Raw genomic sequence first — 57,671 nt, 5'->3', positions numbered from 1 at the left:
GAGCTGCTCCCGCCGCCATATGCGTACGCTGCTGAATACCATGCAGGAACGTGGCTGGTTGACGTGGGAGGCGGAGGTCGGACGCGGGAAACGCTCCCGTCTGACCTTCCTCTATACCGGGCTGGCGCTACAGCAGCAGCGGGCGGAAGACCTGCTGGAGCAAGATCGCATCGACCAGTTGGTACAGCTGGTGGGCGACAAAACCGCCGTGCGGCAAATGCTGGTGTCCCACCTGGGGCGCAGCTTTCGCCAGGGGCGGCATATTCTGCGCGTGCTCTACTATCGTCCAATGCACAACCTGCTGCCTGGCACCGCATTGCGTCGTTCAGAAACCCATATCGCCCGGCAAATTTTCAGCGCACTGACGCGTGTAAATGAGGAAAATGGGGAACTGGAAGCCGACATTGCCCACCACTGGCAACAGATTTCCCCTTTGCAGTGGCGTTTTTTTCTTCGTCCGGGGATTCACTTCCATCACGGACGTGAGCTGGAGATGGAGGATGTCATTGCCTCACTGACGCGCATCAACGCCCTGCCGCTCTACTCGCACATTACCGAGATAGTCTCCCCCACCGCCTGGACGCTGGATATTCACCTGTCGCAGCCGGATCGCTGGCTGCCGTGGCTGCTGGGTCAGGTTCCGGCGATGATCCTGCCGCGGGAGTGGGAAACGCTGAATAATTTCTCCAGCCATCCGATCGGCACCGGCCCTTACGCGGTGATGCGTAATACGCGCAACCAGTTAAAAATCCACGCCTTTGATGATTTCTTCGGCTATCGGGCGCTGATTGATGAAGTGAACGTCTGGGTATTGCCGGACATTGGCGACGAACCGAACGGCGGTCTGACGTTAAAAGGGCCGACCGAAGATGAAAAAGCCATCGAAAGCCGACTGGAAGAGGGCTGCTACTATATGCTGTTCGACGCCCGGACGAATCGCGGCGCGAATCAGGAAGTCAGAGAGTGGATAAGCCGCGTGCTCTCTCCCAGCAATTTGCTCTTCTATGCCGACGAGCAATACCAGCGCCACTGGTTCCCGGCTTACGGATTACTGCCCCGCTGGCACCATGCCCGCCCGGGACACGGCGAAAAACCCGCCGGGCTGGAGACGATCACGCTGACCTACTACCACGACCACATCGAACATCGGGTGATCGCGCAGATCATGAGCCAGCTGCTGGCTGAACATCAGGTCCATCTGGATATCCATGAGATCGACTACGATCAATGGCATGCGGGGGAGGTCACAAGCGACATCTGGCTCAACAGCGCCAACTTTACGCTACCACTCGATTTTTCCCTGTTTGCGCACCTGTGCGAAGTCCCGCTGTTGCAGCATTGCATCCCGCTGGACTGGGAGGGCGACGCCGCGCAGTGGCGAAACGGCGAGATGAACCTGGCAGTGTGGTGCCAGCAATTGCTCGCCAGTAAAGCGATCGTCCCGCTGATCCACCACTGGCTGATCATCCAGGGGCAGCGCAGTATGCGCGGGCTACGTATGAACACCCTCGGCTGGTTTGACTTTAAATCGGCATGGTTTGCGCCACCCGACCCATGATTGCCGCTTAGCAACAAAATCACTACACTAACGCCGTCCTCAACGGGGTGCTGATAAACATACGCGAAACCATTCGTGAAGTGTATGGGCTGAGAAAATACCCGTCGAACCTGATCCGGATAACGCCGGCGAAGGGATTTGAGACTGCTTCTCAAGTCCTTTGCCACCCACTTTATGAGGTGCAAAGTGTTAAAAAAATGTCTTCCCTTGCTACTCCTGTGCGCAGCGCCTGCCTTCGCCAAACCTGTTCTGACCGTCTATACCTATGACTCCTTCGCTGCCGACTGGGGGCCTGGCCCGACAATCAAAAAAGCCTTTGAAGCTGACTGTGATTGCGAACTGAAGCTGGTGGCGCTGGAAGATGGCGTGTCGCTGCTCAACCGCCTGCGAATGGAAGGGAAAAACAGCAAAGCCGACGTGGTGCTTGGCCTGGACAACAACCTGCTGGAAGCCGCCACGCAAACCCGCCTGTTCGCGAAAAGCGGCATCGCGCCTGATGCGGTTAACGTGCCCGGCGGCTGGCATAACGACACATTCGTGCCGTTTGATTATGGCTACTTCGCCTTCATCTATGACAAAAACAAACTGAAAAACCCACCGAAAAGCCTGAAAGAACTGGTAGAGAGCGATCGGAAATGGCGCGTGATTTATCAGGACCCGCGCACCAGTACACCGGGGCTGGGTCTGCTGCTGTGGATGCAGAAAGTCTACGGCGATAACGCGCCGGAAGCCTGGCAAAAACTGGCGGCCAAAACGGTCACCGTCACCAAAGGCTGGAGCGAATCCTACGGCCTGTTCCTGAAAGGCGAAAGTGATCTGGTGCTGAGCTACACCACCTCTCCAGCGTATCACATCATCGAAGAGAAGAAAGATAACTACGCCGCCGCCAGCTTCAGCGAAGGTCATTACCTGCAAGTGGAAGTGGCTGCGCGCACTGCCGCCAGCAAACAGCCGGAACTGGCAGAAAAATTCCTCAAGTTTATGGTTTCACCAGCATTCCAGAACGCCATTCCTACCGGCAACTGGATGTATCCGGTCGCTGACGTCGCCCTGCCCGCAGGATTTGAACAACTGACGAAGCCATCCACCACGCTGGAATTTACGCCTGCGGAAGTGGCATCCCAGCGTCAGGCATGGATTAGCGAATGGCAACGCGCCGTCAGCCGCTAATTCCCGGCTGGCTGATACCCGGGCTTTCTGCCGCCGCGCTGATGGTGGCAGTGGCTCTGGCGGCATTTCTGGCGCTATGGCTTAACGCGCCGCAGGGTGAATGGTCGTCGCTGTGGCAGGACAGCTACCTGTGGCACGTCGTGCGTTTCTCGTTCTGGCAGGCGTTCCTGTCGGCGCTGCTCTCCGTCATCCCGGCGATTTTCCTCGCCAGAGCGCTCTATCGTCGCCGTTTTCCCGGACGTCTGGCGTTATTGCGCCTGTGCGCCATGACGCTGATTTTACCGGTGCTGGTCGCCGTTTTCGGTATCCTCAGCGTCTACGGTCGTCAGGGCTGGCTGGCCTCGCTGTGGCATACGCTGGGGCTGGAGTGGCATTTCTCGCCCTACGGCTTGCAGGGGATTTTACTGGCGCACGTCTTTTTTAACCTGCCGATGGCAAGCCGCCTGCTGCTTCAGGCGCTGGAAAACATTCCCGGCGAACAGCGACAGCTCGCCGCGCAGCTAGGTATGCGCGGCTGGCACTTCTTCCGCTTTGTTGAATGGCCGTGGCTGCGTCGTCAAATCCCGCCGGTGGCGGCGCTGATTTTTATGCTCTGTTTCGCCAGTTTCGCCACCGTGTTGTCACTTGGCGGCGGCCCGCAGGCTACCACTATCGAGCTGGCCATCTATCAGGCGCTGAGCTACGACTACGATCCTGCCCGTGCGGCCATGCTGGCGCTGATCCAGATGATATGTTGTCTGGCGCTGGTGCTGCTGAGCCAGCGGCTGAGTAAAGCCATTGCCCCCGGCGTCACGCTGGTGCAAGGCTGGCGCGACCCTGACGATCGGCTCCACAGCCGCCTGACGGACAGCCTGCTGATCGCCCTGGCGCTGCTGTTGCTTCTCCCGCCGCTGCTGGCGGTTATTATTGATGGCGTCAATCGCAGCCTGCTGGACGTGCTGGTGCAACCCATTTTGTGGCAGGCGCTGTGGACCTCTCTGCGCATTGCGCTGGCGGCGGGAGTGTTGTGCATCATCCTGACGATGATGCTTTTATGGAGCAGCCGCGAACTGCGCGCCCGCCAGCAGGTACTGGCAGGCCAGGCGCTGGAACTGAGCGGGATGTTGATCCTTGCTATGCCCGGCATCGTGCTGGCGACCGGCTTCTTTTTACTGCTCAACAACAGCGTTGGACTACCGGAGTCGGCTGACGGTATTGTGATTTTCACCAACGCGCTAATGGCGATTCCTTATGCGCTAAAAGTGCTGGAAAACCCCATGCGCGACGTGACCGCACGCTACAGTATGCTGTGTCAGTCATTGGGCATTGAGGGATGGTCGCGACTGAAGGTGGTGGAACTGCGCGCCCTGAAACGCCCTCTGGCGCAGGCGCTGGCCTTTGCCTGCGTGCTCTCCATCGGTGATTTTGGCGTGGTGGCACTGTTTGGCAACGACGATTTCCGCACGCTGCCGTTTTATCTGTATCAGCAAATTGGCTCCTATCGCAGCCAGGACGGCGCGGTTACCGCATTATTACTGCTGATGCTCTGCTTTATGCTGTTTACCGTTATCGAAAAATTACCGGGGCGAAATGTTAAAACTGACTGATATCACCTGGCTTTATCACCATTTGCCCATGCGCTTCACACTGTCGGTGGCGCGCGGTGAACAGGTGGCGGTTCTCGGGCCAAGCGGCGCCGGGAAAAGTACGTTGCTGAATTTAATCGCCGGGTTTCTGACACCGGCCAGCGGCACAATAATGATTGAAGGTCAGGATCACACCACGACACCGCCCTCCCGCCGTCCCGTTTCCATGCTGTTTCAGGAAAATAATCTGTTCAGCCACCTGAACGTGCAGCAGAACATCGGGCTGGGGTTAAACCCTGGGCTAAAGCTGAACGCGGCTCAGCGGGAGAAGCTGCATCATATTGCACGCCAGATGGGGATCGAAAATCTGCTGGAGCGCCTGCCGGGCGAGCTTTCCGGCGGGCAACGTCAACGCGTGGCGCTTGCGCGCTGCCTGGTGCGCGAGCAGCCGGTATTGCTGCTCGACGAGCCGTTTTCCGCTCTCGATCCCGCCCTGCGGCAGGAGATGCTGACGCTGGTCGGCGACGTCTGCCGCGACCAGCAATTAACCCTGCTGATGGTGTCGCATAGCGTGGAGGATGCCGCGCGCATTGCGTCACGCTCGATTGTCGTGGCCGACGGGCGTATCGCATGGCAGGGCAAAACGGATGAGTTATTAAGCGGTCAGGCCAGCGCTTCGGCATTACTGGGCATTAAAGCGTAATGGGATGCCCGGCGGCGTTACGCTTACCGGGCCTACGGACAGGCATCCGTTGTAGGCCGGATAAGCGTCAGCGCCATCCGGCAAAAGATTCCTCAGTAACCCACGACTTTACGCAGAATATCGATATACACCGGCATCAGCGGATGACGAAGCAGCATCACCAGCGCGACAATGCCCGCGCCGAGCATCACCGGCGCCAGCCATAACAGGCGGCCTCGCGGTAAAAACGGCGTTAAGCGATCGGCGGCGGCCTTACCGCTACGCCATAACCGCCAGCACAGCCAGGCCGCCAGCCACAGCAGCAGCGCCGTTGCCAACAACAGCCATTTGAAATAGCCGCTCTGCATATCGGCCGGAATGTCGATCGCAGCGCCCGCCAGAATCCCCGGCAAGAAATAGAACGGCGGCCACAGCACGCAGCCAATAATATTCGGCACGATAAATTTCGCGACGGGCAGATCCAGCATCCCCGCCACCATCGGCACCAGCGGCCGCGTCGGGCCGACAAAACGCCCGACCAGAATGGTGAACATGCTGTGTTGATGCAGCGCGTGTTCGGTTTTGTCCAGCAGCGCTTTGTTCTTTTTCATAAAAGACCAGCGGTGCAGCGGCTTTTTGAAGCGCCAGCCCAACCAGAAGGAGATCCAGTCCCCCAGCAGGCAACCGATAATGCCCGCCAGCCACGCATGCCAGAAATTCAGCTCACCGCTGCCGATAAGCGCCCCCAGCCCCGCCATCATCACCGTACCGGGCAGAATCAGACCGACCAACGCCAGCGACTCCAGAAAGGCCACCAGCGCCACCGCAATTAGCGAGTACAGAGCGGATTGGAGAATAAAGTGTTCCAGCAATGCTTGCATAATGTGTCCGTCAGATTTACGAAGCAGCGATTCTGCTAACCCTCACCCGCTTCGTCAAGTCGCCAATTGTCTGAATAGATTACGCGTTATGACATCTTTGCAGACACATCATTCACTTTTTATTCACAACCAGCGCGGAACTCGCTCGGGCTGGCCCCGGTACATTTTTTAAAGACGCGAGAGAAATAAAGCTGATCGTCAAACCCGACATTGCGCCCGACGGTGGCTATCGGCATCCGCGTCGTGCTGAGCAGCAGCTTCGCCTGGCTGATGCGCTGATCCTCGCGCCAGCTCAGTACGCTAATGCCTAACTGTTGGCGGAACAGGTGCGACAGGCGGGACGGCGACAGACAGACGTGCTGCGCCACGCTGGCAATATCAAACTGGCTGTCCGCCAGATGATCGCTGATGTACTGACAGGCGTCGCGCACCCGGCTGTCCATCGGCGGATGCAACGATTCATTGATCGCCTCCATACGTCGCAGCAGAAGCTGCTCCAGCAGGTTAATCGCCAGCAGTTCAGAGTAGCGCCCTTCTCCCTGCCCGGCATTGATGATTTGACCAAAAAGCTCATTAAAGCGCGGCTGGTGCGCTTCGTCAGGGCGGAAAAAACCGGTCTGCGCAAAAATCGTCGGCCAGGTGAGCCACTCCTGCCAGTAGGCGCGCGGTCGGAAGTACACCCACTGGTGATACCATTCGCTCGCATTGGGATGGCGACCGTAGTGGTGTACCTCGCCAGGCGGAAACAGCAAAATATCCCCCGGACGGCAGACAAACTGTTTGCCGTGGTTATTGATCACCCCTTCCCCGCGAATCGTAAGATTAAGGATATATCCCTTCATCCCCAGCGGGCGGTCGATAAAAAAATCCAGATAGCCGTTCGCCTCAATGGGCGTCAGCCCGGCAACCAGATGCGCATTAAACGAATAACCCGGCAGCAGGGGATCATTTTGCGTTTCAGCCATAAATTCAATACTCCCGGCGTTCTGAGAAGAAACCAATTGTCCATATTGAGTGAGACATCTTCACCTTCCCCTCTGCGCCCCGCCGTCATTGCGGTTACGGACCATCAACCCCGCTTGCGAAAAGAGATTTGTAACAAAGGCCGATTGCGAAGGCGATAAAAACGGGTAACAAAAGTGTCTATAACTACGACAGAAATGTCCACATTGAATATTTGCACAGCGTCACACTTTGCAATGCCATAGCATTTTAATCCATAAGATTAGCGGATCCTGCCTGACGGTTTTTATCCCCGCTATCTACTGTTTCTCCATACCTGTTTTTTTCGATGGAGTAAGACGATGGCGATTGCAATTGGCCTCGATTTTGGCAGTGATTCAGTTCGTGCTCTGGCGGTGGATTGCGCCACCGGGGAAGAGATCGCCACCTGCGTAGAGTGGTATCCCCGCTGGCAGGAAGGGCGCTATTGCGACGCCCCGAACAACCAGTTCCGCCATCATCCACGCGACTACATAGAGTCAATGGAAGCTGCGTTGAAAAACGTTCTCGCGACCCTGAGCGCGTCACAGCGTGGCGAGGTGGTCGGCATCGGCGTCGACAGCACCGGCTCCACCCCCGCCCCCATTGATGCCGACGGCCACGTACTGGCGCTGCGTCCTGAGTTCGCCGAAAACCCGAATGCGATGTTCGTCCTGTGGAAAGATCACACCTCGGTCGAAGAAGCGGAAGCCATCACCCGCCTGTGCCATACGCCGGGCAAAACCGATTATTCCCGCTACATCGGCGGTATTTACTCCAGCGAATGGTTTTGGGCGAAAATTCTGCACGTTACGCGTCAGGACAGCGCCGTCGCGCAGGCCGCCGCCTCCTGGATTGAGCTGTGCGACTGGGTGCCAGCCCTGCTCTCCGGCACCACGCGCCCGCAGGATATTCGCCGTGGTCGCTGTAGCGCCGGACATAAATCGCTGTGGCATGAGAGCTGGGGCGGTTTGCCGCCCGCCAGTTTCTTCGATGACCTCGATCCCATCATCAACCGCCACCTCGCCTGGCCGCTGTTTACCGATACCTTCACTGCCGATCTGCCGGTTGGCACGCTGTGCGCGGAGTGGGCGCAACGCCTCGGCCTGCCGGAAAGCGTGGTCATCTCTGGCGGCGCGTTTGACTGCCATATGGGCGCGGTTGGCGCGGGCGCGCAGCCGAATGCGCTGGTGAAAGTGATCGGCACATCGACCTGCGACATTCTGATTGCCGACAAGCAGAGCGTCGGCGACCGCGCGGTGAAAGGCATTTGCGGCCAGGTAGACGGCAGCGTCGTGCCTGATTTTATTGGTCTGGAAGCGGGACAGTCGGCATTCGGCGATATCTATGCCTGGTTTGGCCGCATTCTCGGCTGGCCGCTGGAGCAGCTTGCGGCGCAGCATCCTGAACTGAAAGACCAAATCGCCATCAGCCAAAAGCAGCTACTCCCGACGCTGACCGAGGCGTGGGCGAAGAATCCATCGCTGGATCATCTGCCCGTGGTGCTCGACTGGTTTAACGGTCGCCGCACGCCGAACGCTAATCAGCGTCTGAAAGGGGTGATTAGCGATCTGAATCTCGCCACCGATGCGCCAGCGCTGTTTGGCGGCCTGATCGCCGCCACTGCCTTCGGCGCACGCGCCATTCAGGAATGCTTTACCGAACAGGGCATTGCCGTCAACAACGTGATGGCGCTGGGCGGCATCGCCCGTAAGAATCAGGTGATCATGCAGGCCTGCTGCGACGTGCTCAACCGCCCGCTACAGATTGTCGCCTCAGACCAGTGCTGCGCGTTAGGCGCCGCCATTTTTGCCGCCGTCGCCGCAAAAACGCATGTCGATATCCCTGCCGCACAACAAAAAATGGCCAGCGCCGTAGAGAACACCCTGCAACCGCGCCCGGAACAGGCTCAACGCTTCGAACAGCTTTATCAGCGCTACCGGCAGTGGGCGGTCAGCGCTGAACAACACTATCTTCCGACTGCCGCCCCGGCGCCAAAAACCCCGGTCAGCCAGGCAACCCTGACCCATTAAGGACACGACAATGACGATTTTTGACAACTATGAAGTGTGGTTTGTGATTGGCAGCCAGCATTTGTATGGCTCTGAAACGCTGCGCCAGGTTACTCAGCATGCCGAACATGTGGTAAAGGCGCTGAATACCGAAGCGAAACTGCCCTGCAAACTGGTGCTGAAACCGCTGGGGACGTCACCTGACGAGATCACCGCGATTTGTCGTGACGCCAGTTATGACGATCGCTGTGCGGGCCTGGTGGTCTGGCTGCACACCTTCTCGCCCGCGAAAATGTGGATTAACGGGCTGAGTATTCTCAACAAGCCGCTGTTGCAGTTCCACACCCAGTTCAATGCCGCCCTGCCGTGGGACAGCATCGACATGGACTTTATGAACCTGAATCAGACCGCGCACGGCGGACGCGAGTTTGGTTTTATCGGCGCGCGTATGCGTCAGCAGCACGCGGTAGTGACCGGTCACTGGCAGGACAAACACGCGCACGCGCGTATCGGCTCATGGATGCGCCAGGCGGTCTCCAGGCAGGATACCCGCCACCTGAAAGTGTGCCGCTTTGGCGACAACATGCGTGAAGTGGCCGTGACCGACGGCGATAAAGTGGCGGCGCAGATCAAGTTCGGCTTCTCGGTGAATACCTGGGCGGTGGGCGACCTGGTGCAGGTCGTGAATGCGGTTAGCGACGGCGACATTAACGCGCTGGTGGATGAATACGAAAGCCGCTATACCCTGACGCCCGCGACGCAAATTCACGGCGACAAGCGGCAGAACGTGCTGGAAGCCGCGCGTATTGAACTGGGCATGAAGCGCTTTCTGGAACAGGGCGGCTTCCACGCGTTCACCACGACGTTTGAAGATTTGCACGGCCTGAAGCAGCTTCCAGGGCTGGCCGTACAGCGCCTGATGCAACAGGGCTACGGTTTCGCTGGCGAAGGCGACTGGAAAACCGCCGCGCTGCTTCGCATCATGAAAGTGATGTCTGGCGGTTTGCCGGGCGGCACCTCATTTATGGAGGATTACACCTACCACTTTGAGAAGGGCAACGATCTGGTGCTCGGCTCGCACATGCTGGAAGTATGCCCGTCTATCGCGGTGGAAGAAAAACCGATCCTCGACGTGCAGCACCTCGGCATCGGAGGTAAAGACGCGCCCGCACGTCTGATCTTCAACACCCAAACCGGCCCGGCGATCGTCGCCAGCCTGATCGACCTCGGCGATCGCTATCGTCTGCTGGTCAACTGCATCGACACCGTAAAAACGCCGCATGACCTGCCGAAGCTGCCGGTCGCCAACGCGCTGTGGAAAGCCCAGCCGGATCTGACCACCGCATCCGAAGCGTGGATTCTCGCCGGTGGCGCGCACCACACCGTCTTCAGCCATGCGCTGGATCTGAACGATATGCGCCAGTTCGCAGAGATGCACGATATTGAAATCACCGTCATCGATAACGATACCCGCCTGCCCGCCTTTAAAGACGCGCTGCGCTGGAACGAAGTTTATTACGGTTTCAAACGTTAACAGTTGCCGGATAGCGGCGTAAATGCCTTATCCGGCCTACAGGTCGCACCAACCTTGTAGGCCGGCTAAGCGCAGCGCCATCCGGCGTGGAGACAGCTATGTTAGAAGATCTCAAACGTCAGGTGCTGGAAGCCAATCTGGCGCTGCCAAAACACAATCTGGTGACTCTCACCTGGGGGAACGTCAGCGCCGTCGATCGCGAGCGCGGCGTCTTCATCATTAAACCTTCCGGCGTCGACTACAGCGTGATGAGCGCAGAGGATATGGTGGTGGTCAGCATTGCCACGGGTGAAGTGGTGGAAGGAACGAAAAAGCCCTCCTCCGATACGCCGACCCACCGTCTGTTGTATCAGTCTTTCCCGTCGATTGGCGGCATCGTCCACACCCATTCGCGCCACGCGACCATCTGGGCGCAGGCCGGGCAATCCATCCCGGCGACGGGGACGACCCATGCGGACTATTTTTACGGCACGATCCCCTGCACGCGCAAAATGACCGATGCGGAGATCAACGGCGAATATGAATGGGAAACGGGCAACGTCATCGTTGAAACCTTTGAAAAACAGGGTATCGATGCCGCGCAGATGCCTGGCGTGCTGGTGCATTCACACGGTCCGTTCACCTGGGGAAAAAACGCCGAAGACGCGGTGCATAACGCCATTGTGCTGGAGGAGGTCGCCTGTATGGGCATCTTCTGCCGCCAGCTTGCGCCACAGTTGCCGGATATGCAGCAAACGTTGCTGGATAAGCACTACCTGCGCAAACACGGGGCGAAGGCCTATTACGGGCAGTAACGGATAGCCCGACGGCGCAACCATACCTGTATAAAACCACAGCAAAACGTTCCGAACCAGGCTATAATCATGCCTGGTTTTTTAATGAGTACGCAGCGTGGCGCAGGCAGGTTTTATTTTAACCCGGCACTGGCGGGATACCCCGCAAGGAACGGAGGTCTCATTCTGGCTGGCAACGGACACCGGTCCTTTGCAGGTCACGCTCGCGCCGCAGGAGTCGGTCGCGTTTATCCCTACGCATCAGGCCGCCCGCGTCACCTCGCTGCTGCGCACAGAAAACGGCTATCGCCTGACGCCGCTCAATTTGCAGGATTTTCATCGCCAGCCCGTCTCGGGGTTGTACTGCCGCTCTCACCGACAGCTGATGCGTCTGGAAAAACAGCTGAAAGAACAGGGCGTAACGGTCTATGAAGCCGATGTGCGCCCGCCGGAACGTTACCTGATGGAGCGGTTTATCACCGCTCCCGTTTGGCTGGAGGGCGACACAAAAGACGGCGCGATCGTCAATGCTCGCCTGAAACCGCACCCAGACTACCGCCCCCCGCTGAAATGGGTATCGCTGGATATTGAAACCACCCGACACGGCGAGCTGTACTGCATTGGCCTGCAAGGCTGCGGGCAACGCGTCGTTTTTATGCTCGGCCCGGCGAATGGCGATGCCTCGGCGCTGGATTTCCAGCTTGAGTATGCGGCGAGCCGCCCGCTGCTGCTGGAAAAACTCAACGACTGGTTTGCCCGGCACGATCCCGATGTGATCATCGGCTGGAACGTGGTGCAGTTTGATTTACGCGTCCTGCAAAAACATGCCGAGCGCTATCGTATCCCTTTACGTCTGGGGCGCGACAACACCGAGCTGGAATGGCGCGAGCACGGTTTCAAGAACGGCGTGTTTTTCGCCCAGGCCAAAGGGCGGTTGATCATTGACGGCATTGAGGCGCTCAAATCCGCGTTCTGGAATTTCTCATCATTTTCACTGGAAACCGTGGCCCAGGAGCTGCTTGGCGAAGGGAAATCGATCGATAATCCCTGGGACAGAATGGACGAAATTGACCGCCGTTTCGCCGAAGATAAGCCCGCGCTCGCCACGTATAACCTCAAGGACTGCGAGCTGGTGACGCAGATTTTTCATAAGACGGAGATCATGCCGTTTTTACTGGAGCGCGCCACCGTTAACGGTCTGCCCGCTGACCGCCACGGCGGTTCTGTCGCTGCCTTCGGTCATCTCTATTTTCCCCGTATGCATCGCGCCGGTTACGTTGCGCCGAATCTCGGTGAAGTCCCGCCGCATGCCAGTCCTGGCGGTTACGTAATGGACTCGCGCCCTGGCCTGTATGACTCCGTACTGGTGCTGGATTATAAGAGCCTGTACCCGTCGATCATTCGCACGTTCCTGATCGACCCGGTTGGGCTGGTGGAAGGGATGGCGCAACCGGACCCGACACACAGCACCGAAGGCTTTCTTGACGCCTGGTTCTCGCGAGAAACGCACTGTCTCCCGGAGATCGTCACGCAGATCTGGCACGGGCGCGATGAGGCCAAACGCCACGGCAATAAACCGCTGTCCCAGGCGCTTAAGATCATCATGAATGCGTTTTACGGCGTGCTCGGGACGACGGCCTGCCGCTTTTTCGATCCCCGACTGGCCTCGTCGATCACCATGCGCGGCCACGCGATCATGCGTCAGACCAAAGCGCTGATCGAAGCGCAGGGTTATGACGTGATCTACGGCGATACGGATTCTACTTTCGTCTGGCTGAAAGGCGCGCATTCTGAAGACGAGGCGGCAAGGATTGGCCGCGAGCTGGTGCGTCATGTGAATGACTGGTGGACGCAATCCCTGCAACAGCAAAAGCTGACCAGCGCGCTGGAATTAGAGTTTGAAACCCACTTCCGCCGTTTTCTGATGCCGACCATTCGCGGGGCGGACACCGGCAGCAAAAAGCGCTATGCCGGGCTGATTCAGGAAGGCGAGAAGCAGCGAATGGTATTTAAAGGGCTGGAGACCGTGCGCACCGACTGGACGCCGCTGGCGCAGCGATTCCAGCAGGAGCTTTACCTGCGTATCTTCCGCCAGGAACCCTATCAGGAGTATGTCCGGGAAACCATCGATAACCTGATGACGGGCAAGCTGGATGAACAGCTGGTTTACCGCAAGCGACTGCGCCGCCCGTTGAGCGAATATCAGCGTAACGTTCCGCCGCACGTTCGCGCCGCCCGGCTCGCCGATGAACAAAACATCAAGCTGGGGCGCCCGGCGCAGTATCAGAACCGCGGCACGATCAAATACGTGTGGACGACTAACGGCCCTGAGCCGCTGGATTACCGGCATTCACCGCTGGATTACGAGCACTATTTAACCCGCCAGCTACAGCCGGTCGCAGAGGGAATACTTCCCTTCATCGATGATAATTTTGCTACACTACTCACAGGACAACTGGGGTTATTTTGACGCGTGACGAATGCGCCGCCATCCATTACCATAGCGCCCTTTCCATTCCTGGACCCAATTAACACTGCTGCCATTCTATTTTGGTAGCGGGTGATTATTGCCTGCAATTAAAGATATAGAGCCGAACATATATGCCTTTTACACTTGGTCAACGCTGGATCAGCGATACAGAAAGCGAACTGGGACTTGGAACCGTCGTCGCGATGGATGCGCGAACTGTCACCTTACTTTTCCCGGCGACAGGTGAAAACCGTCTGTATGCGCGCAGTGACTCCCCCGTGACCCGCGTGATGTTTAACCCTGGTGATACGATTACAAGCCATGAAGGCTGGCAGCTACAAATCGATGAAGTAAAAGAAGAAAACGGCCTGCTTGCCTATACTGGCACCCGCCTTGATACCGAAGAAACCGCCGTCACGCTGCGTGAAGTCCTGCTCGACAGCAAGCTGGTTTTCAGTAAACCGCAGGATCGCCTGTTCGCCGGGCAAATCGACCGGATGGACCGATTCGCTCTGCGCTACCGCGCACGTAAATTTCAGAGCGAGCAGTACCGCATGCCGTGGAGCGGCCTGCGCGGTCAGCGCACCAGCCTGATTCCCCACCAGCTCAACATTGCCCATGATGTCGGTCGCCGCCACGCGCCGCGCGTCCTGCTGGCGGATGAAGTGGGCTTAGGAAAAACCATCGAAGCCGGGATGATCCTGCACCAACAGCTGCTGTCTGGCGCGGCGGAACGCGTGCTGATCATCGTCCCGGAAACTTTGCAGCATCAGTGGCTGGTTGAAATGCTGCGCCGCTTCAACCTGCGCTTCGCGCTGTTCGACGACGAGCGTTACACCGAAGCCCAGCACGATGCCTACAACCCGTTTGAAACCGAGCAACTGGTTATCTGCTCGCTGGACTTCGCACGTCGCAACAAACAGCGTCTGGAACATCTGTGCGACGCACAATGGGACCTGCTGGTCGTCGATGAAGCTCACCACCTGGTGTGGAGCGAAGACGCGCCAAGCCGCGAATATATGGCGATTGAACAACTGGCGGAACGCGTGCCTGGCGTCCTGCTACTGACCGCAACGCCGGAACAGCTGGGAATGGAAAGCCACTTCGCCCGTCTGCGTCTGCTCGATCCGAGCCGTTTCCACGACTTCGAACAATTTGTCGAAGAGCAGAAAAATTATCGCCCGGTCGCCGACGCCGTCGCCATGCTGCTGGCAGGCAACAAGCTGAGCAACGAAGAGCTGAACATGCTCGGCGACCTGATTGGCGAGCAGGACATCGAACCGCTGCTGCAAACGGCGAACAGCGACCGCGATGGCGCGCAGAATGCCCGCCAGGAGCTGGTCTCCATGCTGATGGACAGACACGGCACCAGCCGCGTACTGTTCCGCAACACCCGTAACGGCGTCAAAGGCTTCCCGAAACGCGAGCTGCACACCATCAAGCTGCCGCTGCCAACGCAATATCAGACGGCGATTAAAGTCTCCGGCATTATGGGCGCGCGTAAAAGCGCGGAGGACAGAGCGCGCGATATGCTCTACCCGGAGCAGATTTATCAGGAATTCGAAGGGGATAGCGGCACCTGGTGGAACTTCGACCCGCGCGTGGAGTGGCTGATGGGGCATCTGACCAGCCACCGCTCGCAGAAAGTGCTGGTGATCTGCGCGAAAGCCGCCACCGCGCTGCAACTGGAGCAGGTGCTGCGCGAGCGCGAAGGCATCCGCGCCGCCGTATTCCATGAAGGCATGTCCATTATTGAACGCGACCGCGCCGCCGCGTGGTTTAGCGAAGAAGACAGCGGCGCGCAGGTTCTGCTGTGCTCGGAAATCGGTTCTGAAGGCCGTAACTTCCAGTTCGCCAGCAACCTGGTGATGTTTGACCTGCCGTTTAACCCGGATTTGCTGGAGCAGCGTATTGGCCGTCTGGACCGTATCGGCCAGGCGCACGATATTCAGATCCACGTTCCGTATCTGGAAAAAACCGCGCAGTCCGTGCTGGTTCGCTGGTATCACGAAGGGCTGGATGCCTTTGAGCACACCTGCCCGACCGGTCGCGCCATCTACGATACGGTGTATCACGATCTGATCGCTTACCTGGCGACGCCTGAAAACACCGACGGTTTTGACGCGCTGATCAAAACCTGCCGCGAGCAGCACGAAGCGCTGAAGGCGCAGTTGGAGCAAGGGCGCGACCGTCTGCTGGAGATCCACTCTAACGGCGGCGAGAAAGCGCAGGCGCTGGCAGAGAGCATTGAAGAACAGGATGACGACACCAGCCTGATCGCCTTCGCCATGAACCTGTTTGATATCGTCGGGATTAACCAGGATGACCGTGGTGAGAACCTGATTGTGCTGACGCCTTCCGATCATATGCTGGTGCCGGACTTCCCTGGCCTGCCGGAAGATGGCTGCACCATTACGTTCGAGCGTGATGTGGCGCTGTCGCGTGAAGATGCGCAGTTTGTTACCTGGGAACATCCGCTGATTCGCAACGGCCTGGATCTGATTCTGTCTGGCGATACCGGCAGCAGCACGATTTCGCTGTTGAAAAACAAAGCGTTGCCGGTGGGAACGCTGCTGGTGGAACTGGTGTATGTCGTTGAAGCGCAGGCGCCGAAACATTTACAGCTTAACCGTTTCCTGCCGCCGACGCCGGTGCGCATGCTGCTGGATAAAAACGGCAATAACCTGGCCGCGCAGGTGGAGTTTGAAACCTTCAACCGCCAGCTGAGCGCCGTTAACCGTCATACCGGCAGCAAGCTGGTCAACGCGGTTCAACAGGACGTACACGCGATTCTGCAACTGGGCGAAGCGCAGGCGGAGAAATCGGCCCGGGCGCTGATCGACGCCGCGCGTAGCGAAGCGGATGAAAAACTGTCTGCCGAACTGTCGCGTCTGGAAGCGCTGCGCGCCGTTAACCCGAACATCCGTGATGATGAACTTGCGGCGATCGACAGCAACCGTCAGCAGGTAATGGAAAGCCTGGATCAGGCCAACTGGCGTCTGGATGCCTTGCGTCTTATCGTCGTCACGCATCAGTAACGGAGCAAAAAATGGGGATGGAAAACTACAATCCGCCGCAGGAGCCCCGGCTGATTATCCTGTATCAGGATGAGCACATTATGGTGGTCAACAAGCCCAGCGGCTTGTTGTCCGTGCCGGGCCGCCTTGAGGAGCACAAAGATAGCGTGATGACGCGTATTCAACGCGATTATCCGCAGGCGGAGTCGGTGCATCGTCTGGATATGGCGACCAGCGGCGTGATTGTAGTGGCGCTGACCAAAGCGGCGGAACGGGAGCTGAAACGCCAGTTCCGCGAGCGTGAACCGAAAAAACAGTACGTTGCGCGCGTGTGGGGGCATCCAGCCCCTGCCGAAGGGCTGGTTGATTTACCGCTGATCTGCGACTGGCCGAACAGACCGAAACAGAAAGTGTGTTATGAGACGGGTAAGCCTGCGCAAACCGGGTATGAGGTGGTGGACTTCGCTGCGGATAACACCGCACGGGTGGTGCTTAAACCGATTACCGGGCGTTCTCATCAGCTGCGTGTGCATATGCTGGCGTTGGGGCACCCCATTCTCGGCGATCGCTTCTACGCGTCGCCAGAAGCGCTGGCGATGGCACCGCGTCTGTTGCTACATGCCGAAACGCTAACCATCACCCATCCCGCGTATGGCAACAGTATGACCTTTAAAGCCCCGGTAGATTTTTAAATTCTGTGCCCATTTGTGCCGGGGGCGCTTCGCTTACCCGGCCTACCGTTCTCAACGTAGGCCGGATAAGACGCTTTACGTCGCCATCCGGCAAAACCATTATTTAAAACCTTTCTGCTCTTTAATCATTTCATACGCTTTCTGAATTTCCTGCGCTTTTTGCTTCGCCATCTCCATCATCTCCGGCGGCAACCCTTTTGCGACCAGTTTGTCCGGGTGGTGCTCGCTCATCAGTCTGCGGTACGCGCGTTTAATGGTTGTCGCATCATCTGTCGGCTTAACCCCCAGCACGTTGCAGGCATCTTCCAGCGTAGGGCCACGCTGCGCCTGCTGCCAGCCGCCGCCGGACTGCTGTTGCTGATAACCGCCGCCAAACTGCGCCCCGCCCTGCATCATGCGTAAGAACTGATCGAACTGAGCGCGGGAAATCCCCAGCTCCTCGGCGATAACGTACAGCACTTCCCGCTCGTTCGGATGGAGCGTTCCATCCGCAAACGCCGCCTGAATCTGAATTTCCAGAAACATCCGTATCAGATCAAACCGCCCAAAGCAGACGCTGCGAAACTGGCGCATTTTTTCACGTAACGGGTAATTATCCGATTTTCCCACGCGAAACGCGTGTTGGGCGGCGGTACGTGATTCGCCGTGTAAGTTCATCCGGTCCATCAACTGGCTGGCAATATGGATATCCGCTTCCGTCACGCGCCCTTTCGATTTGGTTAAATGCCCCATGACCTCAAAAGTGGTGGCGAAAAACAGTGCCTGCCGTTCACGCTGATTGGCGAACCATGCCATTTTGCGGCTGCGGGCTTTGTCGAACATGTGGCCTATCAGCAGACCTAATACCACGCCCCAGAAGCCGCCTCCCATCATCAGCGCCACTGCGACACCTACAATCTTTCCCCAGTACTGCATAGACTCCCCAAATCTTTACGCTGACAGTGAGGCTATGTCCCACAATATAGAGTGCTTTTCCTGGAATGAAGGCTGCGGTCAATTGTGGGACATCGCCTATAATTTGCATTATCATACCTGTCATTCAATGCCGTGCCTAACACCACAGACACATACCCATTGGATTTCACGTTGCAGCAAGACCGCCGCACAGCCGCCAGACGCTTATCCAGGCAAGTCGCCGGGGGCATGCGAATAACGTCCACGAAAGCGCAACCTGAAAGACGACGGGTAGAAAAGGGACAGGATTAACACTAGCGTAGTGAAGATGAGTACGTTAGTCTCTGACCGTTTGTCACGCGCAACGCTACTGATGATGGAACAATAAATACAACGTATGAAAAAACGTATTCCCACTTTCCTGGCCACCATGATCGCCAGCGCCCTTTATAGTCAGCAGGGCCTGGCCGCCGACCTTGCCTCGCAGTGCATGTTGGGTGTGCCAAGCTACGACCGTCCTCTGGTGAAAGGCGAGACGAACGAATTACCCGTGACGATCAACGCCGATCACGCGAAAGGGAACTACCCGGACGACGCGGTATTCACCGGTAATGTCGATATCAACCAGGGTAACAGTCGCCTGCAAGCTGACGAGGTGCAACTCCATCAAAAAGAGGCGCCAGGCCAGCCGGAACCGGTGCGTACCGTCGATGCGCTCGGCAACGTCCATTATGACGACAATCAGGTTATTCTGAAGGGGCCGAAAGGCTGGGCGAACCTGAACACCAAAGACACAAACGTGTGGGAAGGCGACTACCAGATGGTCGGCCGTCAGGGGCGCGGGAAAGCGGATCTGATGAAGCAGCGTGGCGAAAACCGCTATACCATTCTGGAAAATGGCAGCTTTACCTCCTGTCTGCCAGGCTCCGATACCTGGAGCGTTGTGGGCAGCGAAGTGATTCACGATCGTGAAGAGCAGGTAGCGGAAATCTGGAACGCCCGTTTTAAACTGGGTCCGGTTCCCGTCTTTTACAGCCCTTATTTACAGTTGCCGGTCGGTGACAAACGCCGCTCCGGTTTCCTGATCCCGAACGCGAAGTACACCACCAAGAACTATTTTGAGTTCTACCTGCCGTATTACTGGAACATCGCGCCCAATATGGACGCCACCATTACGCCGCATTATATGCACCGTCGTGGCGGTGTCATGTGGGAGAATGAGTTCCGCTACCTCAGCCAGGCGGGCGCGGGTTTAATGGAGTTCGATTATCTGAATTCCGATCGCGTTTACGACGATGAGCATCCGAACGACAGCAACTCCCGTCGCTGGTTGTTCTACTGGCGTCATGGCGGCGTGATGGATCAGGTATGGCGCTTTAATGTCGACTATACCAAGGTCAGCGACTCCAGCTACTTCAATGACTTTGACAATAAGTACGGTTCCAGTACCGACGGTTACGCCACGCAGAAATTCAGCGTCGGCTATGCCGTGCAGAACTTTGATGCCACGGTGTCAACCAAACAGTTCCAGGTATTCAGCGATCAGAATACCAGCAGTTACTCCGCTGAGCCGCAGTTAGACGTTAACTTCTACCAGAATGACGTTGGTCCATTCGATACGCGTATTTACGGCCAGGCCGTGAAGTTTGTGAACACCCGAGACAACATGCCGGAAGCGACTCGCGTTCACCTGGAGCCAACCATCAATCTGCCGTTATCGAATCAGTGGGGCAGCATCAATACTGAAGCGAAGCTGCTGGCGACGCACTACCAGCAAACCAATCTGGACTCGTACAACAACAATTCGCGAAACGTCAATAAACTCGATGAGTCGGTTAACCGCGTAATGCCGCAGTTCAAAGTCGATGGCAGGATGGTGTTTGAACGCGATATGACGACGTTGGCGCCGGGTTACACCCAGACGCTGGAGCCGCGCGCGCAGTATCTGTACGTTCCCTATCGTAACCAGAGCAGCATCAATAACTACGACTCTTCATTATTGCAGTCCGACTACAGCGGCCTGTTCCGCGACCGCACATATGGCGGTCTGGACCGTATCGCCTCCGCAAACCAGGTCACGACCGGCGTCACATCGCGTATTTATGATGATGCCGCAATTGAACGTTTTAATGTTTCCGTGGGTCAAATCTACTATTTCACGGAGTCTCGCACCGGCGATGACAACATAACCTGGGAGAATGACGACAAAACGGGCTCACTGGTTTGGGCGGGCGACACCTACTGGCGTATCTCCGACCGCTGGGGACTGCGTAGCGGCATTCAGTACGACACGCGTCTGGACAGCGTCGCGACCAGCAGCAGTACGATCGAATACCGTCGCGATGAAAATCGTCTCTTGCAGTTGAACTACCGTTATGCCAGCGCGGAATATATTCAGGCTACGCTGCCGTCTTATTCCACTGCGGAGCAGTATAAAAACGGGATTTCCCAGGTCGGGGGCGTTGCCAGTTGGCCGATTGCCGATCGTTGGTCTATCGTAGGCGCTTACTACTTTGATACCAATGTGAATAAGCCTGCCGACCAGATGCTCGGCGTGCAGTACAACTCCTGCTGCTATGCGATTCGCTTCGGTTATGAGCGTAAGCTGAACGGTTGGGATAACGATAAAGAACACGCTGTTTATGACAACGTGATCGGCTTTAACATTGAATTGCGTGGTCTGAGCTCCAACTACGGTCTCGGCACCAAAGAGATGTTGCGTTCGAACATTTTGCCGTATCAAAGCTCTCTGTGATTTGATTGATTTACCACGTAATCCGCATTGCGGTTAATTGAAATGGAAAAAGTATGAAGAACTGGAAAACGCTGCTTCTCGGTATCGCCATGATCGCGAATACCAGTTTCGCTGCCCCGCAGGTGGTCGATAAAGTCGCAGCCGTCGTCAATAACGGCGTCGTGCTGGAAAGCGACGTTGATGGCTTAATGCAATCAGTAAAACTTAATGCGGGTCAGGCTGGTCAGCAGCTTCCTGATGATGCCACGCTACGTCATCAGATCCTGGAACGTTTGATCATGGATCAAATCGTTCTCCAGATGGGTCAGAAGATGGGGGTGAAAATCTCTGATGAACAGCTGGATCAGGCTATCGCCAATATCGCTAAACAGAACAACATGACGCTGGACCAGATGCGCAGCCGTCTGGCTTACGATGGTCTGAGCTACTCGACCTACCGTAGCCAGATCCGCAAAGAGATGATCATCTCCGAAGTGCGTAACAACGAAGTGCGTCGTCGCGTCACCATCCTGCCGCAGGAAGTGGATGCGCTGGCCCAACAGGTCGGTAACCAGAACGATGCCAGCACAGAGCTGAACCTGAGCCACATTCTGATCCCGCTGCCGGAAAACCCGACGTCGGATCAGGTAAGCGAAGCGGAAGCCCAGGCGCGTTCGATTGTTGATGAAGCGCGTAACGGCAGTGATTTCGGCAAACTGGCGATCACCTACTCCGCCGACCAACAGGCGCTGAAAGGCGGCCAGATGGGCTGGGGACGTATTCAGGAGCTGCCGGGCATTTTCGCGCAGGCGCTGAGCACGGCGAAAAAAGGCGACATCGTTGGCCCGATTCGTTCCGGCGTTGGCTTCCACATTCTGAAAGTGAACGATCTGCGCGGCCAGAGCCAGAGCATCTCCGTCACTGAAGTTCATGCCCGCCATATTCTGCTGAAACCCTCACCGATCATGACCGATCAACAGGCGCGCCTGAAACTGGAAGAGATCGCAGCAGACATTAAGAGCGGCAAAACGACCTTTGCTGCCGCAGCGAAAGAGTTTTCACAGGACCCAGGTTCTGCCAACCAGGGCGGCGATCTGGGCTGGGCGGCGGCGGATATTTTCGATCCTGCCTTCCGCGACGCGCTGACCCGCCTCAACAAAGGCCAGATGAGCGCCCCGGTGCACTCCTCCTTTGGCTGGCACCTGATCGAACTGCTGGATACGCGTAACGTTGATAAAACCGACGCAGCGCAGAAAGACAGAGCTTACCGTATGCTGATGAACCGTAAGTTCTCGGAAGAAGCGGCGACCTGGATGCAGGAACAACGCGCCAGCGCTTACGTTAAAATCCTGAGCAATTAATGGCTACGGTTCAACGCGTTGTTATCACTCCCGGCGAACCCGCCGGGATTGGTCCTGACTTAGTCGTTCAGCTCGCACAGCGTGAGTGGCCGGTCGAGCTCGTCGTCTGTGCAGATGCCCGTCTGTTAACCGACCGGGCCGCGTTGCTCGGTTTGCCCCTCTCGCTTCTTCCCTACTCGCCAAATCACCCTGCAAAACCGCAATCCGCCGGCACGCTGACCCTGTTGCCGACAGCGCTTCGCGCTCCTGTCACCCCAGGTCAACTCAGCGTTGAGAATGGGCAGTATGTGGTGGATACGCTGGCGCGCGCCTGCGACGGTTGTCTGCAAGAGGAATTTGCGGCGCTGATCACCGGGCCGGTTCACAAAGGCGTCATCAATGACGCTGGCGTACCGTTTACTGGACACACGGAGTTTTTTGAAGCGCGTTCGCAGGCGAAGAAAGTGGTGATGATGCTGGCCACCGAGGAGCTGCGGGTCGCGCTGGCGACAACGCACCTGCCGTTAAGAGCGGTTGCCGACGCCATTACGCCCGCTTTGCTGCATGAGGTGATCGGCATTCTGCATCATGATTTACGCACGAAATTCGGCCTTGCCGATCCGCATATTCTGGTGTGCGGGCTAAATCCCCATGCGGGTGAAGGCGGCCATATGGGAACCGAAGAGATCGACACGATCGTTCCGGTACTGGATGATCTGCGCGCTCAGGGGATGCGCTTAAGCGGCCCTTTGCCCGCCGACACGCTTTTCCAGCCTAAATATCTCGATCATGCCGATGCCGTGCTGGCGATGTACCACGATCAGGGTCTCCCCGTGCTAAAATACCAGGGATTTGGTCGCGGCGTGAATATCACGCTGGGCCTGCCTTTTATTCGAACATCCGTAGACCACGGTACCGCGCTTGAACTGGCGGGTCGGGGGCAAGCGGATGTCGGCAGTTTTATTACGGCGCTTAATCTCGCCATCAAAATGATTGTTAATACCCAATGAATAATCGAGTCCATCAGGGCCACTTAGCCCGTAAACGCTTCGGGCAAAACTTTCTCAACGATCAGTTTGTGATCGACAGTATTGTCTCCGCCATTAACCCGCAAAAGGGTCAGGCAATGGTCGAAATCGGCCCCGGTCTGGCAGCGCTGACGGAGCCTGTTGGCGAACGTCTGGACCAGCTCACGGTGATCGAACTTGACCGCGATCTGGCCGCGCGCCTGCAAACGCACCCGTTTTTGGGGCCGAAACTGACGATTTATCAGCAAGATGCCATGACCATGAACTTTGGCGAGCTGTCTGAGAAGATAGGTCAGCCGCTGCGCGTATTCGGCAACTTGCCCTACAACATCTCCACTCCGTTGATGTTCCACCTCTTTAGCTATACTGATGCCATTGCCGACATGCACTTTATGTTGCAAAAAGAAGTGGTCAATCGTCTGGTTGCAGGGCCGAACAGTAAGGCGTATGGTCGATTAAGCGTCATGGCGCAATATTATTGCCAGGTGATCCCGGTGCTGGAAGTGCCACCATCCGCCTTCACGCCGCCGCCTAAAGTCGATTCCGCCGTTGTGCGCCTGGTGCCTCACACGACGATGCCGTATCCGGTGAAAGACATACGCGTGTTGAGCCGCATCACCACCGAGGCGTTTAACCAGCGTCGTAAAACGATTCGCAACAGCCTCGGCAATCTGTTCAGCGTCGAGGTGCTGACGGAACTGGGCATTGACCCGGCATTGCGAGCGGAAAATATCTCTGTCGCGCAATATTGCCAGATGGCGAACTATCTGTCAGAAAACGCGCCTTCGAAGGAGAGTTAAGCATGATCAATTCGCCCCGAGTGTGTATTCAGGTTCAGAGCGTCTACATTGAAGCGCAATCTTCACCTGATGATGAACGTTACGTATTCGCATACACGGTAACCATCCGCAATTTGGGGCGAGCGCCAGTGCAGTTGTTGGGGCGTTATTGGCTGATAACCAATGGTCATGGCCGCGAAACCGAAGTACAGGGCGAAGGTGTGGTTGGCGTGCAGCCGCACATCGCGCCCGGAGAAGAGTACCAGTACACCAGCGGCGCCGTTATTGAAACGCCGCTGGGCACCATGCAGGGTCACTACGAAATGATCGATGAAAAAGGCGTCGCCTTTACTATCGATATTCCCGTGTTCCGACTCGCCGTTCCAACACTTATTCATTAAAACTCAAGCAATGGCAACATACCTCATTGGCGACGTTCACGGTTGCTACGACGAACTGATCGCATTGTTACACCAGGTGGAATTTACCCCCGGTTCAGATATCCTGTGGCTTACCGGCGATCTGGTCGCTCGCGGCCCTGGTTCTCTGGAAGTGCTCCGCTACGTGAAATCACTGGGCGACTGCGTGCGTCTGGTGCTTGGCAATCACGATTTACATCTGTTGGCCGTCTTTGCGGGCATTAGCCGCAATAAGCCGAAAGACAGGCTGACTCCGCTGCTGGAAGCGCCAGACGCCGACGAACTGCTCAACTGGCTGCGCCGTCAGCCGCTGTTGCAGGTCGACGAAGAGAAGAAGCTGGTGATGGCGCATGCGGGCATTACGCCGCAGTGGGATTTACAGACAGCGAAAGACTGCGCGCGCGATGTTGAAGCCGTGCTGTCGAGCGACTCCTACCCCTTCTTCCTCGACGCGATGTACGGCGATATGCCGAACAACTGGACGCCGGAGCTAACGGGTCTGGCGCGGCTGCGTTTTATCACGAATGCCTTCACCCGTATGCGTTACTGTTTCCCGAACGGCCAACTGGATATGTACAGCAAAGAGTCGCCGGAAAACGCCCCTGCGCCGCTGAAACCCTGGTTCGCCATTCCGGGACCGGTTAGCGAAGCATACAGCATTGTCTTTGGTCACTGGGCGTCGCTGGAAGGTAAAGGGACGCCGGAAGGCATTTATGGTCTGGATACCGGCTGCTGCTGGGGCGGGGATTTAACCTGTCTGCGTTGGGAAGATAAGCGCTACTTCGTGCAGCCGTCGAATCGTCATCTTGATTCAGGCAAAGGCGAGGCGGTAAACGCCTGAGCGTTATTTTGTAGGCCGGATAAGGCGTTTACGCCGCTATCCGGCATTCACTCCACATTATTGCCTGATGGCGCTTCGCTTATCAGGCCTACAAATCTGCATTACAACATGCCGGATTAACGACGCTCCAGAATCTCGAAGCAGTAGCTGTGAGAATTCTGCTCATCGGCGTCGTGGAACTCGCTGAAGACCGATTCCCAGTCATCCGGTTCGTAGTCCGGGAAATGGGTGTCCCCTTCCACTTCGGCATCAATATGCGTCAGATACAGTTTCTGCGCTTTCGGCAAGAACTGTTCGTACACGCGTCCGCCGCCAATCACCATAATCTCTGGCGCATCGCCGCAGGCGGCAATCGCTTCATCGACCGATTTCACCCACTGCACGCGATCGTCAGTGCCAGGCTGGCTGCTGATGACGATGTTTTTACGCCCCGGCAGCGGTCGCCCGATGGATTCCCAGGTATGGCGCCCCATAACCACAGGCTTGTTTAAGGTGTTACGTTTAAACCAGGCGAGATCGGCAGGCAGGTTCCACGGCATGGCGTTTTCCATGCCGATAACGCGATCTACCGCTAACGCCGCAATCAGACTGATCATTGAATATTTCCTGGATACAAAAAATTGTCGCCACTATACGGAAAGAGCAATCTTTCGTCGACTAACGAAAAGAGGAATAGCACGAAAATTTTCCGTTCTGCTGGCAACCCGACTTATTTAAAGCGGTGTCAGCTCGCAGGCCGCCATCAGGCAATCAGACGCGCCAACGCCGGATGGCGGCGTAAACGCCTTACCTGGCCTACGTTGACGGTTTCACTTCCGGCTCATCATCTGCATCACCCGTATGTTTACCTTCATCCGTGCCTTGCCAGCCGTGGCGTTGAATTAACGATAAATGTTCACGGTCTTCAGTAATAATCTCACTCAACATAGCGCTGGTGCGTTTATAGACAGCCGCGCGGGACGTTGGATCGTTTTCCCCTTTCGCCATCTCTTCCACCATCTGCGTATTAAAACGACGGAACAGATCGGCACGCTCGCGCGCCTCGTAGCGTCCCAGCCCTAATTTTTCCAGCGCCTGACGCCCTGTTTTTAACGCGCCTTCAAACGTTTCACGCTCCGGCATCTCAACACCGGCCTGTCGCAAACGAATGTAGTGATCGACATCGCGGGCGCGGACAATAATTTGCAGGTCGGGGAAATGGGCTTTTACCATTTCTGTCAGTTGTAAACTGGTTTGCGGATCGTCAATCGCGTTGATCAGCACTTCCGCTTTTGCCGCACCGGCGGACTCCAGCAGATCCATGCGCGTCGCGTCACCGTAAAAGACCTTCATGCCAAATTTGCGCAGCGTTTCAATATGATCCGGGTCATGGTCGAGAACCACCATTTTTACTCCGCTCGACAGCAGCAAACGCCCCGTAATCTGCCCAAAACGGCCAAATCCGGCGATGATCACGCGCGGTTGCTCCGCATCGATCTCATCCGCTTCACGCGCTTCGCCGATTGCGGATTTTTCCAGACGGCTCAGGAGCACCAGAAAAATGGGCGTCGCCGCCATTGAGAGCGCAACGGTGAGCGTCAAGGCCTTCGCCCATTCCGGGTCGAGTACATTGGCCATTTGCGCCGCGCCGAATACCACAAAGGCAAACTCACTCCCCTGCCCTAATAATACGGCAAACCAGAGACGTTGCTTATTCGGCACCCGTAGCGGCCTGGCGACCAGCCACAGCATTACCGTTTTAATTACCAGGAAACCGACCAGCAGGATAAGAATGCGTAACGGATTATCGATCAGCGTGCCAAAGTCGATAGACATGCCGACGCCGATAAAGAACAGCCCCAGCAGCAGCCCTTTAAACGGTTCTATGTCGCTTTCCAGCGCATGCCGGTATTCCGAGCTTGCCAGCAACACGCCCGCCAGAAACGCCCCCATCGCCATCGACAGCCCCACTTCTTCCAGCAGCAAGCCGAAGCCAAAGACCAGAAACAGAGCCACGGCGCTGAACACTTCACGCAAACCGGAACGCGCGACAAAACGCAGCGCCGGGCGCGTGACATAGCGCCCTAACAGCACCACCAGCGCCAGCGCTCCCGCCACTTTTAACGCAGACAGCGCAAAGACGCCCAGCGTCGTTGAGGCGCTGCTGGCGGCCAGCAAGGGGATCATCGCCACCAGTGGAATAGCGGCAATATCCTGAAACAGCAGCACGGCGAATGTGCTACGGCCCATTTGCGAGACGGTCAGGTTACGCTCATCCATCGCCTGCATCGCAATCGCCGTGGAAGAGAGCGCCAGCGTCATGCCGATCAGCTCCGCCACCTGCCAGCGCAGACCGAGGAACATACAGAACAGGCCAATCAACCCACCGCATACCACCATCTGCAACGCGCCGCCGCCAAAAACCGACGCACGCAGTTTCCACAAACGCTGCGGGTCCAGCTCCAGCCCAATCACAAACAGCATCAGCACCACGCCAATTTCGGCGAAATGGAGAATAGCTTCAGCGTCCGTCACCAGACGCAGCCCCCACGGGCCGATAATACACCCGGCAATGAGGTAGCCCAGCACCGACCCTAAGCCCAGCCGGACGGCAATCGGCACAATCAGCGCGGCCGACCCCAGGTAAATCAGCGCCTGTATCAGCGTATGGCTATCCATGATTTGCCTCCTGCCACGCCAGCAAACGTTGCTTGTAGTGGCGCGCCTGCGCCTGGAGCGTTTCGTCATCACAGACAAACGTACAGTGCATCGCAAAAGGCGGCAGCCAGTTGAGCCCACAATAGAGCGCGGTAGCCTGTAACGGCTGCGAGAGCACGTCAAAGCCCGGATAGGCGCCAATAGCGAAGTGGCTTTCGCCTCCTCCAGTCGTCACGGCCCACATCAGATCTTTGCCCCGGAGCGCCGTGCCGCCATGCCCGTAGGCCCAGCCATGCGCGAGGACTTTGTCCATCCAGAGTTTGAGTAAAGGGGGAACGCTGTACCACTGCATTGGATGCTGCCAGATGATAAGACGCGCGCGCGCCAGCGCCTGCTGCTCGGCGGCAACATCAATATTGAAGTCAGGGTAAAGTTGATAGAGCGAGCGAATTTCGACGCCATCCAGCGTCCTTGCCTGTTCCAGCATCCGTTTATTCGCATGCGAGTGCTGCGGATACGGATGGGCATAAATAATGAGGATCATGAAGTAGCCTGTTATTTTACATCTCTGTTTTATCACAGAGTGTAGTCAGTAATTTAACAGGCTAATAGTGAATATTATTGAGCAGCTAAATGGATAAAACTGAATTAATTATCCAGTTCGCTCATGTTCTTCACCTGATCGCGGTTGATCTGTTCCGTTTTACCGGTTTCTGCATTTTTGTAGGACACCAGTCCGGTATCATCATCGACCTGTGGTTTACCATCGGTGACGATCGTTTTGCCGTCGGTGGTTTTTATGGCCTGGTTTGATGAACAGCCCGCTACGGTAAATACCGTCGCAGCGGCAAAAAGAGACGCAATAAGAAGTTGTTTTTGCATGGTGTTCTCCCTGCTTTTCAGTCATTTTCAGTGGTATACCCATTAACTATAGACTAACTGACTGACCTTAAAAGAAAATACAGAACACTCTGAAGATATCCCCTAGCACAGAGGCTTGTTGCGAATCGTCATACTGCTCGTCTGGGCAAGCGTCAGTCCACGCGTCTCCGGCGCAAAAGCGATGGAAATAAGCAGACCGATAAGTGAAATTCCCGCCCCCATCAGCATGACGTAGCTGATCCCATATCTGGTGATGAAGATCGGCAGCGCCCACGTTGAAAGGATGGTGCCAATTCGGCTCAGAGACATAATGACGCCCACGGCAGACGCGCGAATATCCGTCGGGAACAGCTCATTCGGGTAGAGCCACTGAAGGTTCCCCGGGCCGCCGGAGAAAAAGGCGTACACCGCAAAGGCCGCAACCACCAGCCAGATCCCCATTTCTGGGATCAACCCCAGCACAGCCAGCGCCAGCGTCATCATAACAAAGCTGCCGATCAGCAATGGCCGTCGCCCTATGCTGTTCAGCCAGTACATCGGCGGAATACAGCCCAGCATAAAGAACAAACTGATCACCACATTGCCCAGCGCCGCGCTTTTCCCGACGCCCAGCCCCAGCAGGCCGACAATCTGCGGGCCAAAGGTATAGATGGCGAACATCGGGATGACCTGGCAGGTCCAGATGGCGGCGACAAACAAAACAAACGGGAAGTGACGGCGATTAAACAGCTGTAAGAAGCGCGTCTCCTGGGGCGGTTCTTCATCAAACGCCACCGGTTCGCCAAACAGTTTAATCATCATCTCCTCGCACTCTTTCACCCGCCCCTTACGCAACAGCCAGCGCGGTGATTCGGGAAGATCGAAGCGCCCGATCAGGATCATAATGCAGGGAATTGCCGCACTCCCCAGCATCCAGCGCCATCCGCCCGCCACATCGTACAACCAGTAGCCGACCAGATCGGCGCAGGTGGCGCCGACGTACCACATCGCGGCAATAAAACTGATCGAGAAGGCGCGCTGGCGGGTGTTGGAAAACTCGGTAATCATCGAGGTGGCGATAGGATAATCCGCGCCAATCACCACCCCAATCAGCACGCGCATAACGAGCAACTCCATCGGCGATGAGACAAACATCGTCGCTACCGATATCACCCCAATGGCGATGATATCGATGAGGAACATTTTACGTCGCCCCACTTTGTCTGAGATATAGCCGAACAGCGACGTACCGACAAACAGCCCGGCCAGCGTGCCTGCCCCCAGTAACCCCAGCCACTGCGCATCCAGCTTCAGCGCAGGCGTGAGCTGCTCCAGCGCCACGCCAATCATGACCAGTACGTAACCGTCCAGGAACGGCCCGCCGCTTCCCCACAGCATAATTCTGCGGTGAATAGAGGAGAATTTAATGTCGTCAAAGTTCCTGGGCTGCTGCATAGCCGCGTCCTGTTTTGTTTTCACTTGATGCCTGATGGCGCTACGCTTATCAGGCCTACGAATCACGTATTTTGTAGGCCGGATAAGACGCATCAGCGACGCCATCCGGCATCAACCTCAGCCGTAGCGAAATTCCACGCCAAAGGTGCCGCGCGGGTATTCCCATTTCTCCAGCGCCGTCCCCAACCCGAGAATTCGACAGGTGCCGCACTCCAGGCACCCGGCGTAATCAAAACGTACGCTGCCGTCGTCCTGCTGTTTATACAACCCGGCCGGACACGCCTTGATCAGCACCTCCAGCGCCTGCTTATCCGGTTCGGTTTTCAGGATGATGTGCGGATTGTCTTCATCCACATTGAATTTATTGACGCCCAGTTTGACGTCCACATTGACGGGAGAAGTCATAATACGGTCACTCCTTTGATGCCATCCTTCATCAGGTTGATGAAGCCCACTTTCTTCGCGTGGCGCAGGATTTTTTTACGCACAGGGACGGGAGCGCTGCCATCGACGGTAAACAGATCGCGGGCAATGCCCACCACCATTTCAGGGTAGCGTGTGAACATACGCGGGTTGTCCAGAAACGCCGGTAAGCGCTGGTACATACGCATATCCCGCATCGGCCCGTTGTCGAGATGCTGTCGATATTCCGCCAGCCCCTGTCGGCTGAAATCGTTGCTCTGCATGGCCGAAAGTACGGTCTTCGCCGCCGCTTCCCCTGCCGCGACGGCCAGGTCCATACCGCGAATCGTAAAACCGAGGTTCATACACATACCGGCGGCGTCACCGGCAATCAGCACGCCGTCGCCCACCAGCTCCGGCTGCATATTCATTCCCGCTTCCGGGACGACGTGCGCGGCGTACTCCAGCAGTTTTCCGCCCGCAATCAGCGGCGCCACCGCCGGATGCTGTTTAAAATCTTCCAGCATTTGTGGAACCGACTTTTTCGCCTCTTTCAGATGATGCAGACCGCAAACCAGCCCCAAAGAGAGGGTCGTTTTATTGGTATAGAGGAAGCCGCCGCCCATCAGACCGTCGGTCGGAGAACCGGCAAACAGACAGGCTGCGCCTTCATTTCCCTGTAATCCGAAGCGATCCACAATGACCGATTCAGGCAACTCAATTAACTCTTTTACGCCTACCGCGACATGGGCGGCATCTACACGTTTCGCCATTCCCAGTTTTTCCGCCAACAGCGAGTTCACGCCATCAGCGAGAATGACCGTTTTCGCTTCAATAACGTCGCCATCCGCCTCAACGCCCACCACTTTGCCGTCGCGCTGAACAAGATTATCCACGCGGATGCCGGTTATCAGCTGCGCGCCCGCCTCTTCAGCCTGTTCCATCAGCCAGGCGTCAAATTTGCTGCGTAAGACGGAATAAGAAACCTGCGAAGGCGCGGCATCCTCGCCATTGACGTAATCCACCGCCATCGCCCCTTTTTCGGTCATAAAAGCGAGTTTTTCATGGGTGATCACGCGTTCAACCGGGGCATGTTCAGCAAAACCGGGGATAATGCGCTCCAGACTGTGCGCGTAGATGCGCCCGCCGGTGACATTCTTCGCGCCAGCGGAATTGCCGCGCTCAATAACCAGCACCTGCGCCCCTTCGCGGGCGAGCACCAGCGCCGCGACGGAACCCGCCAGTCCGGCCCCCACGATGATGGCATCAAAGATATCTTCGGACATAAGAACTCCAGATTTACCTGTCAGCGGCAGGGCCGATACCCACAGGCCCTGCCCGAGTGGATCAGCGTGCTAAAGCGCTCGTAAGCGCAGGCAGAATCTTCATCACATCGCCGACAATGCCGTAATCAGCGTATTGAAATATCGGCGCATTTTTATCTTTGTTGATGGCGCAGATGGTTTGTGAACCGTTCGCGCCCACCATGTGCTGGATCTGCCCGGAAATGCCCACCGCGAGGTAAAGCTCTGGTTTAAGCATCAGGTTGGAGATGCCGACATAACGCTCGTGCTCCATCCATTTTTCGTTTTCCGCCACCGGACGAGAACACGCCAGTTCCGCGCCAATGGCCTGACACAGCGCCTGGGCCAGCGAGATATTCTCTTTGCTGCCGATGCCGCGCCCGACGCTAACCACCAGTCGCGCTTTATCAAGATCGACCGTGTTGCTCTGGCGCGCCTGCGTTGCGGTGCGCGTTACGACGACATCTGGCGACTGCCACTGCACGTCATGCGACTCGCCGTGGCGGGACGCGTCCGCCTGTTGCGCCTCGAACGTGCCGCTGCCGACGGTGATCACCGCATACGGTGATGTGATGGTCTCTTCGCCAATCGCCAGCCCGCCGTAGACCATATGCCGGACGGTCGCATGGCCCTCCTGCTGCGTTACCGCACTGGCGTCGTTAGAGACGGCCGCCGCGAGACGAAATCCCAGCTTTGCCGCCAGCAGTTTGCCACGGCGGGTATTAGGCAGCAGCACCAGACCCGAATCCCCCTGCTGGCGAATCGTCTGCGCCATCACCCCGGCGTAATCTTCCACCATGCAGTCGTCCGGTTTACCGCGTAAATGCCAGATGTGATTCGCCCCCAGCTGGCGTGCCGTCTCGCCCTCGGCGTCGTGCTGCACAAACGCATGAATCTGCTCGCCTGAAGCCAGTGCGCCGCTCATCAGTTCCGGCAGACGAGAAGGGGTATCGCTGAATACCCAGACATGAGAAAACGTGTTCATAATATCCCCCGGTAATTAAATGATTTTGCGCAGATGTTCGGCGAACGCGGCGATCTGTTCTTCACCATCGCCTTCAATAACGATGCGCTGACGCTCGCGTTGTTTCGGTGCGGCGACCTTCTGGACGGAGTACGCGTCTGGCGCACTGAAACCAATATCCGCCGCAGACCAGACCTGCACCGGTTTTTTTGCCGCGCCCAGAATCGCTTTCATCGACGGGATCTGCGGAGAGTTAATGTCTGTGGAGACCGCCACCACCGCAGGCAGGGGAATACTCAGGGTTTCAATTTCATCTTCCAGTTCACGCTCAACGGTAAGCGCACTTTCCGTCAGGGAGAGGATTTTGCTCACGCCGTTGATGGCCGGAATGTTCAGCGTTTCACCCACCAGCAGGCTGACCTGCTGGGCATAAAGGTCGGAGGAACCGTCGCCGCAAACGATCAGATCAAAGCCCGATTTTTGCGCGGCGGCGGCAAGCGCTGCGGCGGTGCGTTGCGGCAAAGCCTGTTCAAACTGGTCGTCTATCACCACGACCAGTTCATCTGGCCCACGGGAGAGCACATCTTTACGCCCTTTGGCGTTGGTCAGCGCCTTGCCGCCTACGCTCATGGCAATCACCTGGGCATCGCTTGCCTGCTGCTTTAACTGGCAGGCAGCTTCAATCGCATTCAGATCGTACTGACTGATTTTGGCATCCGCTTTGCTGATATCTAATGAACCATCGGCATTATTGATCGCAATATCCTGCTCATCAGGCACGCACTTGTAACAAGTAATTATCTTCATTGCATCTCCAGAAATCATGAAGGAAACGTCATCCATATCGGCGGTGTTAAATACAGATATCACGCTCTTTAATTCGGAAATAAAACTTTAATCACCAATATTGAAAATGTCACACGCTGATATTTACAACTTTCAATATTGTTAAGCACCTCACTAATATTGAACAGCCCCCGTAGAACATAAAAATTTTCAATATTGTTTGATGGATCACCAATATTGAATGAGAGATGCACGCAATTCGACCAAAACTCAACGCATCCAATTGTTTTGTATTAATTTTATTTGAAAATCAGGGTCAAAAACACCAGACAAAAAAGTGTGATAAACATAACAGATTACCGCAAAATGAATACCCATTATGAGTTACTCGCCAAAGCGACTCTGAGGTCTAACTGTCATCAGATTATTACTAAGAAAAATAAACAAAATATAACAAACGGGAACGTAACATAAATTTCGTTTTGACACTGGAATTGACTCATGAAAAATGAAAAGAGAAAGTCCGGGATTGAACCTAAGGTTTTTTTCCCGCCGTTAATAATTGTAGGGATACTTTGTTGGCTAACCGTCAGAGATCTCGACGCTGCGAATATTGTTATTAATGCCGTCTTCAGTTATGTCACAAATATCTGGGGTTGGGCATTTGAATGGTACATGGTGGTGATGCTTTTTGGCTGGTTCTGGCTGGTCTTCGGCCCTTACGCTAAAAAAAGATTAGGTGATGAGCCGCCGGAATTCAGCACCGCCAGCTGGATTTTCATGATGTTCGCCTCCTGCACTTCCGCCGCCGTGCTGTTCTGGGGCTCAATCGAAATTTATTATTACATCTCGACGCCGCCCTTTGCTCTGGCACCTGGCTCCAACGGCGCCAAAGAGATCGGCCTCGCCTACAGCCTGTTTCACTGGGGGCCGTTACCGTGGGCGACTTACAGCTTCCTCTCCGTCGCGTTCGCCTACTTCTTTTTTGTTCGCAAAATGGACGTGATTCGTCCCAGCTCGACGCTGGTACCTTTAGTGGGCGAGAAACACGCGAAAGGGTTATTCGGTACTATTGTCGATAACTTCTATCTGGTGGCGCTGATCTTCGCGATGGGCACCAGCCTCGGCCTGGCGACGCCGCTGGTGACAGAGTGTATGCAGTATCTGTTCGGCATCCCTCATACGCTGGAACTGGACGCCATCATCATTACCTGCTGGATCGTTCTGAACGCCATTTGCGTGGCCTGCGGCCTGCAAAAAGGGGTGAAAATCGCCAGTGACGTGCGTAGCTATCTCAGCTTCCTGATGCTCGGCTGGGTGTTTATCGTCAGCGGCGCCAGCTTCATCATGAACTACTTCACCGATTCCGTCGGTATGCTGTTGATGTATCTGCCACGCATGTTGTTCTACACCGATGCGATCGGCAAAGGCGGCTTCCCGCAGGGCTGGACCGTTTTCTACTGGGCATGGTGGGTCATTTACGCCATCCAGATGAGTATCTTCCTCGCGCGTATTTCCCGCGGCCGTACCGTGCGCGAACTGTGCTTTGGGATGGTGCTCGGCCTGACCGCCTCCACCTGGATTCTGTGGACCGTTCTTGGCAGCAACACCCTGCTGCTGATGGATAAAAATATCCTCAATATTCCACAACTTATCGAACAGCACGGCGTGGCGCGCGCCATCATCGAAACCTGGGCCGCACTGCCATTCAGCACGGCTACGATGTGGGGATTCTTCATCCTCTGCTTTATCGCTACCGTCACGCTGATTAACGCCTGCTCCTACACGCTGGCCATGTCCACCTGCCGCGAAGTGCGCGACGGTGAAGAGCCGCCGCTGCTGGTACGTATCGGCTGGTCGGTGCTGGTTGGCGTTATCGGCATCGTCCTGTTAGCGCTCGGCGGGTTAAAACCCATTCAAACCGCGATTATCGCCGGAGGATGCCCGCTGTTCTTCGTCAACATCATGGTAACGCTCTCCTTTATCAAAGACGCCAAAGTGCACTGGAAAGATAAATAAACTCAATAAACTCCTTAAAAATGAGGCTGGAAGATGGATTTTAATTTGAATGACGAGCAGGAACTGTTTGTCGCCGGTATTCGTGAACTGATGGCCAGTGAGAACTGGGAAGCCTACTTTGCCGAGTGCGATCGCGACAGCGTCTACCCGGAACGTTTTGTGAAAGCGCTGGCGGATATGGGCATCGACAGCCTGTTGATCCCGGAAGAACACGGCGGGCTGGAAGCCGGTTTCGTCACCGTTGCCGCCGTATGGATGGAACTGGGGCGTCTGGGCGCGCCAACTTACGTGTTGTACCAATTGCCGGGAGGTTTTAACACTTTCCTGCGTGAAGGGACCCAGGAGCAAATTGATAAAATCATGGCGTTCCAGGGAACCGGCAAGCAGATGTGGAACTCGGCGATCACCGAACCGGGAGCGGGATCGGATGTTGGCAGTTTAAAAACTACCTATACCCGTAAAAATGGTAAGGTTTATCTTAACGGCAGCAAGTGTTTCATCACCAGTAGCGCCTACACCCCCTACATCGTGGTGATGGCACGGGACGGCGCCTCCCCGGACAAACCGATTTATACCGAATGGTTTGTCGATATGAGCAAACCCGGCATCAAGGTTAACAAACTTGAGAAGCTCGGCCTGCGCATGGACAGCTGCTGTGAAATCAATTTTGACGATGTTGAGCTGGACGAAAAAGACATGTTCGGCCGGGAAGGTAATGGCTTTAACCGCGTAAAAGAAGAGTTCGACCACGAACGTTTTCTGGTGGCTTTAACCAACTACGGTACGGCGATGTGCGCGTTCGAAGACGCTGCGCGTTACGCCAATCAGCGCGTGCAGTTTGGCGAGACGATCGGCCGCTTCCAGCTGATTCAGGAGAAGTTCGCGCATATGGCGATCAAATTAAACTCCATGAAAAACATGCTGCTGGAAGCCGCGTGGAAAGCGGATAACGGCACCATCACCTCGGGCGATGCCGCGATGTGTAAATACTTCTGCGCCAACGCCGCGTTTGACGTGGTAGACAGCGCCATGCAGGTATTGGGCGGCGTCGGGATTGCGGGCAACCACCGCATTACGCGTTTCTGGCGTGACCTGCGCGTTGACCGCGTCTCCGGCGGCTCTGACGAAATGCAGATCCTGACGCTCGGCCGCGCCGTGCTGAAGCAATACCGTTAAACATTGCCCGGTGGCGGGCCTACAAACCATCCGGCAATTTGCCCGGTGGCGCTACGCTTACCGGGCCTACAAACCATCGTAGGCCGGATAAGGCGTTTATGCCGCCATCCGGCAATTTACCCGGTGGCACTGCGCTTACCGGGCCTACAAACATCGTAGGCCGGATAAGGCGTTTACGCCGCCATCCGGCAACATGCCCGGTGGCGCTGCGCTTGCCGGGCCTACAAACATCGTAGGCCGGATAAGGCGTTTACGCCGCCATCCGGCAATTTGCCCGGTGGCGCTGCGCTTACCGGGCCTACAAAAAATGCAGGAATTTATTTATGAACCGTTTACCGATGCCCACTTTCGGGCCGCTCGCCGGATTGCGGGTCGTGTTCTCCGGGATTGAAATCGCCGGGCCGTTCGCCGGACAAATGTTCGCAGAGTGGGGCGCGGAAGTGATCTGGATTGAAAACGTCGCCTGGGCCGATACCATTCGCGTCCAGCCGAACTATCCGCAGCTTTCACGCCGAAACTTGCATGCCCTCTCCCTTAACATCTTCAAAGATGAAGGTCGGGAAGCGTTTCTGAAACTCATGGAAACCACTGACATCTTCATCGAAGCCAGCAAAGGCCCGGCGTTTGCCCGTCGCGGAATTACCGATGACGTGCTGTGGGAACACAACCCCAAACTGGTGATCGCCCACCTTTCCGGTTTCGGCCAGTACGGCACGGAGGAGTACACCAACCTCCCGGCTTACAACACCATCGCCCAGGCCTTTAGCGGCTACCTGATTCAGAACGGTGATGTCGATCAACCCATGCCCGCGTTCCCGTATACGGCGGACTATTTTTCCGGGATGACCGCCACCACCGCCGCGCTGGCGGCTTTGCACAGAGTGCGTGAAACCGGCAAAGGCGAAAGCATTGATGTGGCGATGTATGAAGTAATGCTGCGCATGGGCCAGTACTTCATGATGGATTACTTCAACGGCGGCGAAATTTGCCCACGCATGACCAAAGGCAAAGACCCCTACTACGCCGGATGCGGGCTGTATAAATGCGCAGACGGTTACATCGTGATGGAGCTGGTCGGCATTACGCAGATCAACGAGTGCTTTAAGGATATCGGCCTGGCGCACATTCTGGGTACGCCAGAAGTGCCGGAAGGCACCCAGCTTATCCATCGCGTTGAGTGCCCTTACGGGCCGTTAGTCGAGGAAAAACTGGATGCGTGGCTGGCGACCCGTTCCATCGCCGACGTGCAGGCGCGTTTCGCCGAGCTGAATATCGCCTGCGCGAAAGTGCTGACCATTCCAGAACTGGAAAGCAACCCGCAGTACGTCGCCCGCGAATCCATTACCGAGTGGCACACGATGGATGGCCGCACCTGTAAAGGGCCAAACATCATGCCGAAATTCAAAAACAACCCAGGGAAAATCTGGCGTGGCATGCCGTCGCATGGCATGGACACCGCCGCCATTCTAAAAAACATCGGTTACAACGAAGCAGATATACAGGAACTGGTCAGCAAGGGTCTGGCCAAAGTTGAGGATTAAACGCAAAGCGCTAACCGGTTTATCCGGTTAGCGCGCATGCCTATTTTCGAACGGATAACAGTGCAATGGATATCGTTGGCGGACAAAACTTACGTCAGATGTGGGACGACCTGGCCGAGGTATACGGAAATAAAACGGCGCTTATTTTTGAATCCAGCGAAGGCGTTGTCCGGCAATTCAGCTACGCGTCGCTGAATGAAGAGATCAACCGCGCGGCGAACCTTTTCCTCGCCTCAGGCATTCAGAAAGGCGATAACGTCGCGCTGCATCTGGATAACTGCCCGGAGTTCTTTTTCTGCTGGTTTGGTCTGGCCAAAATTGGCGCCATCATGGTGCCGATCAATGCCAGGCTCCTGCGCGAAGAGAGCGCCTGGATTTTACAAAACAGCCGCGCGCAGCTCATCGTCACCAGCGCTGAATTTTATCCGATGTATCGCCAGATACTGCTTGAGGACGATACCCTGCTCAATCATATCTGTCTGATTGGCGAAAATGCGCCCATTGAAGATAACGTTAGCCATTTTTCTCAATTGAAAGACCAGCAGCCTGCCACATTGTGCTATGCGCCGCCGTTATCCACTGACGACACGGCGGAGATTCTGTTTACTTCTGGCACCACCTCGCGGCCCAAAGGCGTGGTCATTACCCATTACAACCTGCGTTTTGCGGGTTACTACTCCTCCTGGCAGTGTGCGCTGCGTGAAGATGACGTCTATCTGACGGTGATGCCCGCCTTTCATATTGACTGTCAGTGTACTGCGGCAATGGCGGCATTCTCCGCAGGCAGCACCTTTGTGCTGATCGAAAAATACAGCGCCCGCGCGTTCTGGGGACAGGTACGAAAGTATCGCGCCACTGTCACAGAATGTATTCCGATGATGATCAGGACGCTGATGGTGCAGCCCGCCTCCCCGGAAGAGAAGCAGCATTGTCTGCGCGAAGTGATGTTCTATCTCAACCTTTCCGTGCAGGAAAAAGACGCTTTTATTGCACGTTTCGGCGTCCGGCTGCTGACCTCTTACGGGATGACGGAAACCATTGTCGGCATTATTGGCGATCGTCCCGGCGATAAACGACGCTGGCCATCTATTGGTCGCCCTGGATTTTGCTATGAGGCGGACATCCGCGATGAGCAGAACCGCTCGCTACCCGCCGGAGAAATCGGTGAAATCTGTATTAAAGGCGTGCCGGGAAAAACCCTCTTTAAAGAGTATTACGCCAGGCCGGAAGCCACCGCCAAAGCGCTGGAAGCCAACGGCTGGCTGCATACCGGTGATTCCGGCTATCGGGATGAGGAGGGATTTTTCTATTTCGTCGACAGGCGTTGCAACATGATTAAGCGCGGCGGCGAAAATGTCTCCTGCGTCGAACTGGAAAACATTATTTCGGCTCATCCCAAAATTCAGGACATCGTCGTTATTGGTATTCACGATTCGATCCGCGATGAAGCCATTAAAGCCTTTGTGGTGCTTAATGAAGGTGAAACATTAACGGAAGAGGAGTTTTTCGCTTTCTGTGAACAAAATATGGCGAAATTCAAAGTCCCCTCTTTTCTTGAGATAAGAAATGATCTGCCCCGAAACTGTTCAGGAAAAATAATTAAAAAGAACTTGAAATAAGCATTCTTACCCGTCCGATTTTAAATAATGGAGTGAAGATATGAGTGAATCATTACATTTGACCCGTCACGGCCCGATTCTGGAAATTACGCTGGATCGCCCGAAAGCGAATGCAATAGACGCAAAAACCAGTTTTGAGATGGGCGAAGTTTTTCTCAATTTCCGTGACGATCCCGAATTGCGTGTGGCGATCATCACCGGTGGCGGCGAAAAATTCTTCTCCGCAGGCTGGGATTTAAAAGCGGCGGCCGAAGGCGAAGCCCCGGACGCCGATTTTGGCCCCGGCGGGTTTGCCGGTTTAACCGAGATCTTTGACCTGGATAAACCGGTGATTGCCGCCGTTAACGGCTATGCCTTCGGCGGCGGGTTCGAACTGGCACTGGCGGCGGATTTTATCGTCTGCGCCGATAACGCCAGTTTCGCGCTGCCTGAAGCAAAGCTCGGCATTGTGCCTGACAGCGGCGGCGTGCTGCGCCTGCCTAAGCTGTTGCCGCCTGCTATCGTCAACGAAATGCTGATGACCGGCAGACGAATGGACGCAGAAGAAGCCTTGCGCTGGGGAATTGTGAACCGGGTTGTCAGCCAGCAAGCGTTAATGGACAGCGTCCGCGAACTGGCGCAACAGCTGGTGAACAGCGCGCCGTTGGCGATCGCCGCCCTCAAAGAGATCTACCGCGCAACCAGCGAAATGCCGGTGGAAGAAGGCTATCGCTACATTCGCAGCGGCGCATTGAAGCATTACCCGTCGGTACTGCACTCTGAAGATGCGATCGAAGGCCCGCAGGCGTTTGCCGAAAAACGCGATCCGGTCTGGAAAGGCCGCTAGCGCCGCGCTGCCGGATGGCGCTAACGCTTATCCGCCTACTGCCGTAGGTCGGATAAGGCGCAGCCGCCATCCGACAACAATCACGGAGGAATAACCATGAGCTATTACGCCTTTGAAGGCCTGATTCCGGTAGTACATCCAGAGGCGTACGTGCATCCCAGCGCCGTGTTGATTGGCGATGTCATCGTTGGTGCGGGCGTCTATATCGGCCCGCTTGCATCGCTGCGCGGCGACTATGGGCGTCTGATTCTTGAGGCGGGCGCTAACCTTCAGGATAGCTGCATCATGCACGGTTATTGCGATACCGACACCATCGTGCATGAAAACGGGCATATCGGGCACGGCGCAATCCTTCACGGCTGCGTGATTGGTCGTGATGCGTTGGTAGGCATGAACAGCGTAATCATGGATGGCGCAATCATCGGCGAAGAGAGTATCGTCGCCGCCATGAGTTTTGTAAAAGCGGGTTTTGTCGGCGCGCCCAGGCAGCTGCTGGTTGGTGCGCCTGCACGCGTCAAACGTGATGTCACGGATGAAGAGCTGCACTGGAAACGGCTCAACACGCAGGAATATCAGGATCTCGCGGTACGCTGTCGGGCATCGCTATGTGAAACGCAACCCTTAACCCAGGTCGAAAAGAACCGGCCGCGCCTGAAAGGCACGACGGAGGTGAAGCCAAAATCGGCGTAGCGCTTTGTGCCGGATGGCGCTGGCGCTTATCCGGCCTACGAGTCAACACACCGTTGCAGGCCGGATAAGGCATTTACGCCGACATTACCGACGCATACTTTTTGATAGCATCATCTGCCATTTCTGCTCGCGGTTTAGCTCCGTGGGCGGAACCGGCATTCGCGGGGTTCTCTCCGCTTTTACCATCTTCTCCTGCGCACTATGACCCAAACGCGCATAGAGCTGCGCGTCAATACGCTTAATACGCACCAGACGCTGGCACTGGCATCCTCGCCCTTCCAGCTGATTAGGGATCGTCCTGGTCTCGCACTCTATTTCCCCTACTTCAGAAAGAATATACGAAACCGTATTAATCGCTTTGCAATAATCCATATTAAATTGCTTCGCGATCTCTTTGGCGCTCACCCACCGGTTTTCTGCCATTACCCAATCAGCAATTAACAAATAAAGTGGTTTCTTAACATATTTTTCACTCATAAGCACACCATTTTACAAATTAAAAATCTTGCTACGGTTCGTTATGGCCTGAATATAAATAACGCCATTAACCATAAATAAATTGTGGATATAAGGGGATAGTATGCGACTTAATTGTTGATTAGTGTGAGCGAAATCGTGCTTGTTACATTGAAAACCACATCCAGGAAGCGTATGTGACCAGGAATGACCTTATGGCGTAAAAAAAGGTTCCTTTGCAGGAACCTTTTTATATCACCAGATAAATGCGTCTGCCGCTTACTTCGTAATTTGCGCGTGCATTTCCTGTACGGAGATCACCTTTTCAGTCGCATCGGCGTTCAGCGCCATCGTCGTGGCGAAGCCGCCGTTCAGGGTCGTGTCGTAATGCACTTTATACTGCAACGCGCTGCGGCGAATCAGTTTAGAGTCCTCAATCGCCTGACGACCTGCGGTGGTGTTGATGATGTAGGTGTATTCGCCATTCTTGATACGGTCCTGAATGTGCGGACGACCTTCATGCACCTTGTTGACCAGACGCGGGTTGATACCCGCCTCACCCAGCACAATCGCCGTACCGTGAGTCGCATCCAGTTCGAAGCCCTGTTTCAGCAGCTTCGCCGCCAGGTCCACCACGCGTTCTTTGTCGCCTTCACGAACGGAGAGCAGCGCACGGCCCGATTTCTTCATCGTCGAGCTGCTGCCAAGCTGCGCTTTGGCGAACGCTTCAGCGAAGGTGCGGCCGACGCCCATCACTTCCCCGGTAGAGCGCATTTCTGGCCCTAACAGCGGGTCAACGCCCGGGAATTTGTTGAACGGCAGCACCACTTCTTTCACCGAGTAGTACGGCGGGATGATTTCTTTCGTCACGCCCTGCTCGGTCAGCGATTTGCCCGCCATCACGCGCGCCGCCACTTTCGCCAGCGGTAAGCCGGTCGCTTTGGAGACGAACGGTACGGTACGCGCCGCACGCGGGTTCACTTCAATCAGGTAGACTTCGTTGTCTTTCACCGCGAACTGCACGTTCATCAGACCACGCACCTGCAACTCAAAGGCCAGCTTCTGCACCTGCTGGCGCATCACGTCCTGAATCTCTTTGCTTAACGTGTAGGCCGGCAGAGAACATGCGGAGTCACCGGAGTGCACGCCCGCCTGTTCGATGTGTTCCATGATGCCGCCAATCAGCACCATTTCACCGTCGCAGATAGCATCCACATCCACTTCCACCGCGTCATCAAGGAAGCGGTCCAGCAGTACCGGCGCATCGTTAGAGACGCTGACTGCGGTCTGGAAGTAACGACGCAGGTCAGCTTCGTCGTAAACGATTTCCATCGCGCGGCCACCCAGCACGTAGGACGGGCGAACCACCAGCGGATAGCCAATCTCTTTTGCCTTCTCAACGGCCTGTTCAATCGCCGTCACGGTGGCGTTAGCAGGCTGTTTCAGTTTCAGACGGTCAACCGCCTGCTGGAAGCGCTCACGGTCTTCCGCGCGGTCAATCGCATCCGGGCTGGTGCCGATAACCGGCACACCTGCCGCTTCCAGCGCGCGCGCCAGTTTCAGCGGAGTCTGGCCGCCGTACTGTACGATGACGCCTTTCGGTTTCTCGACGCGCACGATTTCCAGCACATCTTCCAGCGTGACCGGCTCGAAGTACAGGCGGTCGGAGGTGTCGTAGTCGGTGGAGACCGTTTCCGGGTTACAGTTGACCATAATGGTCTCGTAACCGTCTTCGCGCAGCGCCAGCGAGGCGTGTACGCAGCAGTAGTCAAATTCAATCCCCTGGCCGATACGGTTCGGGCCGCCGCCGAGCACCATGATTTTGTCGCGGTCCTGGTTCGGATTCGCTTCGCACTCATCTTCATAAGTGGAGTACATGTAGGCGGTGTCGGTAGCAAATTCCGCTGCACAGGTGTCCACGCGCTTGTAAACCGGGTGCAGGTTGAACTGGTCGCGCAGTTTGCGCACTTCCGCTTCGCGCACGCCCGCCAGTTTAGCCAGACGCGCATCGGCGAAGCCTTTGCGCTTCAGCATCCGCAGGAAGTCAGCGTCGAGGCCGGTGATGCCAAGCTCCGCCACTTTCTCTTCCAGACGAACCAGTTCCTCAATCTGCACCAGGAACCAGCGGTCGATGTTGGTCAGGTTAAAGACGCCATCGACAGACAGCCCCGCGCGGAACGCATCAGCGATGTACCAGATACGCTCGGCGCCCGCATCTTTCAGCTCGCGACGAATTTTGGTCAGCGCTTCCGGGTCATCCAGGCTGACTTTCGGGTCAAAACCGGCGGCGCCCACTTCCAGGCCGCGCAGCGCTTTCTGTAAGGATTCCTGCTGAGTGCGGCCAATCGCCATCACTTCGCCGACGGATTTCATCTGGGTGGTGAGACGGTCGTTGCTGCCCGCGAATTTTTCAAAGTTGAAGCGAGGAATTTTGGTGACAACGTAGTCGATGGACGGTTCGAACGATGCCGGGGTACGGCCACCGGTGATGTCGTTCATCAGTTCGTCGAGGGTGTAACCCACCGCCAGTTTTGCCGCCACTTTAGCAATCGGGAAGCCGGTGGCTTTTGACGCCAGCGCCGAGGAGCGGGAGACGCGCGGGTTCATTTCGATAACAATCAGACGACCGTTTTTCGGGTTCACCGCAAACTGAACGTTGGAACCGCCGGTTTCCACGCCGATTTCACGCAGTACCGCCATCGAGGCGTTACGCATGATTTGGTACTCTTTGTCCGTCAGCGTTTGCGCCGGAGCCACCGTGATGGAATCACCGGTGTGGATGCCCATCGCGTCAAAGTTCTCAATGGAGCAGACGATAATGCAGTTGTCGTTCTTATCACGCACCACTTCCATTTCGTACTCTTTCCAGCCAATCAGCGACTCATCTATCAGCAGTTCGTTGGTTGGGGAGAGATCCAGACCGCGCGCGCAAATTTCTTCGAACTCTTCGCGGTTGTAGGCAATACCGCCGCCGGTGCCGCCCATCGTAAAGGATGGACGGATAATGCACGGATAACCGACGTCAGCAGCAACAGCCAGCGCCTCTTCCATCGTATGCGCAATACCGGAGCGGGCAGTGTCGAGGCCGATTTTCTTCATCGCCACGTCGAAACGGCGGCGGTCTTCGGCTTTATCAATCGCATCGGCAGTGGCGCCAATCATGGTCACGCCGAACTCAGCCAGCACGCCCTGACGCTCCAGCTCCAGCGCGCAGTTCAGCGCCGTCTGACCGCCCATCGTCGGCAGCACCGCATCCGGGCGCTCTTTCTCAATAATTTTACGCACCACTTCCCAGTGAATCGGCTCGATGTAGGTCGCATCGGCCATTTCCGGGTCGGTCATGATGGTCGCGGGGTTAGAGTTCACCAGGATGACGCGATAACCTTCTTCACGCAGCGCTTTACACGCCTGGGCGCCAGAGTAGTCAAACTCACACGCCTGGCCGATAACAATCGGGCCCGCACCCAGAATCAGGATACTTTTTATGTCTGTACGTTTTGGCATGGCTCTGTTTACTCCTGATTATTTCGCGGACTGACGGTACTGCTCAATTAACTCGATAAAGTGGTCGAACAATGGCGCGGCATCATGCGGGCCAGGGCTCGCCTCAGGGTGCCCCTGGAAGCTGAACGCCGGTTTATCGGTACGATGAATCCCTTGCAGAGTGCCGTCGAACAGCGATTTGTGCGTCACTCGCAGATTTGCAGGCATAGAAGCCTCATCCACCGCAAAACCGTGGTTCTGCGCCGTAATCATCACGGTATTGTTATCGATATCTTTTACCGGATGGTTACCGCCGTGGTGGCCGAACTTCATCTTGATGGTTTTCGCGCCGCTCGCCAGCGCCAGCAGCTGATGGCCGAGGCAGATGCCGAAAACCGGAATATCGGTTTCGAGGAATGCCTGAATCGCCTCGATAGCATAGTCGCACGGCGCCGGATCGCCAGGGCCGTTAGAGAGGAAGATACCGTCCGGGTTCATCTTCAGCACCTCTTCGGCGGAGGTCTTCGCCGGAACCACCGTCAGGCGGCAGCCTCTGTCTACCAGCATACGCAGGATGTTGCGTTTCGCGCCGTAGTCGTAAGCCACAACGTGGAACGGCAGGTCAGTTTCTGATTTGGCTTCCGGCAGGTCGTCTGCAAGCGTCCAGCTTCCCTGCGTCCAGCTATAGGATTCAGCGGTGGTCACTTCTTTCGCCAGATCCATTCCGTTGAGGCCCGGGAAGGCTTTCGCTTTCTCCAGCGCCAGTGCCGCATCCGGGTTATCACCCGCAATAATGCAGCCGTTCTGTGCGCCCTTCTCACGCAGCAGGCGCGTCAGCTTACGGGTATCAATATCGGCAATCGCCACGATGTTATGGCGTTTCAGGTAAGAAGAGAGGTCTTCAGTATTGCGGAAGTTGCTGGCAATCAGCGGCAGATCGCGAATGACCAGACCTTGCGCATGAACCTGAGAGGATTCTTCATCGGCTTCATTGGTGCCGACATTACCGATATGAGGATAAGTAAGAGTGACAATTTGGCGGGAATAGGAAGGATCAGTGAGGATTTCTTGATAACCGGTCATTGAAGTATTGAAAACGACTTCCCCAACCGCCGAACCTGTTGCCCCTATGGCCCGACCGTGAAACTGGGTTCCGTCTTCCAGAACCAATAGCGCTGACTTAATCAAAACACCCTCCAGAGAATATTCACTCACTTTATTTGCATATTAATTCATTTGTATAACCTGAATCAATGCAAATCTGCTTACCCGTGGATTTCTGGCAAACGGCGGCATTCTGAAGATAAGGCGGGTAAAAGTCAACTTAAAGGCGGTATTTTTTGTATTGTTTTACGACTCAGGCAAGGATGTTCTGATTTAACAGGCAAAAAGATCAGCTAACTTGTCCTGGAAAACGCTTGCGTGGCTGAAAGAATGCATTATGAAACCAGAGAGAAGGAAAAAGTGGACCATTTGGTCAAAATTTACATAAAAGCAACAAATAAACAGAAGAAAACAGATAAATTCACGAGTTTAAATAAAAAATAGAAAGATAAAGTTAAAAATAATAGGGCAATAAATTATTGCCCTATGTAATCAACAAATTATGATTACCATAACCACATCACGAAGGGTAAAAACAAGCTATAAATTGTTTAAATCCAGCACATCTCGCATATCAAAAAGACCATTTGGCTTTGATTTTAGCCAGATAGCCGATCTGACCGCGCCATTCGCAAACGTCATACGGCTGGAGGCCTTATGCGTGATTTCAATACGTTCACCGATATCAGCAAACATCGCGGTATGTTCACCCACAATGTCGCCGGCACGAACCGTCGCAAAACCGATGGTGCCCGGCACGCGTTCGCCGGTATAACCTTCACGACTGTATACCGCGCACGCTTTCAGATCTTTGTCCAGCGCGTGGGCGATCGCTTCCCCCATCGCCAGCGCGGTGCCTGACGGCGCATCCACTTTATGGCGATGGTGCGCTTCGATAATTTCAATATCGGTATAGTCGCCCATCACTTTCGCCGCTTTCTCAAGTAGCTTCAGCATGACGTTAACACCGACGCTAAAGTTGGCGGCGAACACAATGCCGATATCCTGCGCGGCATTGCGAATGGCCTGCTTGCCTGCGTCATCAAATCCCGTCGTGCCAATGACGATGCCTTTACCGTGCTGACGGCAAAACGCCAGGTGCGCCAGCGTCCCTTCCGGGCGAGTGAAATCAATAAAGATGTCAAAATCATCTTTTACCGCTTCCAGGCTACTTTGCACGGTGACGCCCGTTTTCCCTGCGCCTGCTAATTCACCGGCATCGCTGCCCAGTAATGAAGAACCTTCCCGCTCCAGCGCCGCGCCGAGTTGAACGCCGTCCATCCCCAGGGCGGCCTGAATCAGCTGACGTCCCATGCGTCCCCCGGCTCCCGCGATGGCAACGCGGATTTGTGCATCATGCATAGCTATTCTCTTTTGTTAATTTTGCGTAAATCGTTTTCAGATTAACCAGCGCCACGCCGCGCCGCTAGCCAAAAACGTCGATAATTAGAATTTAATGATAAACAGGGAGAGATATCAGTAAAAGCTATATGCGGGAAAAGCGGGACACCGCAGGCAACTCTGCCTGCGATCAAGAGCAAATGGACGCTATTCAATGGAATAGTTAATGATGAGCTGCCCTTTCTTCATTTTGATCCCACCGATCGTTATACGACCAAGTTGGCCGAGCGAAGTGACATGTGTTCCTCCACAGAAGTACATCGGAAGTTCACCAAACCCCACTTTACGTCGCTCACCGTCAAACTCAATTCGGCGGGCACAATCCTTCGCCTGCCACTGCTCAATACACGCCAGCAGATTTTCAGCATCAGGAAGACGAGCATGTTCACCTGCTGAAAAGGTAATGCGCCCCTCACCCGGCCAGTGGTGCGCTTTCACTGGCGACCAACCCCATGTTTCTCCCGCACACCCGATAAGATGGCCTGCTGAATGCAGACGAGAGTTGAGCAAACGCGTCTGTGCATCGACTTTTAGCTGCACCATTCCCGCTGCAACAGGTTGCGGCAGAATATGTATAATTTGATTATCACGTAACATGATTCCGCAAACCGGAATATCCGCAATCCAGCCTTTGTCTGCGGGTTGCCCACCTCCCTGAGGGTGGAATAATGTTTTATCGAGCGTAACGGCATACAGGCCATCCATTTGTGGAGAGCACCCCGTCACACATGCCATACCTTCTGTATCATCGGTGTTGTAATAAAGACGTTCTGTCATATGTCCTCCTGTCGTGAAGGGCAGTATATTATTTATCCCGGAGCAGATAATCCGCCTGCCCGGCAATGAATCTTTGCCTGAGAAACACAAATGAATTTGACACTCCTTCCCGATCTGGCCACTTTTGTGTTGATTGTTGATCACGGTAGCTTTTCTGCCGCAGCGCGCGCAGCAGGTGTGACCCCATCAGCCATGAGCCGCAGCGTTTCACGCCTTGAACGCGAAACGGGCAGCCAGTTGTTGCATCGTTCAACACGTAAGCTGGCATTAAGTGAAACAGGAAAGATGGTGTATGAACATGCGAAAATGATGCTGGAAGCAGCGAGACAGGCCATTGATTCCGGGGGAAGCGTACAACACGTTCCTCAGGGAAAGATTACGCTCAGCGTACCCAAAGCCGTCGGACGCTTCGTTATTCATCCACTGATCCCGCAATTTCTTGAACGTTTTCCCCTGGTTGATGTTTGCCTGAGGCTCGAAGACCGCTATATGGATCTCATTGATGATGGCGTCGATCTGGCGCTGCAAATCACCAATACCCCCTCGCCCGGGTTGCATGGCAAGCCGTTAATGCCAATCACCCACATCCTCTGCGCCACGCCAGAGTATCTGCAAAAACAGGGGACACCGACGCACCCGGAAGATTTACGTCAGCACAGTTGCATTAGCCTCGGAGAGACGCCAACGGACTCACGCTGGAAATTTCGTAAACAAGGTAAGACAGAAGTCGTTCAAACAACGGGGCGCTATGCGGCTAATCATACGGGTGTAAGACTGGACGCAGTAAAGCGCCATCTGGGAATTGGCAGTCTCCCCGCATTCACGGCCAGAGAAGCGTTACAAGACGGCGAAATCATGCAGGTGTTGCCGGAGTGGACGTTCATCAGCAACTACTCCGGCGAGCTATGGCTTTTGTGGGCTGGAAACAAGCATATGCCGCTCAAAATACGGGCCATGATTGATTACCTTAGCCAACAACTAAAATCCTAGGGCGCCAGCGCCAGCACATCGGCGACCCACTGCTGGAAGCCAGCCACATCAATCTCCAGAGCCACCTGCACGTTAGGGCTTTTACCCAGCCGGCCTTCAATATCAACAACCGTTGTGCCTGCGGTGTATTCCCCCTGCGTCTCTACCGCGACAAAACAGGGTTTAACGGTGAACAGATCCGGGCGAACCAGCCAGGCGATGGCGCAGAGATCGTGCATACGCAGCCCGGTGTTCATGCTGCCGCTGCGGTAGTGGCTAAACAACGCATGCAGCATTTTTCCCGTCCGGTTAAGTTCGGGCAGTTTTGCCAGATAATCCGGTGCCAGCAGGGCCTGGTTGGTCACATCCAGCCCGCACATCACAATCTCTACCCCACTCTGGAAAACGCGGGAAGCGGCTTCCGGGTCGACGGCAATATTGAATTCGGCGTTCGGCGTAAAGTTCCCCCGCCCCGCAGAGCCGCCCATGATCACCAGACGACGAATGTTAAAAGCGCATTCCGGGTAGTGAGTCAGCAGCAGCGCAATATTGGTCAACGGGCCGATCGCGACCAGCGTGACGGGTTCCGGGGCGCTCATCAGGGCATCCCGAATGGCGATAAAGGCCGGTTTTGCCAGTGGCTGGCAATCATGGGCGACAAAGTCATAGCCTTCCATGCCCGACTCGCCGTGGACGTAAGCAGCATCGCGCAACGGGCGCAGCAGCGGCGTGGCGGCCCCCTGCGCCAGCGGGATATCCATGTTCCAGAAATGCAGCAGTTGCAGCGCGTTGCGGGTGGTTTTCTCTACGGAGACATTCCCCGCGACGGTGGTCATCAATTGCAGATCAAGCTGTGGGGCAAACAGGGCGGCGGCGATGGCGGCGGCATCGTCGATACCCGGATCGGTATCCAGAATAATGGGCAGGCGCATGTTTCCTCCATAAAAAGATGACAAGCTCCAGGGTTGGCATCCGATTATTGGCAAACCTTTTGCCGGTTGGCAAGCGACCGACCGACAAAAGGAGACGAAACAAAATTTGTCATTAATCCCATACGCCAAAACGTGTTGGCTCATCGTATTAATGCGCCGCCGCAAAGGCCTGTAGCGGGGCTTCCATAATGACATTACTCAGATGGCCAATGTGCTCAATCTCCACCTCAATACGATCGCCTTCCTGCATGAATAACGGCGGATTCCTCTTTTTCCCTACGCCGCCCGGCGAGCCCGTAATGATGACGTCCCCGGAATTAAGACGGGTGAAAGTGCTTATATACTCAATTAATTCAGCAACTTTATGGATCATACTGCTGGTGTTATCTTCCTGTACCATGCGGCCGTTGAGCCAGGTGCGGATCGCCAGCTGATGCGGGTCGGGAATTTCATCGGCAGTGACCATCCACGGGCCAAAAGCGCCGGTCTGCCGCCAGTTTTTCCCCGCAGTAAACCAGCTGTGCTGCCAGTCGCGTGCGGAGCCATCCATATAGCAGCTGTATCCGGCGACATGGTCAAGCGCATGGTCGCGGGAGATATTCTCGCCACCGTTACCGATGATCACCGCCAGCTCCCCCTCGTAATCAAACTCATGCGAATGGCGAGGCTTGAGTACCGGCATGTTGTGCCCGGTTTGCGAATCCGCAAAACGAACAAACAGCGTCGGCGCGGGGTCATGCTGATCGAACTCCTGGCGCTTTTCGGCGTAGTTCATGCCGACACAGAGTATTTTTTCCGGTCGCTCTATCACCGGTAAAAAGGTGATTGCATCCATTTTTAGATCGACCGGCGCCTGCGCGAAGCGCCGCGCCTGCTCCAGACCATCCCCCTGCAATAGCGCCTTCAGGTCCCGATACTGGTCGCCGATGCGGTTCCCCAAATCAATAACGCCTCCGGCAGTAACGATGCCATAGCTGCGAGTACCCTGATAAAGAAAGCTTGCGAGTTTCATAATTATCAATCCTGCATACTTCAATTAAATAAGAAAGTTACCCAGCACCAGCAGCGAAATGGAAACATTTATCGCCCCGCCGATACGCGTCGCAATTTGTGCGAATGGCATCAGGCTCATGCGGTTGCCTGCGGTTAAAATCGCTACGTCGCCCGTACCGCCTTGCCCACTCTGGCAGCAGGAGACAATGGCGACATCAATAGGATGCATACCGATTTTTTTACCGACAAAGAATCCTGTCGCGACCAGCGCAGCAACGGTACTGATAATGACCAGAAGATTGGTCAGGGTGAAGGCGTTCACCAGCTCCTCCCACGGCGTAATGGCTACGCCAACCGCGAACAGAATGGGGTAAGTCACTGAAGTCTGGAAGAATTTGTACACCACCTGCGAGCCTTCAAGAACGCGGGGCGATACGCCGTTAACTAACTTGACCAGCACTGCCACAAACAACATGCCAACCGGTGCGGGCAAGCCAATCAGCTTGTGCCCTAACATCCCCAGCATATAGAGCAGTATCGCCAGCAGCGCGCCTGCGGCAATCGTGGTCACATCCGTTTTGCCAGAGACGCCTTCCGCCAGTGACGGCGATTGTTCATCGGCATTCGCACGGTTTGGCATCAATTGACCTTCGCCGGTCAGATGCGGGAAGCGCTTGCCCAGTTGGTTCAGGCAGCCGGAGATGATAATGGCGGTCAGACTGCCCAGCATTACCATCGGTAAGATACGACCGAGCGCCACCCCTTGATCCATGTGTAACAGGGTCGCATAGCCGATTGAAAGCGGAATGGCGCCTTCGCCAACGCCGCCGGCCATGATGGGCAAAATAATAAAAAAGAAAATCTGAAAGGGTTCGAGGCCAAGCGCCAGGCCGACGCCCATACCAACAACCATGCCGACGATTTCACCGCATAACATTGGGAAGAAAATACGCAGAAAACCCTGAATCAGCACGGTGCGGTTCATACTCATAATACTGCCGACGATAATGCAGCAGATATAGAGATACAGGATGTTGGTAGATTTATAGAACTTGGTCGTCGACTCCACCACCACATCCGGCAGCAGGCCATAGTAAACTAACGCGGAAGGAATAAAGGTCGCGCAAATTGCGGCGGCCCCCAGTTTGCCGACGATGGGCAAACGCTTCCCAAACTCTCCGCAGGCAAAGCCAAAAAAAGCCAGCGTGGCGACCATCACGACAATATCGCTCGGCAGCTTCCCGCCCAGGCAATCAATCGCGATTAATGCGCCGGCCAACAAAAACATCGGTAATGGAATAATACCGATTTTCCATGTATCCATAATGTGCCACCAGCGTTCTTTAAGTGACAAACGCTGAATGTTTAACGGTTCATGAGTAACAGAGAAAGAATCATCAGTCGTGCTCATTATTAAGCCCTCGGTTATTTTTCAGGGTTAGTTTATGGGCTTCAATATTTACTTTGTGTGAGTACTGACGAATTCAAAAAGAAGTTTTAATGGTCTCTATAGTTTTAATGGTTTCTATTATTTTATGTGATTTATCTCTTATTTAACGCCGTGGTTTTTATGGTTTCTTTTCAGCGCGTATTTAAAGCAACGTTTGGTAACACCGTTGCACCTGCGCGCTGCCTACCGCAATATATTCTGCTGTGCAAAAGATCACAGGTTTCTGGCAAAACCGCTTCATTCAGGCCAAAAGATGATACAGTGACGTATCCCTGATGACGATGCCTGAACATTATGAAAGTTTCATTTCAGATCAAACTGTTTATATCGCTGATTGCTTTTTTCTCCATATTATTTGCCTTACTGGGTGGATACTATTATATGCACGTAGAAAAGCAGCTTTATCAGGAGATGGGAGCTAGGGCGAAAATACAGGCGGAAGAAATTGCGCTTATTCCGAATTTGCGAAAAGAAGTCGTGGAAAGAGATACCACGGCGATTCATCAATTTATGCAAAAAATAGCCGCGCATAGCGACGCCAGTTTTATTGTTATCGGAGATAAAGAAGGCATCCATCTGTTTCATTCGGTTTATGCCGACAGAGTAGGAAAAAAGCTGGTTGGCGACGATAACACTGAAGTGCTTCACGGAAAGAGCACCACGACAATTCGCCGTGGCGGCCTGGGCATCTCCCTGCGCAGTAAAGCGCCCATTGTTGACGATCAGGGCGAGGTTATTGGTATCGTCTCCGTTGGATACCTCACCAGTTACCTCAACACCATTACGGTGAATAAAGCCGTCAGTATCCTGGTTGCCGCCATCCTGCTGCTGATATCCCTTTTTGTCTTTTCCTGGTTCTTCACCCGCAGTATTAAAAAACAGATTTTTTCACTGGAGCCGCGAGAGATAGGCCTGCTGGTTCGTCAGCAAAAAGCGATGATGGAATCGATTTATGAAGGGGTAATCGCCATTGATAATAATTTGCACATTGAGGTGATCAATCAGGCTGCCCGCGAGCTGCTGGGTTTAGGCCAGCCTGCGCAGGCGATACGCGGTCAACACATTACCGAAGTGATTACGCCATCCCCCTTCTTCCTTAAAGAGGTAATGCTGAAGAATGACACTCATGATGAAATCTGCCGTTTCAATGAATTGACGGTTATCGCCAGCCGGGTGCGCATCATGCTGGAGAACTCGCTTCAGGGATGGGTGATAACCTTCCGCGATCGCAATGAAATAGACAGTTTGAGCGCTCAGCTAAGCCAGGTAAAACGTTACGTAGATAATTTGCGCATCATGCGCCACGAGCAGCTCAATTGCATGACGACCCTTTCTGGTTTACTGCATATGGGTCGTTACAATGAAGCCATTGATTATATTCAGGCTCAGTCGGAACATGCCCAGGAGCTGCTGGACTTTATCTCATCGCGCTTCAGTTCACCGACGTTGTGCGGCCTGCTGTTAGGTAAAGCGGCAAGAGCGGGTGAAAAAGGGGTGGAACTGAATTTCGATCCCAGCTGCCGGATGGATGGGCCTTTTCCGCCACTTGCGGAATCAGAACTGATTTCGATCCTGGGCAATTTACTCGATAACGCGATCGAAGCAACGCAGCGATCGCCATTACCGCATGCGCCAGTGGACGTGCTGATCAGACTCAACGAGCATGAGTTGATTATCGAAGTGGCCGATCAGGGAGTCGGTATTAAACCGGAGATTCGCGAGCATATTTTCGAACGTGGCGTCACCACGAAAACCCGGGGCGATCATGGCATTGGATTGTATCTGATTGAAAGTTATGTCACTCAGGCGGGAGGGGTGATAGAAGTCGCTGATAATTCGCCGCGCGGCGCCATATTTACGTTGTTTATTCCCGCTACGGGAATTTCCCGCAGTCCCGTACAGGAACTGGAAGGTACCGATTATGCAACCTGAACTTATCGATGTCCTGATCGTTGAGGACGAGAACGAACTGGCGCAGCTGCACGCTGAACTGATCGACAAACATCCGAGACTCCGACTGGCAGGCATTGCCTCCACGCTTGCCGATGCCCGGCAAAAACTCAACCAGCTGCGGCCTCAGCTACTGCTGCTGGACAACTATCTACCGGATGGTAAGGGTATTACGCTCATCAGCGATCCGTTAGTCATGAACACGAATTGCTCAGTGATCTTTATTACTGCCGCCAGTGATATGGATACCTGTAGCCTGGCGATTCGCAACGGCGCGTTTGACTATATCCTGAAGCCAATCTCGTGGAAACGGCTCAGCCAGTCGCTGGAACGTTTTGTCCAGTTTGCCGAACAGCAGCGGGTATGGAAAATTGTCGATCAGCAAAACGTCGATTCACTCTACCTGTTACAGGCGAAAAATTACCGTCAGGAGAATGGCAGTAAGGGGATTGAAGAAATCACGCTGGCGCTGGTGCAGAAGCTTTTTACAGAAAACAGCACGCGCAGCTTCTCCGTTGACGATGTGGTTGCCGGAACGGGGTTAAGTAAAACCACGGCACGCCGCTATGTTGAACACGGTGTCGAGACGGGTTTTCTTCGCGTCGAGATGCTGTATGGCAAGCCAGGACATCCGCGCAGGATGTATCGCCTGAGCGAAACCTAATGGCATAAAAGATGCCGGTCGGATAGCAGACCGGCGTCAAAGCGTAATTACTCTACTTCACGAACATCCACACGCAGTTCTTTCGGCACTTCGAAAACAATGTTCTCTTCGCGGCCTTCCAGCGGAATGGCTTCGCCGCCGCCAAGCTCTTGCAGGCGAGCGATCACATTCTGCACCAGAATATCCGGTGCGGAAGCGCCAGCGGTCACGCCAACGCACTTCGCCTCTTTCACCCAGGCTTCCTGGATGTCGGTGGCATCGTCGATCAGAAACGCCGCTTTCCCCATACGCTGCGCCAGTTCAGCCAGACGGTTGGAGTTGGAGGAGTTTTTCGAACCGACCACCAGCACAACATCAGCCTGTTCCGCCAGCGCGCGCACCGCTTCCTGGCGGTTCGTCGTGGCGTAGCAAATGTCATCTTTACGCGGCCCGACAATTTTCGGGAAGCGTTGACGCAGCGCGTCAATCACATCAGACGTGTCGTCGACGGAGAGCGTCGTCTGGGTCATAAAGGAGAGTTTGCCTTCGTTTTTGACATCAAGCGACAGAACGTCGTCCGGCGACTCGACCAGATACATGCCCCCTTCCGGGTTGCTGTACTGCCCCATCGTCCCTTCCACTTCCGGGTGCCCGGCGTGGCCGATCAGGATTGACTCTTCGCCGCGACGGCTGGCGCGCGCCACTTCCATATGCACTTTTGTTACCAGCGGACAGGTGGCGTCAAAAACGGTGAGATCGCGGCTTTTCGCCTCGTTACGTACCGCCTGGGAAACCCCGTGTGCGGAGAAAATCAGGATCGCGCCGTCCGGCACTTCACTGATCTGCTCAATGAAAATCGCCCCTCGCTCACGCAGGCTATCCACCACGTAGCGGTTGTGCACCACTTCGTGACGGACATAAATTGGCGCGCCGTAAATAGCCAGCGCGTTTTCTACAATGCTGATAGCGCGGTCTACACCTGCGCAAAAGCCGCGCGGGTTGGCCAACAGGATCTGCATTTTACGCCTCCAGTGCCGGATCGATTTCCAGCACTTCAATATCAAAATGAACGGTATGCCCGGCCAGCGGATGGTTGAAATCGACGGTAATCGAGTCACCGTTAATTTCGCGGATCACGCCAGGCATCTCACTGCCGTCCATTGCGGTAAAGAGCATAATTGCCCCTACTTCAGGCTCGCCCGCGTCCATAAACTCGCGGCGAGAGAAGTATTGAACCAGGTCCGGGCTCGGTACGCCAAACGCGGCATCCGGCTCCAGAGAAAACGTGGTTTTGTCGCCGTCTTTCAGTCCCAGAAGATGCTGCTCCAGCCCTTCAGACAGGGAGCCGTCACCCAGGCGGAATAGCGCTGGCTTACCATTGTTACGCGTTGACTCAGCGGTAGAGCCATCGTCAAGCTTTAAGGTGAAGTGCACCAGCACCGCACTGTTACTCTGTACTGATTTAGACATGCAGGTTTGCTCACTTGTTTTGGGTCACCTGTTTGCCCGGTGGCGCTTACGCTTACCGGGCCTACAAGAGGCTTGTTTTGGGCTACCTGTTTGCCCGGTGGCGCTACGCTTACCGGGCCTACAAGAATCGCGCTATTTTGTAGGCCGGATAAGGCGTTTACGCCGCCATCCGGCATTTTATTACGCCTGCTTTTTCGGCAGGAAACCCTCCAGCACAATCAACGCCGCACCGATACAAATCGCGCTATCGGCCAGGTTAAAGGTGGCGAAATGCCAGTCGCCGACATAGAAGTCGATCATATCAACAACAAAGCCATGCCACAGACGGTCGAACAGGTTGCCCAGCGCACCGCCAATGATTAACGCATAAGCGATGTTATTCAGCTTTTGCGT

General features: G+C 55.3%; 48 protein-coding genes and 1 riboswitch (2 of these 49 running past the window's edge). Of the genes, 25 read left to right on the top strand and 23 right to left on the bottom strand.

What is annotated here, in order from left to right; translation table 11 throughout:
- The 4 genes from sgrR to thiQ form a co-directional block, all read left to right on the top strand.
- Window positions 1-1,558, top strand: partial view of an HTH-type transcriptional regulator SgrR gene (sgrR, locus tag OGV83_RS20905; protein ID WP_012134099.1) — the 3' portion only. Its footprint begins 98 nt before the window's first position; the window shows 1,558 of its 1,656 coding nt (coding positions 99-1,656); its start codon lies off the left edge, out of view; its stop codon occupies window positions 1,556-1,558.
- A gap of 33 nt (window positions 1,559-1,591) precedes the next feature.
- Window positions 1,592-1,713, top strand: a riboswitch (TPP riboswitch).
- Between the two features lie 31 nt (window positions 1,714-1,744).
- A complete protein-coding gene (gene thiB / locus OGV83_RS20900) occupies window positions 1,745-2,728 on the top strand; it encodes a thiamine ABC transporter substrate binding subunit (protein ID WP_047458953.1) in 984 nt (327 codons plus the stop codon).
- Window positions 2,704-4,314, top strand: a complete 1,611-nt coding sequence (gene thiP / locus OGV83_RS20895; RefSeq protein WP_200031212.1) for a thiamine/thiamine pyrophosphate ABC transporter permease ThiP — start codon at window positions 2,704-2,706, stop codon at window positions 4,312-4,314. The genes thiB and thiP overlap by 25 nt, the downstream gene beginning before the upstream one ends.
- Entirely contained in the window at window positions 4,298-4,996 is a 699-nt protein-coding gene (gene thiQ, locus OGV83_RS20890; RefSeq protein WP_114847962.1) for a thiamine ABC transporter ATP-binding protein ThiQ, read from the top strand. Before thiP ends, thiQ begins: the two co-directional genes overlap by 17 nt.
- Window positions 4,997-5,088: 92 nt before the next feature.
- Here thiQ and OGV83_RS20885 read toward each other — a convergent pair whose 3' ends face one another.
- Complete coding sequence (locus tag OGV83_RS20885; RefSeq protein ID WP_012134103.1) at window positions 5,089-5,856, bottom strand: DedA family protein; 768 nt, start codon at window positions 5,854-5,856, stop codon at window positions 5,089-5,091.
- A 119-nt stretch (window positions 5,857-5,975) separates the two neighbouring features.
- The gene (gene araC / locus OGV83_RS20880) at window positions 5,976-6,821 is read right to left on the bottom strand and encodes an arabinose operon transcriptional regulator AraC (protein WP_012134104.1); all 846 of its coding nucleotides are present in this window, start codon (window positions 6,819-6,821) and stop codon (window positions 5,976-5,978) included.
- Between the two features lie 339 nt (window positions 6,822-7,160).
- On the opposite strand from araC, the gene araB reads away from it, so the two are divergent.
- The 6 genes from araB (at window position 7,161) to rluA (ending at window position 17,335) form a co-directional block, all read left to right on the top strand.
- Window positions 7,161-8,870, top strand: coding sequence for a ribulokinase (araB, locus tag OGV83_RS20875; RefSeq protein ID WP_286464538.1), 1,710 nt, complete (start codon window positions 7,161-7,163; stop codon window positions 8,868-8,870).
- A gap of 10 nt (window positions 8,871-8,880) precedes the next feature.
- A complete protein-coding gene (gene araA / locus OGV83_RS20870) occupies window positions 8,881-10,383 on the top strand; it encodes an L-arabinose isomerase (RefSeq protein ID WP_047458964.1) in 1,503 nt (500 codons plus the stop codon).
- A 98-nt stretch (window positions 10,384-10,481) separates the two neighbouring features.
- A complete protein-coding gene (araD, locus tag OGV83_RS20865) occupies window positions 10,482-11,177 on the top strand; it encodes an L-ribulose-5-phosphate 4-epimerase (RefSeq protein WP_012134107.1) in 696 nt (231 codons plus the stop codon).
- Window positions 11,178-11,274: 97 nt separating this feature from the next.
- Complete coding sequence (gene polB / locus OGV83_RS20860) at window positions 11,275-13,626, top strand: DNA polymerase II (RefSeq protein WP_012134108.1); 2,352 nt, start codon at window positions 11,275-11,277, stop codon at window positions 13,624-13,626.
- Window positions 13,627-13,757: 131 nt separating this feature from the next.
- Window positions 13,758-16,664, top strand: a complete 2,907-nt coding sequence (gene rapA, locus OGV83_RS20855) for an RNA polymerase-associated protein RapA (protein ID WP_012134109.1) — start codon at window positions 13,758-13,760, stop codon at window positions 16,662-16,664.
- Window positions 16,665-16,675: 11 nt separating this feature from the next.
- Window positions 16,676-17,335 carry a bifunctional tRNA pseudouridine(32) synthase/23S rRNA pseudouridine(746) synthase RluA gene (rluA, locus tag OGV83_RS20850; RefSeq protein WP_286464536.1) on the top strand — a complete coding sequence of 220 codons (660 nt, stop codon included), beginning with the start codon at window positions 16,676-16,678 and terminating at the stop codon, window positions 17,333-17,335.
- A 99-nt stretch (window positions 17,336-17,434) separates the two neighbouring features.
- Here rluA and djlA read toward each other — a convergent pair whose 3' ends face one another.
- Entirely contained in the window at window positions 17,435-18,250 is an 816-nt protein-coding gene (djlA, locus tag OGV83_RS20845) for a co-chaperone DjlA (RefSeq protein ID WP_012134111.1), read from the bottom strand.
- Window positions 18,251-18,626: 376 nt separating this feature from the next.
- On the opposite strand from djlA, the gene lptD reads away from it, so the two are divergent.
- From lptD to apaH, 6 genes are read left to right on the top strand one after another with little or no spacing between them, the layout of a single operon-like run.
- Complete coding sequence (gene lptD / locus OGV83_RS20840; RefSeq protein WP_049011438.1) at window positions 18,627-20,984, top strand: LPS assembly protein LptD; 2,358 nt, start codon at window positions 18,627-18,629, stop codon at window positions 20,982-20,984.
- A gap of 53 nt (window positions 20,985-21,037) precedes the next feature.
- A complete protein-coding gene (gene surA / locus OGV83_RS20835) occupies window positions 21,038-22,324 on the top strand; it encodes a peptidylprolyl isomerase SurA (RefSeq protein ID WP_047458976.1) in 1,287 nt (428 codons plus the stop codon).
- Window positions 22,324-23,313, top strand: a complete 990-nt coding sequence (pdxA, locus tag OGV83_RS20830; protein WP_286464534.1) for a 4-hydroxythreonine-4-phosphate dehydrogenase PdxA — start codon at window positions 22,324-22,326, stop codon at window positions 23,311-23,313. The genes surA and pdxA overlap by 1 nt, the downstream gene beginning before the upstream one ends.
- Window positions 23,310-24,131 carry a 16S rRNA (adenine(1518)-N(6)/adenine(1519)-N(6))-dimethyltransferase RsmA gene (rsmA, locus tag OGV83_RS20825; RefSeq protein WP_012134115.1) on the top strand — a complete coding sequence of 274 codons (822 nt, stop codon included), beginning with the start codon at window positions 23,310-23,312 and terminating at the stop codon, window positions 24,129-24,131. Before pdxA ends, rsmA begins: the two co-directional genes overlap by 4 nt.
- Before the next feature lie 2 nt (window positions 24,132-24,133).
- Window positions 24,134-24,511, top strand: a complete 378-nt coding sequence (gene apaG, locus OGV83_RS20820) for a Co2+/Mg2+ efflux facilitator ApaG/CorD (protein WP_012134116.1) — start codon at window positions 24,134-24,136, stop codon at window positions 24,509-24,511.
- A 10-nt stretch (window positions 24,512-24,521) separates the two neighbouring features.
- A complete protein-coding gene (gene apaH / locus OGV83_RS20815) occupies window positions 24,522-25,370 on the top strand; it encodes a bis(5'-nucleosyl)-tetraphosphatase (symmetrical) ApaH (protein WP_110494687.1) in 849 nt (282 codons plus the stop codon).
- A 116-nt stretch (window positions 25,371-25,486) separates the two neighbouring features.
- Here the strand turns inward: apaH and folA are convergent, their stop codons facing one another.
- The 9 genes from folA to OGV83_RS20770 form a co-directional block, all read right to left on the bottom strand.
- Window positions 25,487-25,966, bottom strand: a complete 480-nt coding sequence (gene folA, locus OGV83_RS20810) for a type 3 dihydrofolate reductase (protein ID WP_012134119.1) — start codon at window positions 25,964-25,966, stop codon at window positions 25,487-25,489.
- A 199-nt stretch (window positions 25,967-26,165) separates the two neighbouring features.
- Complete coding sequence (kefC, locus tag OGV83_RS20805; protein WP_286464532.1) at window positions 26,166-28,028, bottom strand: glutathione-regulated potassium-efflux system protein KefC; 1,863 nt, start codon at window positions 28,026-28,028, stop codon at window positions 26,166-26,168.
- Window positions 28,021-28,551, bottom strand: coding sequence for a glutathione-regulated potassium-efflux system oxidoreductase KefF (gene kefF, locus OGV83_RS20800; protein WP_047458991.1), 531 nt, complete (start codon window positions 28,549-28,551; stop codon window positions 28,021-28,023). The genes kefC and kefF overlap by 8 nt, the downstream gene beginning before the upstream one ends.
- A 104-nt stretch (window positions 28,552-28,655) precedes the next feature.
- Complete coding sequence (locus OGV83_RS20795; RefSeq protein ID WP_012134122.1) at window positions 28,656-28,889, bottom strand: YgdI/YgdR family lipoprotein; 234 nt, start codon at window positions 28,887-28,889, stop codon at window positions 28,656-28,658.
- Between the two features lie 102 nt (window positions 28,890-28,991).
- On the bottom strand, window positions 28,992-30,323 hold the full coding sequence (locus OGV83_RS20790; protein ID WP_024130715.1) for an MFS transporter: 1,332 nt from the start codon (window positions 30,321-30,323) through the stop codon (window positions 28,992-28,994).
- Between the two features lie 117 nt (window positions 30,324-30,440).
- The gene (gene fixX, locus OGV83_RS20785; protein ID WP_071257541.1) at window positions 30,441-30,728 is read right to left on the bottom strand and encodes a ferredoxin-like protein FixX; all 288 of its coding nucleotides are present in this window, start codon (window positions 30,726-30,728) and stop codon (window positions 30,441-30,443) included.
- Window positions 30,725-32,011, bottom strand: coding sequence for an FAD-dependent oxidoreductase (locus OGV83_RS20780; protein WP_071257539.1), 1,287 nt, complete (start codon window positions 32,009-32,011; stop codon window positions 30,725-30,727). The genes fixX and OGV83_RS20780 overlap by 4 nt, the downstream gene beginning before the upstream one ends.
- Before the next feature lie 61 nt (window positions 32,012-32,072).
- Entirely contained in the window at window positions 32,073-33,014 is a 942-nt protein-coding gene (locus tag OGV83_RS20775) for an electron transfer flavoprotein subunit alpha/FixB family protein (protein ID WP_104867784.1), read from the bottom strand.
- Between the two features lie 15 nt (window positions 33,015-33,029).
- The gene (locus OGV83_RS20770) at window positions 33,030-33,800 is read right to left on the bottom strand and encodes an electron transfer flavoprotein FixA (protein WP_110123689.1); all 771 of its coding nucleotides are present in this window, start codon (window positions 33,798-33,800) and stop codon (window positions 33,030-33,032) included.
- 480 nt (window positions 33,801-34,280) lie between these two features.
- Between OGV83_RS20770 and caiT the strand changes: the two genes are divergently transcribed.
- The 6 genes from caiT (at window position 34,281) to caiE (ending at window position 41,650) form a co-directional block, all read left to right on the top strand.
- Entirely contained in the window at window positions 34,281-35,798 is a 1,518-nt protein-coding gene (gene caiT / locus OGV83_RS20765; RefSeq protein ID WP_012134129.1) for an L-carnitine/gamma-butyrobetaine antiporter, read from the top strand.
- A 33-nt stretch (window positions 35,799-35,831) separates the two neighbouring features.
- Window positions 35,832-36,974, top strand: a complete 1,143-nt coding sequence (caiA, locus tag OGV83_RS20760) for a crotonobetainyl-CoA dehydrogenase (RefSeq protein ID WP_012134130.1) — start codon at window positions 35,832-35,834, stop codon at window positions 36,972-36,974.
- A gap of 323 nt (window positions 36,975-37,297) precedes the next feature.
- The gene (caiB, locus tag OGV83_RS20755; RefSeq protein ID WP_024130718.1) at window positions 37,298-38,515 is read left to right on the top strand and encodes an L-carnitine CoA-transferase; all 1,218 of its coding nucleotides are present in this window, start codon (window positions 37,298-37,300) and stop codon (window positions 38,513-38,515) included.
- A gap of 65 nt (window positions 38,516-38,580) precedes the next feature.
- Window positions 38,581-40,134: a crotonobetaine/carnitine-CoA ligase gene (caiC, locus tag OGV83_RS20750; RefSeq protein WP_115626343.1), complete on the top strand. Its 1,554-nt coding sequence runs from the start codon at window positions 38,581-38,583 to the stop codon at window positions 40,132-40,134.
- A gap of 40 nt (window positions 40,135-40,174) precedes the next feature.
- A complete protein-coding gene (gene caiD / locus OGV83_RS20745) occupies window positions 40,175-40,960 on the top strand; it encodes a crotonobetainyl-CoA hydratase (RefSeq protein WP_286464530.1) in 786 nt (261 codons plus the stop codon).
- Window positions 40,961-41,056: 96 nt separating this feature from the next.
- Window positions 41,057-41,650 carry a carnitine operon protein CaiE gene (gene caiE, locus OGV83_RS20740; protein ID WP_047459010.1) on the top strand — a complete coding sequence of 198 codons (594 nt, stop codon included), beginning with the start codon at window positions 41,057-41,059 and terminating at the stop codon, window positions 41,648-41,650.
- Between the two features lie 84 nt (window positions 41,651-41,734).
- On the opposite strand, the gene caiF is transcribed toward caiE, so the two are convergent.
- The 5 genes from caiF to OGV83_RS20715 all read right to left on the bottom strand — a co-directional run bounded on the left by caiF (window position 41,735) and on the right by OGV83_RS20715 (window position 48,871).
- The gene (gene caiF / locus OGV83_RS20735) at window positions 41,735-42,127 is read right to left on the bottom strand and encodes a carnitine metabolism transcriptional regulator CaiF (protein ID WP_286464528.1); all 393 of its coding nucleotides are present in this window, start codon (window positions 42,125-42,127) and stop codon (window positions 41,735-41,737) included.
- Window positions 42,128-42,385: 258 nt separating this feature from the next.
- A complete protein-coding gene (gene carB, locus OGV83_RS20730) occupies window positions 42,386-45,610 on the bottom strand; it encodes a carbamoyl-phosphate synthase large subunit (RefSeq protein ID WP_012134136.1) in 3,225 nt (1,074 codons plus the stop codon).
- A gap of 18 nt (window positions 45,611-45,628) precedes the next feature.
- Window positions 45,629-46,777 (bottom strand): glutamine-hydrolyzing carbamoyl-phosphate synthase small subunit, encoded by a 1,149-nt coding sequence (gene carA, locus OGV83_RS20725; RefSeq protein ID WP_024130719.1) that lies wholly within the window; start codon window positions 46,775-46,777, stop codon window positions 45,629-45,631.
- A 456-nt stretch (window positions 46,778-47,233) separates the two neighbouring features.
- Window positions 47,234-48,055: a 4-hydroxy-tetrahydrodipicolinate reductase gene (gene dapB / locus OGV83_RS20720; RefSeq protein WP_286464526.1), complete on the bottom strand. Its 822-nt coding sequence runs from the start codon at window positions 48,053-48,055 to the stop codon at window positions 47,234-47,236.
- A 186-nt stretch (window positions 48,056-48,241) separates the two neighbouring features.
- Window positions 48,242-48,871 carry an alanyl-tRNA editing protein gene (locus OGV83_RS20715; protein WP_200076034.1) on the bottom strand — a complete coding sequence of 210 codons (630 nt, stop codon included), beginning with the start codon at window positions 48,869-48,871 and terminating at the stop codon, window positions 48,242-48,244.
- Between the two features lie 90 nt (window positions 48,872-48,961).
- Here OGV83_RS20715 and OGV83_RS20710 point away from each other — a divergent pair, with 90 nt between their 5' ends.
- The gene (locus OGV83_RS20710) at window positions 48,962-49,861 is read left to right on the top strand and encodes a LysR family transcriptional regulator (RefSeq protein WP_012134142.1); all 900 of its coding nucleotides are present in this window, start codon (window positions 48,962-48,964) and stop codon (window positions 49,859-49,861) included.
- Here OGV83_RS20710 and rihC read toward each other — a convergent pair.
- The 3 genes from rihC to OGV83_RS20695 form a co-directional block, all read right to left on the bottom strand.
- Window positions 49,858-50,772, bottom strand: coding sequence for a ribonucleoside hydrolase RihC (gene rihC, locus OGV83_RS20705; protein ID WP_110494694.1), 915 nt, complete (start codon window positions 50,770-50,772; stop codon window positions 49,858-49,860). The genes OGV83_RS20710 and rihC overlap by 4 nt on opposite strands.
- A gap of 148 nt (window positions 50,773-50,920) precedes the next feature.
- Window positions 50,921-51,784 (bottom strand): fumarylacetoacetate hydrolase family protein, encoded by an 864-nt coding sequence (locus tag OGV83_RS20700; protein WP_024130722.1) that lies wholly within the window; start codon window positions 51,782-51,784, stop codon window positions 50,921-50,923.
- A 24-nt stretch (window positions 51,785-51,808) separates the two neighbouring features.
- On the bottom strand, window positions 51,809-53,176 hold the full coding sequence (locus OGV83_RS20695) for a 2-hydroxycarboxylate transporter family protein (protein ID WP_012134145.1): 1,368 nt from the start codon (window positions 53,174-53,176) through the stop codon (window positions 51,809-51,811).
- 333 nt (window positions 53,177-53,509) lie between these two features.
- Here OGV83_RS20695 and OGV83_RS20690 point away from each other — a divergent pair, with 333 nt between their 5' ends.
- Both OGV83_RS20690 and OGV83_RS20685 read left to right on the top strand, forming a co-directional pair.
- On the top strand, window positions 53,510-55,147 hold the full coding sequence (locus OGV83_RS20690; RefSeq protein ID WP_049010162.1) for an ATP-binding protein: 1,638 nt from the start codon (window positions 53,510-53,512) through the stop codon (window positions 55,145-55,147).
- Entirely contained in the window at window positions 55,137-55,829 is a 693-nt protein-coding gene (locus OGV83_RS20685) for a response regulator (RefSeq protein ID WP_049010161.1), read from the top strand. Before OGV83_RS20690 ends, OGV83_RS20685 begins: the two co-directional genes overlap by 11 nt.
- Before the next feature lie 47 nt (window positions 55,830-55,876).
- On the opposite strand, the gene ispH is transcribed toward OGV83_RS20685, so the two are convergent.
- The 3 genes from ispH to lspA form a co-directional block, all read right to left on the bottom strand.
- Window positions 55,877-56,827, bottom strand: coding sequence for a 4-hydroxy-3-methylbut-2-enyl diphosphate reductase (gene ispH, locus OGV83_RS20680; protein WP_012134149.1), 951 nt, complete (start codon window positions 56,825-56,827; stop codon window positions 55,877-55,879).
- A 1-nt stretch (window position 56,828) separates the two neighbouring features.
- Window positions 56,829-57,278: an FKBP-type peptidyl-prolyl cis-trans isomerase gene (gene fkpB / locus OGV83_RS20675; protein WP_012134150.1), complete on the bottom strand. Its 450-nt coding sequence runs from the start codon at window positions 57,276-57,278 to the stop codon at window positions 56,829-56,831.
- 180 nt (window positions 57,279-57,458) lie between these two features.
- Window positions 57,459-57,671, bottom strand: the 3' portion of a protein-coding gene (lspA, locus tag OGV83_RS20670) for a signal peptidase II (protein ID WP_047459022.1). The gene runs 276 nt beyond the window's last position; the window shows 213 of its 489 coding nt (coding positions 277-489); its start codon lies off the right edge, out of view — the gene reads right to left on this strand; the stop codon is at window positions 57,459-57,461.

Origin of the sequence: Citrobacter sp. CK189, from assembly GCF_030333505.1 — a bacterium.
Taxonomy (GTDB): Bacteria; Pseudomonadota; Gammaproteobacteria; order Enterobacterales; family Enterobacteriaceae; genus Citrobacter_B; species Citrobacter_B koseri.
The sequence above is the reverse complement of the archived record's forward strand: the minus strand, read 5'-3'. Positions and strand labels throughout refer to the sequence as shown.

Bases quoted from the DNA above. Each gene is read 5' to 3' on its own strand.
- caiT (WP_012134129.1), top strand. From the start codon at position 34,281: ATGAAAAATGAAAAGAGAAAGTCCGGGATTGAACCTAAGGTTTTTTTC.
- fkpB (WP_012134150.1), bottom strand. From the start codon at position 57,278: ATGTCTAAATCAGTACAGAGTAACAGTGCGGTGCTGGTGCACTTCACC.
- apaH (WP_110494687.1), top strand. From the start codon at position 24,522: ATGGCAACATACCTCATTGGCGACGTTCACGGTTGCTACGACGAACTG.
- kefC (WP_286464532.1), bottom strand. From the start codon at position 28,028: ATGGATAGCCATACGCTGATACAGGCGCTGATTTACCTGGGGTCGGCC.
- caiF (WP_286464528.1), bottom strand. From the start codon at position 42,127: ATGAGTGAAAAATATGTTAAGAAACCACTTTATTTGTTAATTGCTGAT.
- OGV83_RS20710 (WP_012134142.1), top strand. From the start codon at position 48,962: ATGAATTTGACACTCCTTCCCGATCTGGCCACTTTTGTGTTGATTGTT.
- OGV83_RS20700 (WP_024130722.1), bottom strand. From the start codon at position 51,784: ATGAAACTCGCAAGCTTTCTTTATCAGGGTACTCGCAGCTATGGCATC.
- araD (WP_012134107.1), top strand. From the start codon at position 10,482: ATGTTAGAAGATCTCAAACGTCAGGTGCTGGAAGCCAATCTGGCGCTG.
- apaG (WP_012134116.1), top strand. From the start codon at position 24,134: ATGATCAATTCGCCCCGAGTGTGTATTCAGGTTCAGAGCGTCTACATT.
- araB (WP_286464538.1), top strand. From the start codon at position 7,161: ATGGCGATTGCAATTGGCCTCGATTTTGGCAGTGATTCAGTTCGTGCT.
- ispH (WP_012134149.1), bottom strand. From the start codon at position 56,827: ATGCAGATCCTGTTGGCCAACCCGCGCGGCTTTTGCGCAGGTGTAGAC.
- OGV83_RS20695 (WP_012134145.1), bottom strand. From the start codon at position 53,176: ATGAGCACGACTGATGATTCTTTCTCTGTTACTCATGAACCGTTAAAC.
- caiE (WP_047459010.1), top strand. From the start codon at position 41,057: ATGAGCTATTACGCCTTTGAAGGCCTGATTCCGGTAGTACATCCAGAG.
- surA (WP_047458976.1), top strand. From the start codon at position 21,038: ATGAAGAACTGGAAAACGCTGCTTCTCGGTATCGCCATGATCGCGAAT.
- OGV83_RS20770 (WP_110123689.1), bottom strand. From the start codon at position 33,800: ATGAAGATAATTACTTGTTACAAGTGCGTGCCTGATGAGCAGGATATT.
- OGV83_RS20790 (WP_024130715.1), bottom strand. From the start codon at position 30,323: ATGCAGCAGCCCAGGAACTTTGACGACATTAAATTCTCCTCTATTCAC.
- folA (WP_012134119.1), bottom strand. From the start codon at position 25,966: ATGATCAGTCTGATTGCGGCGTTAGCGGTAGATCGCGTTATCGGCATG.
- kefF (WP_047458991.1), bottom strand. From the start codon at position 28,551: ATGATCCTCATTATTTATGCCCATCCGTATCCGCAGCACTCGCATGCG.
- lptD (WP_049011438.1), top strand. From the start codon at position 18,627: ATGAAAAAACGTATTCCCACTTTCCTGGCCACCATGATCGCCAGCGCC.
- rapA (WP_012134109.1), top strand. From the start codon at position 13,758: ATGCCTTTTACACTTGGTCAACGCTGGATCAGCGATACAGAAAGCGAA.
- rluA (WP_286464536.1), top strand. From the start codon at position 16,676: ATGGGGATGGAAAACTACAATCCGCCGCAGGAGCCCCGGCTGATTATC.
- caiA (WP_012134130.1), top strand. From the start codon at position 35,832: ATGGATTTTAATTTGAATGACGAGCAGGAACTGTTTGTCGCCGGTATT.
- OGV83_RS20795 (WP_012134122.1), bottom strand. From the start codon at position 28,889: ATGCAAAAACAACTTCTTATTGCGTCTCTTTTTGCCGCTGCGACGGTA.
- caiD (WP_286464530.1), top strand. From the start codon at position 40,175: ATGAGTGAATCATTACATTTGACCCGTCACGGCCCGATTCTGGAAATT.
- caiC (WP_115626343.1), top strand. From the start codon at position 38,581: ATGGATATCGTTGGCGGACAAAACTTACGTCAGATGTGGGACGACCTG.
- fixX (WP_071257541.1), bottom strand. From the start codon at position 30,728: ATGACTTCTCCCGTCAATGTGGACGTCAAACTGGGCGTCAATAAATTC.
- dapB (WP_286464526.1), bottom strand. From the start codon at position 48,055: ATGCATGATGCACAAATCCGCGTTGCCATCGCGGGAGCCGGGGGACGC.
- OGV83_RS20685 (WP_049010161.1), top strand. From the start codon at position 55,137: ATGCAACCTGAACTTATCGATGTCCTGATCGTTGAGGACGAGAACGAA.
- pdxA (WP_286464534.1), top strand. From the start codon at position 22,324: ATGGCTACGGTTCAACGCGTTGTTATCACTCCCGGCGAACCCGCCGGG.
- OGV83_RS20715 (WP_200076034.1), bottom strand. From the start codon at position 48,871: ATGACAGAACGTCTTTATTACAACACCGATGATACAGAAGGTATGGCA.
- OGV83_RS20885 (WP_012134103.1), bottom strand. From the start codon at position 5,856: ATGCAAGCATTGCTGGAACACTTTATTCTCCAATCCGCTCTGTACTCG.
- rihC (WP_110494694.1), bottom strand. From the start codon at position 50,772: ATGCGCCTGCCCATTATTCTGGATACCGATCCGGGTATCGACGATGCC.
- OGV83_RS20775 (WP_104867784.1), bottom strand. From the start codon at position 33,014: ATGAACACGTTTTCTCATGTCTGGGTATTCAGCGATACCCCTTCTCGT.
- araC (WP_012134104.1), bottom strand. From the start codon at position 6,821: ATGGCTGAAACGCAAAATGATCCCCTGCTGCCGGGTTATTCGTTTAAT.
- djlA (WP_012134111.1), bottom strand. From the start codon at position 18,250: ATGCAGTACTGGGGAAAGATTGTAGGTGTCGCAGTGGCGCTGATGATG.
- caiB (WP_024130718.1), top strand. From the start codon at position 37,298: ATGAACCGTTTACCGATGCCCACTTTCGGGCCGCTCGCCGGATTGCGG.
- rsmA (WP_012134115.1), top strand. From the start codon at position 23,310: ATGAATAATCGAGTCCATCAGGGCCACTTAGCCCGTAAACGCTTCGGG.
- OGV83_RS20780 (WP_071257539.1), bottom strand. From the start codon at position 32,011: ATGTCCGAAGATATCTTTGATGCCATCATCGTGGGGGCCGGACTGGCG.
- carB (WP_012134136.1), bottom strand. From the start codon at position 45,610: ATGCCAAAACGTACAGACATAAAAAGTATCCTGATTCTGGGTGCGGGC.
- OGV83_RS20690 (WP_049010162.1), top strand. From the start codon at position 53,510: ATGAAAGTTTCATTTCAGATCAAACTGTTTATATCGCTGATTGCTTTT.
- thiP (WP_200031212.1), top strand. From the start codon at position 2,704: ATGGCAACGCGCCGTCAGCCGCTAATTCCCGGCTGGCTGATACCCGGG.
- araA (WP_047458964.1), top strand. From the start codon at position 8,881: ATGACGATTTTTGACAACTATGAAGTGTGGTTTGTGATTGGCAGCCAG.
- thiQ (WP_114847962.1), top strand. From the start codon at position 4,298: ATGTTAAAACTGACTGATATCACCTGGCTTTATCACCATTTGCCCATG.